52 protein-coding genes, 1 pseudogene and 1 riboswitch (2 of these 54 cut by a window edge) are annotated in these 55,772 nt (G+C 64.4%); of the genes and pseudogenes, 20 read left to right on the forward strand and 33 right to left on the reverse strand.

The genetic code is table 11. The features are described 5' to 3' along the window. From EOD29_RS16295 to EOD29_RS16310, 4 genes are all read left to right on the forward strand, one after another. Nucleotides 1–2,181, forward strand: partial view of a helicase-related protein gene (locus EOD29_RS16295; protein WP_127247200.1) — the 3' portion only. It extends 1,239 nt beyond the left edge of the window; the window shows 2,181 of its 3,420 coding nt (coding positions 1,240–3,420); the start codon falls outside the window, past its left edge; its stop codon occupies nt 2,179–2,181. Nucleotides 2,182–2,196: 15 nt separating this feature from the next. After that, on the forward strand, nt 2,197–2,583 hold the full coding sequence (locus EOD29_RS16300; RefSeq protein WP_127247201.1) for an RNA-binding S4 domain-containing protein: 387 nt from the start codon (nt 2,197–2,199) through the stop codon (nt 2,581–2,583). 149 nt (nt 2,584–2,732) lie between these two features. Continuing rightward, nucleotides 2,733–3,071, forward strand: a complete 339-nt coding sequence (gene fdxA / locus EOD29_RS16305) for a ferredoxin FdxA (RefSeq protein WP_067001876.1) — start codon at nt 2,733–2,735, stop codon at nt 3,069–3,071. A gap of 375 nt (nt 3,072–3,446) precedes the next feature. Next, nucleotides 3,447–4,028: a CarD family transcriptional regulator gene (locus EOD29_RS16310; RefSeq protein ID WP_040974338.1), complete on the forward strand. Its 582-nt coding sequence runs from the start codon at nt 3,447–3,449 to the stop codon at nt 4,026–4,028. 258 nt (nt 4,029–4,286) lie between these two features. Here EOD29_RS16310 and EOD29_RS16315 read toward each other — a convergent pair whose 3' ends face one another. From EOD29_RS16315 to EOD29_RS16325, 3 genes are all read right to left on the reverse strand, one after another. Next, the gene (locus EOD29_RS16315; RefSeq protein WP_127247202.1) at nt 4,287–5,081 is read right to left on the reverse strand and encodes an amino acid ABC transporter ATP-binding protein; all 795 of its coding nucleotides are present in this window, start codon (nt 5,079–5,081) and stop codon (nt 4,287–4,289) included. Beyond that, nucleotides 5,078–5,758 carry an ABC transporter permease subunit gene (locus tag EOD29_RS16320; protein WP_127247203.1) on the reverse strand — a complete coding sequence of 227 codons (681 nt, stop codon included), beginning with the start codon at nt 5,756–5,758 and terminating at the stop codon, nt 5,078–5,080. Before EOD29_RS16320 ends, EOD29_RS16315 begins: the two co-directional genes overlap by 4 nt. A 120-nt stretch (nt 5,759–5,878) precedes the next feature. Then, nucleotides 5,879–6,652: an amino acid ABC transporter substrate-binding protein gene (locus EOD29_RS16325; protein WP_127247204.1), complete on the reverse strand. Its 774-nt coding sequence runs from the start codon at nt 6,650–6,652 to the stop codon at nt 5,879–5,881. A gap of 307 nt (nt 6,653–6,959) precedes the next feature. Between EOD29_RS16325 and EOD29_RS16330 the strand changes: the two genes are divergently transcribed. Together EOD29_RS16330 and EOD29_RS16335 are read left to right on the forward strand one after the other, a co-directional pair. Then, nucleotides 6,960–7,823, forward strand: a complete 864-nt coding sequence (locus EOD29_RS16330; RefSeq protein ID WP_067001865.1) for an RNA polymerase factor sigma-32 — start codon at nt 6,960–6,962, stop codon at nt 7,821–7,823. Nucleotides 7,824–7,970: 147 nt separating this feature from the next. Beyond that, complete coding sequence (locus tag EOD29_RS16335; protein WP_206520472.1) at nt 7,971–9,968, forward strand: caspase family protein; 1,998 nt, start codon at nt 7,971–7,973, stop codon at nt 9,966–9,968. An 83-nt stretch (nt 9,969–10,051) separates the two neighbouring features. Here the strand turns inward: EOD29_RS16335 and EOD29_RS16340 are convergent, their stop codons facing one another. From EOD29_RS16340 to thiB, 4 genes are all read right to left on the reverse strand, one after another. After that, nucleotides 10,052–11,494 (reverse strand): M48 family metalloprotease, encoded by a 1,443-nt coding sequence (locus tag EOD29_RS16340; RefSeq protein ID WP_095799779.1) that lies wholly within the window; start codon nt 11,492–11,494, stop codon nt 10,052–10,054. 207 nt (nt 11,495–11,701) lie between these two features. Continuing rightward, nucleotides 11,702–12,463, reverse strand: a complete 762-nt coding sequence (gene thiQ / locus EOD29_RS16345; protein WP_127247205.1) for a thiamine ABC transporter ATP-binding protein — start codon at nt 12,461–12,463, stop codon at nt 11,702–11,704. Then, entirely contained in the window at nt 12,460–14,082 is a 1,623-nt protein-coding gene (gene thiP / locus EOD29_RS16350) for a thiamine/thiamine pyrophosphate ABC transporter permease (protein WP_127247206.1), read from the reverse strand. The genes thiQ and thiP overlap by 4 nt, the downstream gene beginning before the upstream one ends. A gap of 204 nt (nt 14,083–14,286) precedes the next feature. Continuing rightward, entirely contained in the window at nt 14,287–15,297 is a 1,011-nt protein-coding gene (gene thiB / locus EOD29_RS16360; protein WP_127217121.1) for a thiamine ABC transporter substrate binding subunit, read from the reverse strand. A 42-nt stretch (nt 15,298–15,339) separates the two neighbouring features. Next, a riboswitch (TPP riboswitch) is annotated at nt 15,340–15,455 on the reverse strand. 139 nt (nt 15,456–15,594) lie between these two features. Between thiB and EOD29_RS16365 the strand changes: the two genes are divergently transcribed. Both EOD29_RS16365 and EOD29_RS16370 read left to right on the forward strand, forming a co-directional pair. Then, nucleotides 15,595–16,239 carry a thiamine diphosphokinase gene (locus EOD29_RS16365; protein ID WP_127217122.1) on the forward strand — a complete coding sequence of 215 codons (645 nt, stop codon included), beginning with the start codon at nt 15,595–15,597 and terminating at the stop codon, nt 16,237–16,239. Nucleotide 16,240: 1 nt separating this feature from the next. Beyond that, on the forward strand, nt 16,241–18,055 hold the full coding sequence (locus EOD29_RS16370) for an ABC-F family ATP-binding cassette domain-containing protein (protein WP_127247207.1): 1,815 nt from the start codon (nt 16,241–16,243) through the stop codon (nt 18,053–18,055). Between the two features lie 16 nt (nt 18,056–18,071). Here the strand turns inward: EOD29_RS16370 and EOD29_RS16375 are convergent, their stop codons facing one another. After that, the gene (locus EOD29_RS16375; protein WP_095824076.1) at nt 18,072–19,010 is read right to left on the reverse strand and encodes a homocysteine S-methyltransferase family protein; all 939 of its coding nucleotides are present in this window, start codon (nt 19,008–19,010) and stop codon (nt 18,072–18,074) included. 154 nt (nt 19,011–19,164) lie between these two features. On the opposite strand from EOD29_RS16375, the gene EOD29_RS16380 reads away from it, so the two are divergent. Further along, entirely contained in the window at nt 19,165–19,419 is a 255-nt protein-coding gene (locus tag EOD29_RS16380) for a type II toxin-antitoxin system CcdA family antitoxin (RefSeq protein WP_127217234.1), read from the forward strand. Next, nucleotides 19,406–19,708 (forward strand): CcdB family protein, encoded by a 303-nt coding sequence (locus EOD29_RS16385; RefSeq protein WP_127217233.1) that lies wholly within the window; start codon nt 19,406–19,408, stop codon nt 19,706–19,708. The genes EOD29_RS16380 and EOD29_RS16385 overlap by 14 nt, the downstream gene beginning before the upstream one ends. An 11-nt stretch (nt 19,709–19,719) precedes the next feature. Here EOD29_RS16385 and EOD29_RS16390 read toward each other — a convergent pair whose 3' ends face one another. Together EOD29_RS16390 and EOD29_RS16395 are read right to left on the reverse strand one after the other, a co-directional pair. Continuing rightward, nucleotides 19,720–21,564 (reverse strand): hypothetical protein, encoded by a 1,845-nt coding sequence (locus EOD29_RS16390; protein WP_127247208.1) that lies wholly within the window; start codon nt 21,562–21,564, stop codon nt 19,720–19,722. A gap of 71 nt (nt 21,565–21,635) precedes the next feature. Further along, on the reverse strand, nt 21,636–22,934 hold the full coding sequence (locus EOD29_RS16395) for an adenylosuccinate synthase (protein ID WP_127247209.1): 1,299 nt from the start codon (nt 22,932–22,934) through the stop codon (nt 21,636–21,638). Nucleotides 22,935–23,151: 217 nt separating this feature from the next. Between EOD29_RS16395 and EOD29_RS16400 the strand changes: the two genes are divergently transcribed. Further along, a complete protein-coding gene (locus tag EOD29_RS16400) occupies nt 23,152–24,042 on the forward strand; it encodes a DMT family transporter (protein ID WP_127247210.1) in 891 nt (296 codons plus the stop codon). A 41-nt stretch (nt 24,043–24,083) separates the two neighbouring features. Here the strand turns inward: EOD29_RS16400 and serA are convergent, their stop codons facing one another. The 5 genes from serA to glmM all read right to left on the reverse strand — a co-directional run bounded on the left by serA (nt 24,084) and on the right by glmM (nt 30,578). Further along, nucleotides 24,084–25,685 carry a phosphoglycerate dehydrogenase gene (gene serA / locus EOD29_RS16405; protein ID WP_067001828.1) on the reverse strand — a complete coding sequence of 534 codons (1,602 nt, stop codon included), beginning with the start codon at nt 25,683–25,685 and terminating at the stop codon, nt 24,084–24,086. A 67-nt stretch (nt 25,686–25,752) separates the two neighbouring features. Continuing rightward, a complete protein-coding gene (locus EOD29_RS16410; RefSeq protein ID WP_067319442.1) occupies nt 25,753–26,928 on the reverse strand; it encodes a phosphoserine transaminase in 1,176 nt (391 codons plus the stop codon). A 197-nt stretch (nt 26,929–27,125) separates the two neighbouring features. After that, nucleotides 27,126–27,986, reverse strand: coding sequence for an outer membrane protein (locus tag EOD29_RS16415; protein ID WP_067319444.1), 861 nt, complete (start codon nt 27,984–27,986; stop codon nt 27,126–27,128). 206 nt (nt 27,987–28,192) lie between these two features. Next, entirely contained in the window at nt 28,193–29,008 is an 816-nt protein-coding gene (locus EOD29_RS16420; RefSeq protein WP_067319446.1) for an outer membrane protein, read from the reverse strand. A gap of 217 nt (nt 29,009–29,225) precedes the next feature. Further along, the gene (gene glmM / locus EOD29_RS16425; RefSeq protein ID WP_067001816.1) at nt 29,226–30,578 is read right to left on the reverse strand and encodes a phosphoglucosamine mutase; all 1,353 of its coding nucleotides are present in this window, start codon (nt 30,576–30,578) and stop codon (nt 29,226–29,228) included. 365 nt (nt 30,579–30,943) lie between these two features. Between glmM and EOD29_RS16430 the strand changes: the two genes are divergently transcribed. Next, on the forward strand, nt 30,944–31,807 hold the full coding sequence (locus EOD29_RS16430; protein WP_127247211.1) for a hypothetical protein: 864 nt from the start codon (nt 30,944–30,946) through the stop codon (nt 31,805–31,807). A gap of 384 nt (nt 31,808–32,191) precedes the next feature. Here EOD29_RS16430 and ftsH read toward each other — a convergent pair whose 3' ends face one another. The 16 genes and pseudogenes from ftsH to EOD29_RS16510 form a co-directional block, all read right to left on the reverse strand. After that, complete coding sequence (ftsH, locus tag EOD29_RS16435; protein ID WP_127247212.1) at nt 32,192–34,126, reverse strand: ATP-dependent zinc metalloprotease FtsH; 1,935 nt, start codon at nt 34,124–34,126, stop codon at nt 32,192–32,194. A 106-nt stretch (nt 34,127–34,232) separates the two neighbouring features. Next, a complete protein-coding gene (tilS, locus tag EOD29_RS16440; RefSeq protein WP_127247213.1) occupies nt 34,233–35,624 on the reverse strand; it encodes a tRNA lysidine(34) synthetase TilS in 1,392 nt (463 codons plus the stop codon). Between the two features lie 51 nt (nt 35,625–35,675). Further along, complete coding sequence (gene ybgF, locus EOD29_RS16445) at nt 35,676–36,824, reverse strand: tol-pal system protein YbgF (RefSeq protein ID WP_127247214.1); 1,149 nt, start codon at nt 36,822–36,824, stop codon at nt 35,676–35,678. A gap of 269 nt (nt 36,825–37,093) precedes the next feature. Further along, entirely contained in the window at nt 37,094–37,600 is a 507-nt protein-coding gene (pal, locus tag EOD29_RS16450; protein ID WP_067001802.1) for a peptidoglycan-associated lipoprotein Pal, read from the reverse strand. Between the two features lie 317 nt (nt 37,601–37,917). Continuing rightward, entirely contained in the window at nt 37,918–39,198 is a 1,281-nt protein-coding gene (gene tolB, locus EOD29_RS16455; RefSeq protein ID WP_245475358.1) for a Tol-Pal system beta propeller repeat protein TolB, read from the reverse strand. Between the two features lie 79 nt (nt 39,199–39,277). Next, nucleotides 39,278–40,432, reverse strand: a complete 1,155-nt coding sequence (locus EOD29_RS16460; RefSeq protein WP_127247216.1) for a cell envelope integrity protein TolA — start codon at nt 40,430–40,432, stop codon at nt 39,278–39,280. Between the two features lie 7 nt (nt 40,433–40,439). Further along, nucleotides 40,440–40,901: a protein TolR gene (gene tolR / locus EOD29_RS16465; RefSeq protein ID WP_067319458.1), complete on the reverse strand. Its 462-nt coding sequence runs from the start codon at nt 40,899–40,901 to the stop codon at nt 40,440–40,442. Nucleotides 40,902–40,910: 9 nt separating this feature from the next. Next, nucleotides 40,911–41,621, reverse strand: a complete 711-nt coding sequence (gene tolQ / locus EOD29_RS16470) for a protein TolQ (protein ID WP_067001789.1) — start codon at nt 41,619–41,621, stop codon at nt 40,911–40,913. A gap of 394 nt (nt 41,622–42,015) precedes the next feature. Further along, nucleotides 42,016–42,489 carry a tol-pal system-associated acyl-CoA thioesterase gene (gene ybgC / locus EOD29_RS16475; RefSeq protein WP_127247217.1) on the reverse strand — a complete coding sequence of 158 codons (474 nt, stop codon included), beginning with the start codon at nt 42,487–42,489 and terminating at the stop codon, nt 42,016–42,018. Between the two features lie 137 nt (nt 42,490–42,626). Beyond that, nucleotides 42,627–43,529, reverse strand: a complete 903-nt coding sequence (locus tag EOD29_RS16480; RefSeq protein WP_127247218.1) for a metallophosphoesterase — start codon at nt 43,527–43,529, stop codon at nt 42,627–42,629. Between the two features lie 128 nt (nt 43,530–43,657). After that, nucleotides 43,658–44,695: a Holliday junction branch migration DNA helicase RuvB gene (ruvB, locus tag EOD29_RS16485; protein WP_067002199.1), complete on the reverse strand. Its 1,038-nt coding sequence runs from the start codon at nt 44,693–44,695 to the stop codon at nt 43,658–43,660. Nucleotides 44,696–44,738: 43 nt separating this feature from the next. Then, nucleotides 44,739–45,359 carry a Holliday junction branch migration protein RuvA gene (gene ruvA / locus EOD29_RS16490; RefSeq protein WP_095778095.1) on the reverse strand — a complete coding sequence of 207 codons (621 nt, stop codon included), beginning with the start codon at nt 45,357–45,359 and terminating at the stop codon, nt 44,739–44,741. 10 nt (nt 45,360–45,369) lie between these two features. Beyond that, nucleotides 45,370–45,782 (reverse strand): annotated as a pseudogene (locus tag EOD29_RS16495) (type II toxin-antitoxin system VapC family toxin). Beyond that, nucleotides 45,760–46,029 carry an AbrB/MazE/SpoVT family DNA-binding domain-containing protein gene (locus EOD29_RS16500; RefSeq protein WP_067319466.1) on the reverse strand — a complete coding sequence of 90 codons (270 nt, stop codon included), beginning with the start codon at nt 46,027–46,029 and terminating at the stop codon, nt 45,760–45,762. Before EOD29_RS16500 ends, EOD29_RS16495 begins: the two are co-directional and overlap by 23 nt. Nucleotides 46,030–46,082: 53 nt before the next feature. Next, nucleotides 46,083–46,595 (reverse strand): crossover junction endodeoxyribonuclease RuvC, encoded by a 513-nt coding sequence (ruvC, locus tag EOD29_RS16505; RefSeq protein ID WP_067001770.1) that lies wholly within the window; start codon nt 46,593–46,595, stop codon nt 46,083–46,085. 208 nt (nt 46,596–46,803) lie between these two features. Continuing rightward, nucleotides 46,804–47,334 (reverse strand): DUF1465 family protein, encoded by a 531-nt coding sequence (locus EOD29_RS16510; protein WP_095824088.1) that lies wholly within the window; start codon nt 47,332–47,334, stop codon nt 46,804–46,806. A 524-nt stretch (nt 47,335–47,858) separates the two neighbouring features. Here EOD29_RS16510 and EOD29_RS16515 point away from each other — a divergent pair. Then, nucleotides 47,859–48,410 carry a DUF2269 family protein gene (locus EOD29_RS16515; protein ID WP_067319698.1) on the forward strand — a complete coding sequence of 184 codons (552 nt, stop codon included), beginning with the start codon at nt 47,859–47,861 and terminating at the stop codon, nt 48,408–48,410. A gap of 40 nt (nt 48,411–48,450) precedes the next feature. On the opposite strand, the gene EOD29_RS16520 is transcribed toward EOD29_RS16515, so the two are convergent. Continuing rightward, nucleotides 48,451–49,221 (reverse strand): sulfite exporter TauE/SafE family protein, encoded by a 771-nt coding sequence (locus EOD29_RS16520; RefSeq protein ID WP_127247219.1) that lies wholly within the window; start codon nt 49,219–49,221, stop codon nt 48,451–48,453. A 194-nt stretch (nt 49,222–49,415) separates the two neighbouring features. Between EOD29_RS16520 and EOD29_RS16525 the strand changes: the two genes are divergently transcribed. Next, nucleotides 49,416–49,874, forward strand: a complete 459-nt coding sequence (locus EOD29_RS16525) for a GNAT family N-acetyltransferase (protein ID WP_127247220.1) — start codon at nt 49,416–49,418, stop codon at nt 49,872–49,874. 30 nt (nt 49,875–49,904) lie between these two features. On the opposite strand, the gene EOD29_RS16530 is transcribed toward EOD29_RS16525, so the two are convergent. After that, entirely contained in the window at nt 49,905–50,633 is a 729-nt protein-coding gene (locus tag EOD29_RS16530) for a class I SAM-dependent methyltransferase (protein WP_127247221.1), read from the reverse strand. A 225-nt stretch (nt 50,634–50,858) separates the two neighbouring features. On the opposite strand from EOD29_RS16530, the gene EOD29_RS16535 reads away from it, so the two are divergent. From EOD29_RS16535 to EOD29_RS16560, 6 genes are all read left to right on the forward strand, one after another. Next, complete coding sequence (locus EOD29_RS16535) at nt 50,859–51,506, forward strand: thiamine phosphate synthase (protein WP_127247222.1); 648 nt, start codon at nt 50,859–50,861, stop codon at nt 51,504–51,506. Between the two features lie 175 nt (nt 51,507–51,681). Beyond that, a complete protein-coding gene (locus tag EOD29_RS16540; protein ID WP_095799966.1) occupies nt 51,682–52,668 on the forward strand; it encodes a tetratricopeptide repeat protein in 987 nt (328 codons plus the stop codon). A 131-nt stretch (nt 52,669–52,799) separates the two neighbouring features. After that, nucleotides 52,800–53,366, forward strand: a complete 567-nt coding sequence (gene efp / locus EOD29_RS16545; protein WP_127247223.1) for an elongation factor P — start codon at nt 52,800–52,802, stop codon at nt 53,364–53,366. Between the two features lie 25 nt (nt 53,367–53,391). Next, a complete protein-coding gene (locus tag EOD29_RS16550; protein WP_067319472.1) occupies nt 53,392–54,192 on the forward strand; it encodes an inositol monophosphatase family protein in 801 nt (266 codons plus the stop codon). Nucleotides 54,193–54,386: 194 nt separating this feature from the next. Further along, nucleotides 54,387–55,079: a hemolysin III family protein gene (locus EOD29_RS16555; protein WP_164750576.1), complete on the forward strand. Its 693-nt coding sequence runs from the start codon at nt 54,387–54,389 to the stop codon at nt 55,077–55,079. Between the two features lie 105 nt (nt 55,080–55,184). Next, nucleotides 55,185–55,772, forward strand: partial view of a MotA/TolQ/ExbB proton channel family protein gene (locus EOD29_RS16560; RefSeq protein WP_067319476.1) — the 5' portion only. Its footprint extends 432 nt past the window's final position; only the first 588 of its 1,020 coding nucleotides appear in the window; the start codon lies at nt 55,185–55,187; the stop codon falls past the right edge of the window.

Genomic DNA, 55,772 nt, shown 5'->3' on the forward strand with positions numbered 1-55,772 from the left:
CAGGTGCGGCGGGCCGACACCACGGATGGTGATATCGACACGCTGTCGCACCGGATCGCCCAGATCCGCACCTGGACCTTCGTCTCCAACCGACCGGGCTGGCTGGCCGATCAGCTACACTGGCAGGAAAAGACGCGCGAAATCGAAGACAGATTGTCGGATGCGCTGCATGAGCGGTTGACGAAACGCTTCGTAGACCGCAGGACTTCCGTCCTCATGCGGCGCCTTAGAGAAAATACCATGCCTGAAGCTGAAATCAGCCCAACCGGAACCGTGCTCGTCGAAGGCCATCACGTCGGCGAGCTGCAGGGATTCCGCTTCACCGCCGACCAGAGCGCCGGCGGCGAGGACGCCAAGGCGGTGCGCACCGCTGCCCAGAAGGCGCTCGCGGCTGAGTTCGAGGCGCGCGCCGAGCGCTTCGCCGCCTGCGCCAACGGCGATCTGGCATTGGGCTCGGACGGTGTCCTGCGCTGGATCGGCGCGCCGATCGGCACCCTGGTTGCCGGCGACGAGGCCTTGAAGCCGCGCCTTGTGCTGCTTGCCGACGAGCAGCTCACCGGCCCTGCCCGCGACAAGGTCGCGGCGCGCGCCGAGCGTTTCGTCAATTTCCAGATCGAGTCGCTCTTGAAGCCGCTGGTCGATTTGAAGAATGCCGAGCAGCTCACCGGCATCGCGCGCGGCATCGCCTTCCAGCTCATCGAGCATTTCGGTCTCATCAACCGCCGCGACATCGCCGAGGAAATGAAGTCGCTCGACCAGGAAGGCCGCGCGGCGCTGCGGCGTCTTGGCGTCCGCTTCGGTGCCTACCACGTCTTCGTGCCGGCGCTGATCAAGCCGGCGCCTGCCGGGCTGGTGACGCTGCTCTGGGCGCTTAAGAGCGACGGCAAGGACAAGCCAGGCTTCGGCGACGTGGTGCATGCGCTGGCATCGGGCCGCACCTCGGTGGTGATCGATCCTGCTTTCGACAAGACGTTCTACAAGCTCGCCGGCTATCGCAATCTCGGCCGCCGCGCCGTACGCGTCGATATCCTAGAGCGGCTGGCCGATCTCATTCGCCCCGCGACCAACTGGAAGCCCGGTCTCGGCCAGCGACCGGACGGCGCCTATGACGGCCACGCCTTCATGGTGACGCCGCCCATGATGTCGATCCTCGGCGCCACCGCCGACGACATGGAAGAGATCCTCAAAGGCCTTGGCTATCGCGCCGAACCGAAGCCGGCGGCGGAGGTGAAGGCCAAGCTCGACGCGCTGGACAATGCCGCCCGCGAGGCCGCGGCTGCGAAGCTTGCGGCGGAAGAGGCTGCGCGTGCTGCACAGGCGGCAGAGGCGCACGCCGTGGCAACAGACACGGTTGTAGAGGCAACGATCGAGGGATCCGAGCCGGCTGCCGCTGAAGTTCCTGCCGACGCCATCGCGGAAGCCGCGACGGAGCCTGACGCGAAAGACCCGGCGGAAGCGTCGGCTGCGGTCGCGGAAGAGACTCCGCCTGTGGAGGCCGCCGCAGCGGTGGACGCGGCAGCAGTGCTTGGGTCGGCTGAAAGCGCCGACGCCTCCCCTTCCGCCTCGATGGCGGAGGTCATTGCGCGAAGCGACGCGGGTGGGGGTCACGGCGCCAACGATGCAGGCGGCACCAACACCGGCGACGCCGGCGCTCCCCACGAGGGCGAAAGTGGTGAAGGCGCGGAGCCCTCCGCCGAGCCGGAAGAGCAGAAGCCGATCCTGCTGTGGCGGCAGGCGCGCTTCGACCATTCGCGCCCGCGCCACCGCCATGACAATCGCCGCGACAATCGTCCGCGCAACGGCCAGGCGGCAGGCGATGGCCAGGCGGCTGCCACGGGTGGCCAGGCCGGCGATCGGCCAGCCCGTGAGGGCCGCCGCGACCAGCGCGACGGGGCCGGCAAGCCGCGCTTCGACCGCTCGAAGTTCAAGCCGAGACCGGAACGCGAAGGCGGCGAACGGCGCGAAGGCAGGCCTCAGGGCGAGCGTGCCGATCGCCACGAGGGGGGCCGCCGCGAGGGCCGGCCGGACTGGAAAGGCAACAGGCAGGACGGCAAGGGCAATGCCGCAGGCGGCAGCAAGCCGACCTTCCAGAGCAAGCCGCGCGAGGAGCGTCCGCAGCGCTTCGATCCGGATTCACCCTTTGCCAAGCTCGCCGCCTTGCGCGACCAGCTGAAGAAATAGCCTCGGCCGGTCGCGATGGTTGGAGAAGGCCGCCAGCGCATCGACAAATGGTTGTTCTTCTCGCGTGCGGTGAAATCCCGGTCGTTGGCGGCTAAGCTCGTCATTGCCGGGCGCGTCCGCATCAATCGCGACAAAGCAGCGCAGGCCTCCGATCTGGTCAAGGCCGGCGATGTTCTGACCATCACGCTCGACCGCCGAATCCTTGTCTGGAAGGTGCTTGGGCCTGGCGCCCGGCGTGGTTCTGCCGACGAGGCGCGGCTGCTTTACGAGGATATGTCGCCGCCGCCGACGCCCAAGGGCGAGGCGGTTCCTGACGCCATTCCGGCGCTGCGCGAGGCCGGCACCGGCCGTCCGACCAAGCGGCAGCGGCGGCAGACGGACCGGCTGCTCGGCGAGGACTAGAAGATACGACGGAACCTCGTCGCGGCAGGCGCGCGGAATTCCTTTCCGCGATGCCGGCTCAGGCGGGAAGTCCTGCCCTTGCAAGCGGCGGGCAAAGGCGTTACCTCACCAAAAAAGCCCAGCAAATACGGGACGTCCCGGAGCCTGCGATGACCTATGTCGTGACCGACAATTGCATAAAATGCAAATACATGGACTGCATCGAGGTCTGTCCGGTCGACTGTTTCTACGAAGGCGAGAACATGCTCGTCATCCATCCTGACGAGTGCATCGACTGCGGCGTGTGCGAGCCGGAATGCCCGGCCGACGCGATCAAGCCGGACACCGAGTCCGGGCTCGACAAATGGTTGCAGGTCAATTCCGAATACGCGGAGAAATGGCCCAACATCACTGCCAAGAAAGAGCCGCCGGCCGACGCCAAGAACTTCGACGGCGAGGCCGGGAAGTTCGAGAAGTATTTCTCGCCGGAGCCCGGCGAAGGCGACTGACGGCCGGGCCGGGCAAGCCGGCATGACGCCACGTAAGCGAGCCGGTACAATTGCTCTCTTGACAGCCAGCGATGGCGCATGGCGTTAGCGAATGCAGCAAAACCTTGATTCTTCCGACTTTTTGTGTTATATCCGCGAAACATGCCGGTGACACAACGTCGATTTATGGCGCTAACGCCCCAAATCACTGAAAGGTGAACTTTTCAAATCCGGACCAGAGCGATCTGGGGCAGGCAATCGCATTCGTGCGGTTTGTCGGCCCCGGCTTATTCCGGTGAGTTCACTTGTTGTGCGGCTAAAGATCGGCTTCCGCCGATCGTCTGAGTTCAGCCGGCGCCGCCATGCCGGCGCTACAACTAAGGAGTTCAGGGCGTAATGGCAACGATCACCCCGCAGAAGAAGTCCACCGCGGCCCGTCACGGGTTCAAGACCGGTGAGTTTATCGTTTATCCGGCGCATGGCGTCGGCCAGATCGTGGCCATCGACGAGCAGGAAGTCGCGGGTCACAAGCTGGAGCTGTTCGTCATCGATTTCCAGAAGGACAAGATGAGGCTTAAGGTGCCGGTCGCCAAGGCGACCTCTATCGGCATGCGCAAGCTCTCGGAAGAGGATTATGTCGATCGCGCGCTGAAGGTCGTGCAGGGCCGCGCCCGCATCAAGCGCACGATGTGGTCGCGTCGCGCGCAGGAATATGATGCCAAGATCAATTCCGGCGACCTGATCTCGATCTCGGAAGTGGTGCGCGACCTCTATCGCGCCGACAACCAGCCGGAGCAGTCCTATTCCGAGCGCCAGCTCTACGAAGCCGCGCTCGACCGCATGGCTCGCGAGATCGCCGCCGTCAACCGCATGTCGGAGACCGAGGCGGTTCGCCTCATCGAGGTCAACCTCAACAAGGGTCCGAAGCGCGGCGCCAAGGCCGACAACGAGGAAGCCGAGCAGGAAGAAGCTGCCTGAGCTTTCGCCTGCCGAACAACGAAGAACCCGGCCTTGCGCCGGGTTTTTTGTTGCGCGCAATATCGGAAGGTCGGCGCTGCCCCTCATCCGCCTGCCGGCACCTTCTCCCCGTAGTGAACGGGGAGAAGCGAGATGACGGCGTCGTTGGCGCCCATTCTTGAAACGTTGGCGATTGGCGAACTCTCTGATGAAAGCGTCCTTTCTCCCGTCACTATACGCGGAGAAATGCCCGGCAGAGCAATGAGGGGCAGCGCCAACTTATGAAGAAATCGTACCTGATCCCCCGCCCCCGCCTTCCTTCCGCGCTTCCTCCTGCCGCAGCGAGGCGATGAAGCGCTTGGTCCGCTCGCGCTCGGGATTGTCGAACACGATCGAAGCCGGGCCCTTCTCGACGATCGAGCCGGCATCGAGGAACACGACCTCCTGCGCGATCTTGGAGGCAAGTCTCAGATCATGCGTGGCCATCACCATGGTGGTGCCCTCGCGGGCCAGCTGACCCAGCACGTCGACCACTTCCTGCGCCAGCTCCGGATCGAGCGCCGAGGTCGGCTCGTCGCAAAGCAGCACGCGCGGCGACGGCGCCAGCGCCCGGGCGATCGCAACGCGCTGCTGCTGGCCGCCTGACAAAGTCGCCGGCCAGGCATCGGCCTTATGCGCCATGCCGACCTTCTCGAGCAACGCCATCGCCCGCTCGCGCGCCCCCGTCTGCGGCCATTTCAGCACCGTCACCAGCCCTTCCATGACGTTCTCGATCGCGGTGCGATGCGGAAAGAGCTGAAAATTCTGGAACACCATGCCGGTCTGCAGCCGCACGCGCTGGATGTCCGCTACCGGTACTTTGGCGCCCGGCCGAAACTCCAGCGTCTCGTCGCCGATGCGCAAAGTGCCCGAGGTCGGAATTTCCAAGAGGTTGATGCAGCGCAAGAGCGTGCTTTTTCCGCCGCCCGAAGGTCCGACCAGCGCCGTGACACTGCCTTCGTCGATGCTGACGGTGACACCTTTCAGGACAAGATTGTCGCCGAAGCGCTTCTCGATGTTGGTGAGGCCGATCATGCATTGGTCTCCAGGAAGCCGCCATAGCGGTTGAGCCGCACCTCCAGCCGCGCCTGCAGCGCCGACAGCACCGAGCTCATCGCCAGATAGAGCGCCGCCGCCTCGACATAGAGGATCAGCGGCTCGTAGGTGGTGGCGACGATGCGCTGCGCAGCCTGGAACATTTCGGGCACCGTTATTGCCGCCGCGAGCGAGGTGTCCTTGACCAGCGATATGAACGTATTGGAGAGCGGCGGCACCGCGACGCGGCCCGCTTGCGGAAGGATCGTGCGCCGCATCGCCTGGCTCCAGGTCATGCCGATCGAATAGGAGGCCTCCCACTGCCCTTTCGGCACCGAGCCGATGACAGCGCGGATGATCTCCGACGTGTAGGCGCCGATATTGAGCGTGAACCCGATCAACGCTGCGGGAAAGGCATCGAGCAGGATGCCCACCGACGGCAGGCCGTAGAAGATCAGGAAGAGCTGCACCAGGAGCGGCGTGCCGCGAAAGATCCAGACATAGAAGCGCACAAGCGCGACCAGCGGTTTCGGGCCGAACAGCCTGATCAGCGCCGTCACCAGCCCGGCGATAAGCCCCAAGGCGAAGGACAGCAGCGTCAGCGGCACGGTGAAGATCAGTGCCGCCCATAGCAGCGCCGGCAGCGACTCCAGCATCAATTGCAACCACTGCGGCACGGAGCCCTTCTCCTTTCCGGACGCTGCGGCCCTCTGGCCGCATGCGAGCGACTATCAGGTAAAAATCGGCGGGCCGTCAAAGACGGCCCGCCGGAACTCAAGCAAAAGGGATGACTGGGCTTACTGCGAGACGTCCTGGCCGAAATATGTGTCGGCAATCCTCTTGTAGGTGCCGTCGGCCTTGATGTCGGCCAGCGCCTTGTTGATCGCCGCCACCAGTTCCGGATCGCCCTTGCGCACGATGACACCGGAATAATCGGCATTCTCTTCCTGCGCGGCAATCTTCACATTGGCGTCGGGCTTGTGCTTCTTGAAGTCGAGGAAGGACAGGCTGTCGTTGATGGTGGCGTCGGCGCGACCGGTGAGCAGCAGCTGGATCGACTGGTCGAAGCCGTCGGTGCCGACCAATTCGGCGCCGTTCTTCTCGGCGAGCTTGCCGAAATTCGAGGTCAGCGACTGCGCCGCCTTCTTGCCCTTGAGATCCGCGAATATCTTGATGTCGCTGTTGTCGCCGCGCACGATCAGCACCGCCTTGGAGGCGATGTAGGGATCGGAGAAATCATACTTGGCCTTGCGTGCGTCGGTGATGCCGACCTCGTTGATGACGGCGTCGTAGCGGTTGGCGTCGAGCCCCGCGATCAGGCCGTCCCACTTGCCCTCGAGAAACTGCACCTTGACGCCGAGCTTCTCGGCGATCGCCTTGGCGATCTCCACGTCGAAGCCGACCAGGGCGCCGGATTCGTCATGATAGGTGAAGGGCGCGTAGGTGCCCTCCGTGCCGACCTTGATCACGCCCGACTGCTTGATCTGGTCGAGATTGGCGCCGGCATGACCGGCTGTGACTGCCAGAACCTGCAGCGTTCCGGCGACGAGAAGCGATTTGAGCCATTTCATTTTTCTGTGATCCCGTTTTGACCGGTGCCCCGGCGCATGGTGAGAGCCGCAAACTGGCAGATGGAACCTCAAGAAATAAGGAACCAGATTTCAAAAATCGACCGTTCCAGAAATCCAGTTCTCAAAACCAGCGAAAAATCCGCCAAGCCAAGCCTCACGGATCGATAACAGAAACGTTTTCGGCAGGCATATGCATCCGCCGGCACTACGGAACCATTCGCGCTTCTGGCACGTTGCTGGCTGTTGTAGGGCGCTGCGACGTCATTTCAACCGTCATCCAGTGCAACGACCGCCAAAAGGAGCCGGCATGATCGAGGATGTGGCAGGACGGACACTGGTCCGGGCGGCAATGAAGGCACCCTATCTCGAGCGCGACGAGGAGCATCTCCTGGCCATACGCTGGAGGGAAAAAAAGGATCAGGACGCGCTGCATCTGATCACCGTCGCCCATATGCGGCTGGTGATTTCGATGGCTTCCAAATTCCGCCACTACGGTTTGCCGCTCGGCGACCTCATTCAGGAAGGCCATGTCGGCCTGCTGGAAGCGGCTGCCCGCTTCGAGCCCGCCCGCGAAGTGCGTTTCTCGACCTATGCCACCTGGTGGATCCGCGCCTCGATGCAGGACTATATCCTCCGCAACTGGTCGATCGTGCGCGGCGGCACCAGCTCCGCGCAGAAGGCGCTGTTCTTCAATCTGAGGCGGTTGCGCGCGCGCCTTGCCAACGGCGCCGAGCCGCTCTCCAATGCCTCGCTGTACCGCGAGGTTTCGGCCGCGCTCGGCGTGCCGGAAGCCGACGTGGCGATGATGGATTCGCGTCTTTCGGCCCCCGACAGCTCACTCAATACCCCCCTTGCCGACGAGAACGGCGCCGCCGAGCGGATGGATTTCCTGGTCTCGGAGGATCCGCTTCCCGACGAGGTCGTCGGCGAAACGATCGACGTCGAGCGCCGCGCGGTCTGGCTGAAAAGCGCGCTCGGCGCGCTCAATGCGCGCGAGCTGCGCATCATCGAGGAGCGCCGCCTGAGCGACGACGGCGCCACCCTGGAATCGCTCGGCGAGGCGCTCGGCATCTCCAAGGAACGCGTCCGCCAGATCGAAGCCCGCGCCATGGAAAAGCTGCGGGCGGCGCTCGTGAAGCAGAACCCCGAATTCCTGGCGGAAGCCGCCTGAAAGCCGAGGCAGCGGCTCGAAGACGTCAGGAGGCCATCTCCCGGCGGCTTTCTGCATCCGTAGCCATGGATTGTGAATTCTTTAACAGACCCTCGCGGCGTAAACTGTCTTCCTGACTGCACCAACTTTAGCGGATGGGGGTTTGCCATGCTGCGATGCTGCGCGTTCCTTGCAGCCCTGGTTCTCGTGTGCTTCACCGCGTTCGAGGCTCACGCCGATCGAAGGGTTGCCTTGGTCATCGGCAATGCCGAATACCGAAATATTCCGGCTCTCAAAAACCCGGACAAGGATGCTCAGGACGTCGCGAACACGTTCCGGCTGGCCGGCTTCGACGTGTTCGTCGCAAAGGACTTGACCAAGCTTCAGTTCGAGGAGCGGTTCCGCAACTATCTCGCCGCGGCGGACGGTGCGGATCTGGCCGTCGTCTACTATTCCGGCCACGGTTTTCAGATCGGCGGCGAGAATTTCCTGATCCCCGTCGATGCGTCGCTGAAGGATGCCGCCGACATCGAGGTCCAGGCGATCAAGCTCGACGACGTGCTGGAGCAATTGCGCTCGAAAGCGAAGATCCAGGTGATCATCCTCGACGCCTGCCGGAACAATCCTTTCCCCCGCCAGGATTACTGGCTGAGGGACCAGCTGATCGTCGCGGGCGACGCCGGCCTTGCGCAGGTGAAGAGCTCACTGAACACGCTGATTGCCTTCGCCACCGAGCCAGGCGCGGTCGCCTATGACGGGCGCGGTGCCCTCAGCCCGTTCTCATCTGCCTTTTCGCGCCACGCGTTGGCGCCCAACCAGGAAATCCGCACGGTGATGGCGGCGGTTCGCCGCGACGTGGTCAAAGCCACCAACGGCAAGCAGGTTCCGTGGGAGAATTCCTCGCTGGTCGACGAGGTGGTGCTGATGCGCCACGATGACGCCGAGGGTCAGGAGGTCACGGCCAAGCAGAAGCAGCCGGATCCGGAGAGCGGCATCCACCTCACCGGCGCCGCCGAGGCGATCGCAAATCGCGATATCAGCATCCCGGTTGGCGTCGGTCCGGTTCCGCTGAAGCTCGATTTCCCCAGCAACGACCCCGCACTCAGCCTGAAGCTTGCAAGCTATCCGGCAACGGGAACTCTGTCGCTGCCGGACCGGACCCTGTCTCCGGATTCCAGCCTGATGGCCGGTGAAGTCGATAATTTGCGTTACGAGCCGCAGATCGGCTCGGCTGCTCCGGTCCAGATTGGCTTCCAAATCCGCGGCGGCAACGCGTCCAAGGCAGCGATGATGAAGCTGTCGCCAAGCGTCGACCCCTGCGACCAAGCGGCGGGCGCACCGCTCGACCTGCAGGGCGTCGCGCCCGGCCGTTTGCAGAACGAGATCGCCGGCGAGGCCGCTGAGGCCTGCCAGGCGGCGGTGAAGGCCTACCCCGACGTCGCTCGGTTTCGCTACGAGCTTGGGCGGGCGCTGCTGGCGTCCGGCAAGGTCGACGAGGCCAGGAAAGCTATCCAGGAAGCTGCCGACAGGGGGCACGTCCGCGCCATGTTCGAGCTCGGCCATATCGCTTCGTCCGGAATAGGACTGGCCGCGGACTCCGCGAAAGCGATCAGCTTCTATTCAGAAGCATCCGACAAGGGAGACCCCTATGCGATGGCCGCTTGGGGGCGAGCCTTGTTCAATGGTGTCGACGTCGAGCAGAATACCGGCAAGGGATTGGACCTGCTGCTCAAGGCGGCGGCCATGGGGCACGTCAACGCGATGAACGATCTCGCCGTGATCTTCAAGGATGGCCGCAACGGCGTGCCCGCCGACGAGGCCCGCGCCTTGGCTTTCCTCAAAGCCGGCATCGCGCGGCAAGAGGCATATTCGATGAGCATTCTCGGCCTTCCCGCGCGCAGCACCTTAACGGTCGCAGTGTGCAAGCCGAAGGTTGTGACGAAAATAGTCACCAAGGTAAAGGTTGTCCGCACACCCGCGCCGAAGACGCCGACGGTGACAGTCCCGACAGTGGTCAAACCACCTCAGACCGATACCGGGCCGGCGCCCTGGCGCGGCAGTAGCGGCGATCATTCGGGGTCCGGCGGCGGCCAAAGTGGTGAGGGCAGCGGGGGCAGCACCGGCGGCCAGACCAGCCCTGAAGGCGGCAGCAGTGGCGGGCTCTGATTGCTGCGGCGGCCGCGCGCCCGGGTTGACTGAATAGAAGCGCGCGGCTGATTCGTTGCGGAAGCACGAAACGGGATGCGACCCTACTTGTCGGTGACGATCTTGACCTTGTCGCCGGCCGACACGCTCGCGCCCGGCGACATTGCGTTGAGCACCCGGAACAGGTCGAGCTTTCGGTCGACGCCGACCATCTGAGCGGCAAGCGTGCCCATGTTCTGGCCGGGCTGCACAGTGACCACCCGGATATGCAGCGGCTTCAGCGCCGCCTTCTCGGCCGCGCTCAACGTGCGGAAGGAGCTGCTGACGGAGCGCGCGACCGGCTCCAGCGCGGTGCTGGCCGAGGGTGCCGCAGTCAGCAGCCGGTAGACCTGTCCGCCGGCCCGGATGACCGCGATATCGAACTGCCACCCTTGCGCGCTGGCATGCGCCATCGCCGCCTCGTTGCCGTTGACCGTTTCCTGGCGCACGCTGGCATCGTCCAGTCCGGCGACCCAGCCGCTGCGGATATAGTCGGTGAGCGACACAGACTTGTCGATCGCCACGCCATCGAAGCGGATGGCGATGTCGCCCGGACCGGTCGCGGTCACCGCGGCCGCCGAATTGTCGATGACGAAACCCTCGGGCACCGAGAACGACACGCCAAGGCCGGGATGCAGGAAGGTCTGGCCGCGCACATAGCCCTCTTCCGGCGTGTCGCCGTAGAGCAGCCCGTCTATGCCGGCGAGGAAGGCATCGCGGTCGCGCGTGCCGACGCCGGGCGGTCCGAAGTTGCGGGCGAGCCGCTGCGCCAGCTCAATGCGCTGCGGCGTGTTGGGATGCGTGGCCAGGAAGTCGAGGCTGGCATCCGTGGCGCCGCTGACCGAACGGAAATCGGTATAGGCCGACATCGACTGCAGGAAGCGGCCGGCCGCATAGGGGTCATAGCCCGCCTCGCCGATCGATTTGATGCCGATCGCGTCGGCCTGCAGTTCCTGGTTGCGCGAAAACTGCGCAAGCCTCAGCTTGCCGCGGATGAGAGCGGCCTTGGCGGTCGGGCTGTCGCCGAGCACATCGGAGACGACCTTGGTCGCCAGGCCTTCCTCGGCCTCGAGCTGCTGCCGCTGCAACCCGTGATTGGCGGTGACGTGGCCCATCTCATGCGCGATGACGGCCGCAAGCTCGGAGGAGTCATTGGCCAGCGCCAAAAGTCCGCGCGTGACATAGAGATAGCCGCCCGGCAGCGCGAAGGCATTTACGTTGGGCGAGTTGAGGATGGTGATGCGATAGGTCTGGGTCGGATTGGCCGAGACCACCGTCAGATTGCCGACGACCTTGGCCACCATGCGCTCGAGCTTCGGATCGGAATATTCGCCGCCATAGGTGGCGAGAATCCGCGGATGCTGCGCTTTGGCCATTTCGGCCAGCCTGGCATTGGCGACGACATTGTCGACGGTGATCGGCTTGTCGGAGGGCTGGAAGCCGGACTCCTGCACGTCCGGCGGCGTGAACATCTGGCAGCTCGCCAGCGCCACGGCAAAGCCGGCCATCGCGAAAAATCGCGCCAGCGGCTTAGTCCATACCCTCTCGATGCCGGCTGTCAGATCGGCTTCCTTTCGTAATCTTTCGGCAAATCACGGCCCACCCGGACCAGCATGGCCGGACCTAGCCACACTCCCCCGGACAAGGCAAGCAAACGCCTGATCACCCGCAGCCGGTTTGGCCGTAAATTATGTCCGCTTCCGGGCAATGTGTTGTCATCCGGCAACGCTGCCGCCTCGATCGCCGATATAGCGCCGGAAGGCCTCCGGTCCAGCACCGTCGAAGAAAGCGGCGGCCGACCCTGTGGCCGCGACCCTGCCCTCGTCGACGAACGCGATCCGTTGGCCGATGCGGCGCGCGTCCTGCGGCTGATGCGTGACGAAAAGCACGGTCATCTGTCGCTCGGCGTGGATGCCGGCCACGAGATCGAGCATGTCGTCGCGCAGCGCCGGGCCGAGCGAGGCGAAAGGCTCGTCGAGCAGAAGCACCGGACGGTCCCGTATGAGCACCCGCGCCAGCGCGACGCGCTGCCGCTCGCCGCCGGAAAGCTCGCTCGGCAGCCGCTTTTCCTTGCCGGCGAGGCCGACACGCCCCAGCGCGTCCGCGACCGCGCGGTGGTCGTCGGCCGTGAGCTTGAGCGATGGCGAGCGGCCAAGCCCGACATTGCCCTCGACCGAAAGATGGGCGAACAGGTTGTTTTCCTGGAACACCATCGACACCGGCCGCGCCGAGGGCGGCGCATTATCGACATTGATCCCGCCGATCAGCACCTTGCCAGCATTTGGTGATTCGAAGCCGGCCACCAGATTGAGCAGCGTCGACTTGCCTGAACCGCTCGGCCCCATGATGGCGGTGATCCTGCCGGCGGCGAATTCGACATCGAACCGGAAGGATGCCTCGCCATAGCTGAAGGATACGCCGTCCAACGTGACGGCCAGGCCCTTCGTGGCCGCGATGCCATTATTATCCCTCGTCATGCCTTTGCCTCCCGCCCCAGCCAGTCGGCGGCGACAACCAGCAGCAGGCAGACGAGGCCGAGCAGCAAGGCCAGCCCCGCGGCGTCGGCGGTCCGGTAGCTGCCCATGCGCGCGAGTAGAAGATAGGGCAAGGTCTGGACGGAATCGCTGCCGAACAGTGCGATCACGCCGAGATCGCCGAGCGACAGCGCCATGGCGAACGCAAAGCCGGTGGCCAAGGGCCGCCGCAGCGACGGCCAGTCGACCAGCCGCAGCCGGTTCCAGCCGGAAATGCCGAGCGCCAGGCAGAGTCGCTCGTGGCGCTCGCTCGCCGCATCATAGGCAGGGCGGACGGCGCGAATGGCGAAAGGCATTGCCATCACCGCATTGACCGCGACGACCATGACGGGCGCGATGGCGAACACATCGGTGATGTTGCGCAGAGCCAGGAACCAGCCGGCGCCGATCACGATCGGCGGCACGACCAGCACGAAACCGGCGCCGGTGTCGGCGGCGTGTTCGAGCAGCGACATGGCGCCGCCCGCGCGGCGCCTCAGGGCCAGTGCGCGTCGGGCGGCGATCAGCGACAGCGACAGCATCACGCAAAACAGCGCCGAGAGAAAGGAGAGCCCGGCGCTGGTGAGCGTCGCGCGGCGCACGGCGTCCTCGCCGGCCAGCCGGCCGAGATCCGCCTCCAGCCCGGCGAGCACGGTCGCCGCCATCGGTGCGGCGACGAACAGCAGCGCAAGCACGATGAGGCCGGCATTCAACACGGCCTCGGTGGTGCTGGTCGCAAGATAGCGGCGTGGCCCTACCGGCAGATTCGCATCGCCGACCGTGTTGGCGCCGAGTCGCGTCAGCATGGCGACCACGACGAAGGTCAGCACGATCTGCAGAAACGTTAGTGTCACGGCCCGCGCGGGATCGAAATCGAAGCGCAGCGCCTGGTAGATCGCGACCTCTAGCGTCGTCGCCGCCGGCCCGCCACCCAGCGTCAGTACGATTGTGAAGGAGGTGATGCACAGCATGAAGACCAGCCCGGCGACCCCCGGCAGCACCGTGCGCAGCGCCGGCCATTCGATCAGCCGGAAGGCCGACCGAGCGTCCATACCGAGCTGGCTCGCCAGCCGCCACTGGTCGGCCGGCACGGTGCCGAGCGCCTCGAGGAACAGCCGCGTGGCCAATGGCAGGTTGAAGAAGACATGCGCGACCAGGATGCCGGAAAGGCCGTAAATGCCCGGCCATTCCCCACCGCCGAACGTGCCGAGGATGCCGGCAAAATAACCGGCACGGCCGTAGAGCGCCAACACGCCGAGCGCGGCGACGATGGCCGGCAGCGCCAGCGGCACCGTGAACAACTGCAGGATCAGGCGACGTCCGGGAAAGTTCGTTTGCCTGGACAGGGCGCGGCCGACGAACACTGCCGGCAAGACCGAAAGCAATGTCGACAGCAGCGCCTGCCAAAGCGTGAAGCGGGCGACGCGGAGCAGATAGCTGTCGAAGGCCGCGGCAGCGCTGGACGGACCGCTCGCGCCTTCGAGGATCAGGCCGGCGAAGGCGCCGCCGATGAGCAAAGTGATGGCGACAAGGGCGATGATGCCGGCGGTGATGCGAGGGTCAGGGCGCGGCGTGGATTGCACGCTGCACCACGTTGGCTCGAGCTAGCGAACGCCACGTTCCGTCGCACCCCCCTCTGTCCTGCCGGACATCTCCCACTCTAGGAGGGAGATTGGCAGCTTTGCCGCTCTTCCTACACCGTCGGCGGCTAGCGAAATCACCGATCCCCCTTTGCGGGGGAGATGGCCGGCCGGACAGAGGGGGGTGCTCAAGCGCCATCCTGCGTCCTACTTGCTCATCGCCGCCAGCCATTCATCCACCCAGGCCTTGCGGTTGGCCGCCACCTCGTCCGGGCTGAACAGCAGGGTTTTGGTCGGCTTCACCAGCTTTTCGAAGGCCGGGTTGAGCGGCTTGTCGGTCTTGCCGGCCGGGAACATCCAGTTGGTCTCCGGGATGATGTCCTGGAACTTGGGCCCGGTCATGAAGGCTATGAATTTTTCCGCCAGCGGGTTCTTCGCGCCGGTTTTGGTGATGCCGGCGACCTCGATCTGCAGATATTCGCCCTCCTCGAAGGACGCCGCCTGATAGCGCTCGGTGTTCTCGGCCACCATGTGGTAGGCCGGCGAAGTGGTATAGGAGAGAACCATCGGCGCCTCGCCCTTGGTGAACAGACCATAGGCCTCGCTCCAGCCCGGCGTCACGGTCAGCACCTTCGGCTTCAGCTTGGCCCAGGCTTCCGGCGCCTTGTCGCCATAGACCGACTTGACCCACAGCAGCAGCCCGAGGCCCGGCGTCGAAGTGCGCGGATCCTGGATAATGATCTTGTCGGGGCCGGCGCCCTCGACCAGTTCCTTCAAGCTCTTCGGCGGGGTCTTCAGCTTTTCGGTGTCGTAGACGACGGCGAAATAGCCGTAGTCGAAAGGCACGAAAGTGTCGTCTTTCCAGCCGCCGGGCACATTCAAATCGGCCACCGCGCCATGCGGCGCGAATAGGCCGCTCGCCTTGGCATCCGCGGTCAGGTTGGTATCGAGGCCGAGCACGACATCGGCCTTGGTGCCGGCGCCCTCCAGCTTGACGCGGTTGAGCAGTGCCACGCCGTCGGCAACCGAGACGAATTCGAGATCGCAGCCGCATTCGGCCTCGAATTCCTTCTTCACCGCGGGCCCGGGACCCCAGTCGGCGGTGAAGCTTTCGTAGGTGTAGACGGTAAGCTTGTCTTTCGCCTCGGCAGGCCCGACGCCCACCAAAAGCGAAACAAGGCCGGCTGCAAGAACAAGGTTGGACAATAACGAGCGCATCGGCGCCTCCTTCGTTCGCGTTAAAGGAATTGAGGCGTCGGATGGTCCGAAGCGTCTAATCCCTCCGCCGGTACAAACCGGATCAGGTTCAGCGGGTTGGCTTTCGTTGCCTCTCAGCCGGTTCGCAAAATCAGCGTCCGGCACCCCGTTAGAGCATTTCGAGACATAGGCCCGGCCGATGCGGCGCGCAAGCGGAAGTTTCCGGGGATCATCATCGTTCACCGCGGTAGCGAAGCGCGATTCCGTTTGGACGCGCCCGCTTCCGTTTCGTGGGCCGGGCTGGTAAGGGCGACGGCCATGGGCACATTCACCATCCTGCTTGGCGGCGATCTCGTCCGCACGCCTCGCCTCGATCGCCAGATCGAAGGCTCCCGCATCATCGCCGCCGATGCCGGTATCGGCCATGCCCATATGCTTGGCCTCCTGCCGGAGCTCTGGGTCGGAGATTTCGACTCGGTACCGCCAAACCTGCCGGAGAATCTGGCCGCCGTGCCGCGCAAGATTTTCCCGACCGAGAAGGACATGACCGACGGCGAGCTCGCCATTGCCGAGGCGCTGGCGCGCGGCGCCACCAGCCTGGTGCTGGCCGGCGCCTTCGGCGGCAAGCGCGCCGATCATGCCTTTCTGCATTTGGCTCTGAGCGTGCGGCTGGCCGAGGCGGGCATGACCGTGCTGCTGACCAGCGGCGCGCAGGAAGGCGTGCCGATCCTGCCGGGCAAAGCCGGCTTCGACTACGCCGAGGGCACGCTGTTCTCGGTGCTCGGCTTCTCCGACCTCGCCGGCCTGACGGTCTCAGGCGCCAAATGGCCGCTGGACGGTGTCGAGGTGGCGTTCGGCTCATCGCTTACCATATCAAATGAGATCAAGGGTCGGCTCGAGATCGCGCTCGAGCGTGGCCGGGCGCTGCTGCTCGCCCACCCCTATCCTCTTCCCGAAAGCTGACATGGCACCGCCTCTTCTCAATCTGGATGGCATAAAACTGACTTTTGGCGGCACGCCGCTGCTCGACGGCGCGGCGCTGAGCGCCTCCGCCGGCGAGAAGATCGCGCTTGTCGGCCGCAACGGTTCGGGCAAGTCGACGCTGCTCAAGATCGTCGCGGGGCTGATCGAACCGCAGGACGGCGAAGTATTCCGCCAGCCCTCGGCAACGGTGCGCTACCTGCCGCAAATGCCCGATATGGATGGCTTCGCCAGCGTGCGCGCCTATGTCGAAGCCGGCCTCGGGCCGGCCGACGACCCGCATCGCGCCACTTATCTGATGGAGCATCTCGGCCTGACCGGCGAGGAGCGGCCGAACGACCTTTCCGGCGGCGAGGCGCGCCGCGCAGCACTCGCCCGCGTCATGGCGCCGGAGCCCGATATCCTGCTCCTCGACGAGCCGACCAACCATCTCGACCTGTCGGTCATCGAATGGCTGGAAGAAGAGCTTGCCCGCACCTCCTCGGCCGTGATCCTGATCTCGCACGACCGCCGCTTTCTCGAGCGCGTCTCGCGCGCCACCGTCTGGCTCGACCGCGGCCAGACGCGCCGGCTGGACAAGGGGTTCGCGCACTTTGAGGAATGGCGCGACCAGGTGCTTGAAGAGGAAGAGCGCGAACAGCACAAGCTCGGCCGCCAGATCGTGCGCGAGGAGCATTGGCTGCGCTATGGCGTGACCGCCAGGCGCAAGCGCAACATGCGCCGGCTCGGCGAGCTGCAGGCCATGCGCCAGCGTTTTCGCAGCCATCGCGGCGCCGAGGGTTCGGCGACGATGGTGGCAAGCGACGCCGCTGAATCCGGCAAGCTGGTGATCGAAGCCAAAGGCATCGAGAAGAGTTTTGGCGACCTCACCGTGGTCAAGGGCTTTTCGACCCGTATCCAGCGCGGCGACCGTGTCGGCCTTGTCGGGCCGAACGGCGTCGGCAAGACGACGCTTCTCAAGATGCTGACCGGCGAGCTGCCGCCGGATGCCGGCACCGTGCGGCTCGGCGTCAATCTGGAAATCGCAACGCTCGACCAGAAGCGCGAGGCCGTCGACCCGCAGGAGACGCTGGCGAATTACCTGACCGACGGGCGCGGCGAGAACCTTGTGGTCAATGGCGAGCAGCGCCACGTCGTCTCCTATATGAAGGATTTTCTTTTCAAGCCGGAGCAGGCGCGCACGCCGGTGCGCGAGCTTTCGGGCGGCGAGCGGGCGCGACTGCTGCTGGCCCGGGTGCTGGCGCGGCCGGCGAACCTTTTGGTGCTCGACGAGCCGACCAACGACCTCGACATGGAGACGCTGGAGCTGCTGCAGGAACTGGTCGCCGGCTTTGCCGGAACGGTCGTCCTGGTCAGCCACGATCGCGATTTCCTTGACCGCACAGTCACCAGCGTGATCGCGCCCAACGGCGCCGGACGCTGGATCGAATATGCCGGCGGCTATTCCGACATGCTGGCGCAACGCGGCGGCTCGAAGCTGGAGGAGCGCAAGGCAAGGCCGAAGGCTGAAGCGAACGAAGCGACGGCCAGGGCCGAACAGACCAGCGCTAAAAGCCCGGCCAAGAAGCTCTCCTTCAAGCAGAAATTCGCGCTGGAATCCCTGCCGAAGAAGATCGAGGCGGTGAGCGCGTCCATCTCAAGGCTGGAGAACAGTATCGCCGACCCGTCCTTCTACGAGCGCGATCCCGCATCGTTCCAGAAGACCATCGCCGCGCTCGACAAGGAGCGCACCACGCTGGCCTCACTTGAGGAAGAGTGGCTGGAGTTGGAGATGCTACGCGAGGAGATGGAAGGCTAGCCGCTATCGGCAAGGCTCAGAGGCAGGCCTCGCAGATCGCAGCGATATGGCGTCTGTCGGTGCCGCAGCAGCCGCCAAGCACGGCTATCTGGCCGAAGCGGTCGCGCATGGCGCGGTAGCGCCGGCCGAGGTCGACAGGATCGCCTGGATCGAGTTCGGTCGCCGCATCCAGCTCGGCATGGCTTTTGGCTGAGGCGTTGGCCCGCACGCCGCGAATGCGCCTGATCCAGCGTCCGTCGCCGGCAAGGACGGCGTCGAAATGGCTCGGATGTGCGCAGTTGATCATGAAATATGCGGGAGCGCCGTCCGTTTCGTCGTCAACGGTCTCGATGGCGTCTCTCAAGCTCTCCCCCGAAGGCAGGCGTCCGTCCGTCTCGACGGTAAACGAAATCACCGACGGGAGCCCCACCGCCATCGCGGCACAGGCTATTCCGGCAGCCTCCTGCGCATAGGTCATCGTGATGGCGCTGACCATATCGGCGCTGGCATCGCGGAACGCCTTGACCTGATCGCCGTGATAGGTCTCGGCCTCGGCGGGCGTCATGACTGTGTCAATGCGGTAGCCGTCGCCACGGGGCCCGACCACCCCATTGACCAGCACGGTCATGCCACGCGCAACATAGGGCGCAGCCAGCGCCCGCGCCCATGACACTGCCTGCATGTCTATGCCCGACAATGCGACTTTCGAATAGCCGAGCTTTTCGCCCCAGTCCGGATTGGCGCGCCACGTCGGAGTATCGAGCACGAAGCCGACCCCGTGTTTGTCGGCGATGTCGAGATACTGGCGGAAATAGCGGGCCAACGTCGTCCGCCCCTCCTCCTCGCCAAGAAGCGGAAAGGCGGCGAACGAGGGCAGATCGAGGCCTTCCAGAAAAACAAGCGAGGTCTCGAGGCCGCCATCGGTCAGGAAAACGGCTTCACCCAGCTCACGAACGTCGATCTTCGCACTGGTCATCGCCGTCTCCGGTCAGACCTGCCGCTTGCGCGACTATAGCATTTGAGGGCGAATTTGCCATGCCGGTTCGGTCGCGAAGGTCGCGCTGGTCCAAGCTATCCATTGCAGCACTCGCGTGATGCGCATATTCTATACGCATGTTGCGGAGGCTATCATGCGCAAGATTGCCGCAAATGCGGTCCGCCAGCCGGCAAATCTATCGATCGATTCACAGCTCATGAAGGAAGCCAAGGGGCTCAACGTGAATGTATCTCGTGCCGCCGAAGCCGGGATCGCAGAAGCCGTGGCAGCCGAGAAAACGCGGCTGTGGAAGCTCGAAAACCGCGCCACCATGGATGCCTGGAACGAGTATGTCGACACGTACGGCGTTCCGCTCAAGGAGCATAGGCGTTCTGATGGCGCGCTATGACGCCTTTGCCGCCAGCGGCATCGAAGGCGGCTACGTCCTCGAGGTTCAATCCGACCTGCTCGACAATTTCAAGACGCGCGTCGTCGTTCCGCTTTTGCCCCTCGCGTCGGCGCCGCCGCCAATGCGGAAGCTGCATCCGGTCTTCGAAATCAATGGACGCAAGCTGGTCATGGCCACCCATCTGATCGCTACGGGGGCTGCGACGGAACTCGGGGAAAACCGTTTCAACCTCGCGAAGCATCACGACGAGATCGTTGCAGCGCTCGACATGCTGTTTCAGGGCTTCTGAGCCGCTCGGCCTCAACCGGACGTCTTCGTCGCCCAGGCCTTCAGCGCCTCATCAAAAACCTTCTCGCCCGGAATGCCCTTTTCCATGGTGAGCAGGGCACGGCGTCCGGTCTTGTAGACCACCGGCACGTCGATCCAGGCCTGCCCCCTGAGCAGCGTCAGGTTGGCGTCCTCGTCGGCCTTGGTGTCGTTGAGGGCGACGAGGAAGAAGCCGTCGGCGATCTTGGCCGGGATGCCGATCAGCGGGCTGCCGGCGTCCTGTTCCGAGCTCTTCATGGCGATGCGCAGGATGTTGTCGACGCCGCCGCCGTCAAACCCTTCCGGCGTCAGGAAGATCATCTCGATGATGTGGCTGGCCGGCAGCGTCTGGTCGGTATTGCGCCGGATGGTCATGCGCAGCTGGATGTCCTTGCCGGGTATCGTCGCCTCGGCGCGGATCGCCGGCTCCGGCGGCAGGTCGCCGCCCGGCGATTCCTGCACCAACGACCAGACGATGCTGCCGGGCTCGGCGGTTCCCTGCTGGGTGCTGGTGCGCTCCTCATAGAAGATCGCTTTCTGGCCGACCGGCACGGTCGCTTGGGCCGTCGCAGGCGCAGTCCCGGACGCGGGTGGCGGAGTCGTGCCAGCGGCAGGCGGAGTGGCCGCCGCGGCCGGAGGCGTGGTTCCGGCGGCCGGCGCGGGCGGATTGGCGGCGGCACCGGCGGGCGCCGACGGCGTGGTCCCGGCAGGCGGGCTCGCTGGCGGGGTTTGCGCAGCCGGCGGAGTGTCGGCGGCGGGCGGGGTCGCGGCCGGAGTTGGCGCGGCGGGCGGCGTGCCGGCGGCGGGCGCCGGCGTCATCCCAGGCGCGGCTGGCGGCGGCGTGGTCAGCGCGGCGACGGATTCGCCCTCGCCGATGGTGCTCTGGCCGCCGGCCGGACCAGGATCTACTTCCTTGCCCTCGGGCGTCAGCCGCTGGGTGAATTTCGCCGTTTCGGCCGGCTCATTGGCTGCAGCCGCGTTATTGCCCGCAGCCGGCGGCGCGGCCGCCGTCTCGGCGGTCGGCTTTGTCGGGGGGGCAGGCTTGACCAGAGGCTCGGTCGAGACGGTCTGGCTGCTGCCGCCCTTCAAGCCGAGCATGGAGCTGAACGCATCTTTGTTCAGCCAAACGCCGAACCCGCCGCCGGCCAGCACCAGCAATGCGACAACGGCAGCAATCAACCCGCCATAGCTGCGCTTGCGCGGCGCAGGCCGCAGCCGCTGGAAAGTATCGGCCGGCTGCTCGTCATTGGCAAAGACATCGCTGTCCTCGTCCGGTTCGGCGGCGTTCATCCCGGGCAGGCCGACATCGTCCTCGCGCGGCGAGGGCATGGGCGGCGGTGCCGCGGGCACCTTGTGCCAGCCGCCGGGCTCAGTCTTCGTTGCCCCTTGCCAGCTTGGTTCCGTCTTTGCTGCGCCTTGCCAGCTCGGTTCCGCCTTCACCGGCGCCGGTGCGGGCGCCGTCTTGAAGGGCTCCGGCTTGAAGGGCTCCGGCTTGGCAGGTTCGGGCTTCGCCACCGACGGCTGCCGGACGTGGCTCGGCTGGTTCTTGTTGCGGTCGATCGAGGAAAAAATATGTTCCAGCTCCGCCAGGGGATCTTCCGCTGGAGCCGGCTTGGGCGCCGGAGCAGGTTTGGCATACTCGCGCTCGACGCTGGCGACGGCATCTTCGAGCGAACGTTTCTGCTTGCTGATGACCTCGGCCGACAACGGCGGAGAATAGTTCGCGAGTTTCTTCGCCAGCATCTCACGAGCATTCTCGTAAATCCGCTTGCGCAACTCGGGCGAGGGCTCGCTGTGCTTCGCAAGCTGTTTTTTCAGAACACCAACGAAATCTGCCATGCGTCAGTCGACCTGCAATTCTTTCCCGGGCCGGCCGCAAATCAGCCGTAGCGCCTGGAAGCGCTGTGAAACTAGTCTTGAAACGGATCGGTCACAAGTATCGTGTCGTCCCGCTCCGGGCTGGTGGAAAGCAGTGCAACCGGGGCGCCGATCAGCTCCTCGATGTGGCGGACATATTTGACGGCTTGCGCCGGCAGATCGTTCCAGCTCCTGGCGCCGGCCGTCGTTCCCTTCCAGCCTTCGAGCGTCTCATAGATCGGCTCGACGCGCGACTGGGCGCCCTGGCTGGCCGGCAGATAGTCGATCAACTCGCCATCAAGGCGATAGCCGGTGCAGACCTTGATCTCGTCCAGCCCGTCGAGCACGTCGAGTTTGGTGAGCGCGATGCCCTTGATGCCGTTGACGGCCACCGCCTGGCGCACCAGCACGGCGTCGAACCAGCCGCAGCGGCGCTTGCGGCCGGTGACGACGCCGAATTCGTGGCCGCGCGTGCCGAGGAACTCGCCGACCTCATTCTTCTGCTCGGTCGGGAACGGCCCTTCGCCGACGCGCGTCGTATAGGCCTTGGTGATGCCGAGCACATAGCCGATCGCGCTGGGGCCGGTGCCGGAGCCGGCGGCCGCTTGCCCTGCCACGGTGTTGGATGAGGTGACGAAGGGATAGGTGCCGTGGTCGATATCGAGCAGCGTGCCTTGCGCGCCCTCGAACAGGATGCGCGCACCCGCGCGGCGCTTGTCGTCGAGCACCTTCCAGACGCGGTCCATGTAAGGCAGGATCTCGCCGGCCACCGAGGTCAGCTCCTGCATGATCGCCTCCTGGGTCGCTTCCGGATGGCCGAGCCCGCGGCGCAGCGCATTATGATGCGTGAGCAGCCTGTCGACCTTCAGGGGAAGCGTTTCCAAATCCGCCAGATCCATCACCCGCACCGCACGCCGGCCCACCTTGTCCTCATATGCGGGGCCGATGCCGCGGCGGGTCGTGCCAATCTTGGTTCCGGAATTCGAGGCGGCGTCTTCGCGGAACCCGTCCAGCTCCCGGTGCAGCGACAGGATAAGCGCGGTGTTTTCGGCGATTTTCAGGCGTTCGGGCGTCACCTCCACGCCCTGCTCCTTGAGCTTCTTGACTTCCGCGACGAAGGCGTGCGGATCGAAGACCACCCCGTTGCCGATGATCGACAGCTTGCCCTCTCTGACCACGCCGGACGGCAAGAGCGAAAGCTTGTAGACCTTGCCGTCGACGACCAGGGTATGACCTGCATTGTGGCCGCCCTGGAAGCGCACGACCACGTCGGCGCGCTCCGACAGCCAGTCGACGATCTTGCCCTTGCCTTCGTCGCCCCACTGCGAGCCGACGACCACCACATTGGCCATGTTCTTTTCCCTTGAGATGCCGCCTTAGCGGCTTGAAACGACAGGCCTCTATAGCCTCATGTGCAGGCCGATGCGACCCCTTCTTTGTCCCCGAAACCACCCAGGGCACAACAAACCAGGCACAACAAATTCCGGCTTTCGCATCATTTACTTGGCCTCGCCATCGCAATAGGCCGGCATCCTTCTTCCACCGCGCCTGCCGGTCCAGGATTAAGCGATGCATCGAGCCGCCTATCTGTTCCTGCTCTCCACCATGCTGCTGTGGGGCGGCAATTCCGTGGCCGGCAAGCTTGCCGTCGGCCATGTGTCGCCGATGACGTTGGTTTTCCTGCGCTGGGTGCTGGCGGTGCTGATCATGCTGCCCGTCGGCTGGCGGACGTTTCGCGAGGACTGGCCTGAACTGCGCCGGCATTGGCTGCTGGTCGCCGGCCTCGGCGCCTGCGGCTTCACGATGTTCAACGTCATCTTCTACACGGCGCTGAACTACACGACCGCCATCAATGTCTCGATCGAGCAGGCCGCCATACCGATCGTCATCATCCTTGCCAACTTCGTGCTGTTTAGGCTGCACGTGCAGCGCCTGCAGATCGTCGGCGTCGCGCTCACCATCCTCGGCGTCGCCCTGACCGCTAGCCATGGCGACCTCGGTCAGCTGCTGAAGCTCGAGCTCAATTTCGGCGACGCCATCATGCTGGTCGCGGTCCTCTGCTACAGCCTCTATTCGGTGGGGCTGCGCCTGAAGCCGGCCGTCCGCTGGCAAAGCTTCATGCTGGCTCTGTCGCTCGCCGCGCTTTTGACCTCGGTGCCGTTCTTTGTCTGGGAAGTGGCGGCGGGCCGCGTCATCGTCCCGGACGCGCGAGGATGGGCGGTCGCGTTCTACACCGCGCTCGGCGCGTCCGTCGTCTCGCAGATCTTCTACATCAAGGGCAACGAGCTGATCGGCGCCAATCGCGCCGGACTGTTCATCAATCTGGTGCCAATCTTCGGCACCCTGCTTTCGGTGCTGATCGTCGGCGAGCAGTTCCAATTCTATCAGGGTCTTGCGCTTGCGCTCGTGCTCGGAGGCATCGCGCTGGCCGAATACAGTGGCAGCAGGGCCGTTCTGTAGGGGAAATTCCCCGCATGCCGAAGCATGCGGGGCATGATCTTTCAGGCGGCGCCGACATCGAAGTGCAGCGGTTTGGCCGAATCGATCGATTGGTGCGCCCGCAGTTGATCGAGCACCCTTTCCGGGAAGGGTGCGTCGAGATAGAGCAGCGCGATCGCATCGCCGCCCGGCCGGTTGCGGCCGAGCTGGAAGTTGGCGATGTTGACGCCGTTCTCACCGCAGACGGTGCCGAGCAGGCCGATGATGCCGGGCGCGTCGGCATTGGTCGTGTAGAGCATGTGCTGGCCGACCTCGGCATCGAGGTTGATGCCCTTGATCTGGATGAAGCGCGGCTTGCCGTCCGAGAAGCAGGTCCCGGCGATCGAGCGCGTCATATGCTCGGTCTTGACGGTGAGCTTGATGTAGCCGTCGAAGACGCCAGATTTGTCGCGCTTGACCTCGGCGACGATAATGCCGCGCTCCTTCACCATGATCGGCGCCGACACCATGTTGACGTCGGAGACCTGCGGCCGGATCAGGCCGGCAAGAGTGGCGCTCACCAGCGCGCGCGTGTTCATCGTCGCGGTCGAGCCGTCGAACAGTATCTCCACCTCCTTGATCGGATCTTCGGTGACCTGGCCGACAAAGGCGCCGAGCACCTCGGCCAGCTTGACGAAGGGTTTCAGTCGGGGCGCTTCCTCGGCGGTGATCGACGGCATGTTGATGGCGTTGGAAACGGCGCCCTTGATCAGGTAATCGGCCATCTGCTCGGCCACTTGCAGCGCAACGTTCTCCTGCGCCTCGGTGGTCGAGGCGCCGAGATGCGGGGTTGCCACGACATTCTGCATGCCGAACAGCGGATTGTTCTCCGCCGGCTCGGCCTCGAAAACATCGACGCCAGCGCCGGCCACCTTGCCGCTCTTCAGTGCCGCGACCAGGTCGGCCTCGACGACCAGCCCGCCGCGCGCGCAATTGATGATGCGCACGCCGTCCTTCATCTTGGCGATCGCGGCCGCATCGATGATGTTGCGCGTCTTGTCGGTCAGCGGCGTGTGCAAGGTTATGAAGTCGGCGCGCGCGAAAAGCTCGTCGAGCTCGACCTTCTCGACGCCGAGCTCTTCAGCGCGGCTGTCCGACAGGAACGGATCGAAAGCCACGACATGCATCTTCAGGCCGACGCCGCGCGTCGCGACGATCGAGCCGATATTGCCGCAGCCGATCACGCCCAGCGTCTTGCCGGTGATCTCGACGCCCATGAAGCGGTTCTTCTCCCATTTTCCCGCATGGGTCGAGGCGTTGGCCTCCGGGATTTGGCGCGCCAGCGCGAAGATCATCGCAACGGCGTGCTCGGCGGTGGTGATCGAGTTGCCGAAGGGCGTGTTCATCACGATGATGCCCTTGCGGCTCGCCGCCGGAATGTCGACATTGTCGACGCCGATGCCGGCGCGGCCGACGACCTTGAGCCTGGTGGCGGCATTGATCAGCTTCTCGGTGACCTTGGTCGCCGAGCGGATGGCGAGGCCGTCATACTGGCCGATTACTTCGAGAAGCTTTTCCTTGTCCTTGCCGAGATCGGGCAGGTAGTCGACCTCGATGCCGCGGTCCTTGAAGATCTGCACGGCGGTGGTTGAAAGTTTATCCGAGACGAGAACGCGGGGCGCCATGGCGGCCTCCTTGAAGAATGGGATTGATCCGTTTGGGATCGGCGGCCCGAAGGCCGCCGCGAATGACTCAGGCGGCCGCTTTCAGCGACGCCTTCTGCATGGCGAAGGCCCAGTCGAGCCAGGGCAGCAGTGCTTCGAGATCGGAGGTCTCGACGGTCGCGCCGCACCAGATGCGAAGGCCGGGCGGCGCATCGCGGTAGGAGCCGATGTCGTAGGCGACATCTTCCTTGTCGAGCGTCGAGACGATACCTTTGGCGAAAGCCGCCTGACCGTCGGCATCGAGCGCCGCCACGTCCGGATCGGTGAAGGACAGGCACACGGAAGTGTTTGAGCGCGTCGCCGGATCGACGGCCAGATGGCCGAGCCACGACGACCTGGCCACGAACCGGTCCAGCACCGCGGCGTTGGCGTCGGCGCGGGCGATCAGCGCTTCCAGGCCGCCGATCGACTTCGCCCATTGAAGCGCATCGAGATAGTCCTCGACGCACAGCATCGACGGCGTGTTGATGGTCTCGCCCTTAAAGATGCCCTCGATCAGCTTGCCGCCGGAAGTCAGGCGGAAGATCTTCGGCAGCGGCCAGGCCGGCTTGTAGGTTTCCAGCCGCTCGACGGCGCGCGGGCTGAGGATCAGCATGCCGTGCGCGCCCTCGCCGCCCAGCACCTTCTGCCAGGAGAAGGTGACGACGTCGAGTTTATCGAAGTCGAGCCGCTGCGCGAACGCCGCCGAGGTGGCGTCGCAGATGGTGAGTCCCTTGCGGTCGGTCGGAATGAAATCGCCGTCCGGCACGCGCACGCCGGAGGTCGTGCCGTTCCAGGTGAAGACCACGTCGCGATCGAAATCGATCTGCGTCAGATCCGGCAACACGCCGTAGCCGGCCTCGAACTTGCGCACATCGGCGAGCTTGAGCTGCTTGACGACATCGGTCACCCAGCCGGAACCGAAACTTTCCCAGGCGACCATGTCGACGCCGCGCTCGCCAAGCAGCGACCACAGTGCCATCTCGACCGCGCCGGTATCGGATGCCGGCACGATGCCGATCCGGTAACCGGCCGGGACCTTGAGGATTTCGCGCGTCAGCTCGATCGCCTGTTCGAGCTTGCCCTTGCCGATCTTGGCGCGGTGGGAGCGTCCGAGCGCAGCAGCTTCCAGCGCCTCGACCGACCAGCCGGGGCGTTTTGCACAGGGACCTGAGGAGAAATTGGGGTTTGCCGGACGGAGTCCGGGCTTGGTAAGCGTCGTCATCGTGGTCTATCCTTCCAGATAGTGGCCCCTCGTTGGGGAGGGGTGGCCCACGGACGGCGATATGCTTTCAGGCTTTCGGCGTCAAGAGCAAAGTTTTTGTCGCTGTCGGGATATTTGTCTCACGGCACCACGCGCCGGAAACGAAAAAGAACGGCGGACCGCTCGATCCGCCGGCGGCAATTTCCGAATTCCCTCGCTCACCAAAGATCGTAGCGCAGCCCGAGCTTGACCGTCTGATAGTCAATGCCCTTGCGGATATTGAAAGCGCCACCATCATAGGCGACGTATTTCGCCGCTGGGACGGAAAAGTATTCGTAGCCGAGATCGACCGAAACGTTCTTCGTGACCTGGTAAGAGAGCCCTGCGCCGATGGAATAGGCCAGATTGAACTTTGCCGCAGTATCGGTCTGCCCTTCATAGCCGGCCGGATCGTCGCAGAAAAATCCGCCGGTGCCGGCGCTGTTCGTAGGAACCTCCACGCAGTCGCGCGCGCCGATGCTTCTGTAGTATTTGTTGTAGGCGAGCCCGATGCCGCCGCCGATATAGGGCGTAAGCCCGACATAGGTGCCCAGGTCTACATAGCCATTGGCCATGATGCTGTAGCCCTTGTTGGAAGCGTTGTCGGAAAGGTCGCAGGCCTGGCTGGTCGCAACGGAATTGATCGTTCCGAAACCGTCGTCCACAAGCGTGTGCCCGTCGCAGGTGGCTCCCAGTCTGTCATGGGCGGCGAATTTGTCGGTCGGCAGGATTCCACCGTTCAACTCGACCCGCAGGTAGTCGTTGACGTGATAGCCCATGCCGATGCTGCCGCTGAACAAGCTGGACTCATCGCTGAAGCTGTTGAGCGGTCCCGACGAGGTTTCCTCATGCTTGAACGGGTGGCTGAAAGCGTAGCCGACGTCGCCGCGGAGGTACCAGCCAGAGCCTACCTCGACCGGCTGATAGTCCGGCGCCTGGTCGACATAGATCGGCGGATCGTAGTCGGCCGACACCGCCTGTGTCGCCGGCATCAGCACGATTGCGGCGAGCGCCAGTGCGATACGCGATTTTGATGTCATGGTCCCCGGCTCCTGAGATTGGCACCAGTCGCGAACGCGAGCACAGCTGCCGTTTCAGGAGCATTGTTAACCATAGTGGTTAAGTGCCGGTTAAGGATAACAGGGAGTTACCGAATTGATTTCGATGCTGTTTTACCGGCCCCCCACAAAAGAAAATCGCCCGGCTGGCGCCGGGCGATCGGCAGAATTTCAGGATCTCGAAGCGGCTACTTGGTGTAGATCGGCTCCGGCTCAGGCTGGTAGGCCACCGGTGTAGCGCACCCATTGTTGCCGCCAAACTGGTAGCGCAGACCGCCGCGCACCTCATGCGTGTTGATGCCGTGGTCGAACCCCGGCCCGGAACTCGTCGAATCGAACTCGAACATGCGCCCGCCCTGGATGTGAGTGAAGCGGTAGCCAGCGTCGAGGATCACCCTGTCGGTCAGGCAGTAGGAAGCGCCGGCCATGAGCGCATAGGCGAAGCGCCAGTTGGACGAACCCGGGTTGGTTTCTGTGGTGTTCGGGTCGTGGACCGTGTCCCACTTGACGTGCGCACCGCCGATGCCGGCGCCGACGTAAGGCGTGATACCGTGATAGGTGCCGATATCGACATAGGCATTGGCCAACAGCAGCAGCGCGCTCATCCTCGACACCTCGGTTGATGTCGTGACGAGGTCCGAGGTCTGGCCGTTGAAGTCCGACTTGAACCAATAGTCGGCCGTCAGATCGGTTCGGAAGTAATCATTGATCTTGTAGCCGACGCCGCCGCCGAGCGAGAAGCCACCCTTCAGCTTGCCGAAATCGAAATCGTTGGTGCCGGGCGGTGGCCCGTATGTAATGTAGTCGATGCCGCGCAAGGTCGACTTGTGGTAGTCGATGTCGCCGCGAATATACCAGCCGCCGACGTCGATCGGCTGAGCCTCGACCAGCGGCGGCGGAGCTTCCTCCACCGGCGGTGGTTCCCCTAGGTCGGCGGCGAGGGCCGGTCCGGCCACTCCCGCCAACAGCGCGGCAAACAGTGCCATTCTTGCGGTATCGAACATGCTGTCACCCCTAAGAAGCCTCGGGACGACATCGCCCGAAGATGAACCTCGGCGTGGATAATGAATTGCAAAGGTTAAAAGCCGTTTAACCGTACCGATTAACCACGAATGCCTACAATTTTAGAGGGTATTCCGTTGTCCGGGGGTGTTGCGCGCGCGCGAAAAAGCCCGCCTGGCGGCGGGCTTGCAGGTGCGATCGTCCGGTTTGCGGCGGCGATCAGGCGGCGCTGCGGGTATCCGAGATGATACCGACGATCTCGTTGACGACGGCCTCGACCAGCTGCGGATCGTCGCCTTCGGCCATGACGCGGATGAGCGGCTCGGTGCCGGACGGCCGGATAACGAGGCGGCCGGCCTTGCCCAGGCGGTTGCGCCCTTCCTCGATGGCTGCCTTGACCGGCGCCTCCTCCAGCGGCTTGCCGCCGGAGATGCGGACGTTCTTCAGAAGCTGAGGCACCGGCTCGAACTTTTTCGACAGCTCGCTGACCGGCCGGTTCTGCCGCTTGATGCAGGCCAGCACCTGCAGCGCCGAAACCAGGCCGTCGCCGGTGGTCGAGAAATCGGACAGCACGATATGGCCGGACTGCTCCCCACCGACATTGAGGCCATGCGCGCGCATGTGCTCGACGACATAGCGGTCGCCGACCTTGGTGCGGTGCAGCTGCAGCTTCATGTCGCCAAGGAAACGCTCGAGACCGAGATTGGACATCACCGTCGAGACGACGCCGCCGCCGGCCAGCCGTCCGCTCTGGTGCCAGGACTCGGCGATCAGCGCCATGATCTGGTCGCCGTCGACGATGGCGCCGTTCTCGTCGACGATGACCACACGGTCGGCGTCGCCGTCGAGCGCGATGCCGATATCGGCGCGCACCTCGTGCACCTTCTTCTGCAGGCCGGCCGGATGGGTCGAGCCGCACTCCTTGTTGATGTTGAAGCCGTTCGGCTCGACATTGATGGCGACCACCTCGGCGCCGAGCTCCCACAGCGCCTCCGGCGCCACCTTGTAGGAGGCGCCGTTCGCGCAATCGACGACGATCCGAAGCCCGGAAAGCGACATCGAGCGCGGCAGCGTGCGCTTGGCGAATTCGATATAGCGGTCGTGGACGCCGTCGACGCGCTTGGCACGCCCCAGCCCGTCGGAATCGGCAAGCGACAACTCGATGTCCTTGTCGAGCATGCCTTCGATTCGCTCCTCGATCTCGTCGGAGAGCTTATAGCCGTCGGGGCCGAACAGCTTGATGCCGTTGTCGTAATAGGGGTTATGCGAGGCCGAGATCATCACCCCGATGTCGGCGCGCAGCGAGCGCACCAGCATGGCGACCGCCGGTGTCGGAATCGGCCCGAGCAGGAACACGTCCATGCCGGCGGCGCACAGGCCTGACACCATCGCGTTCTCGATCATGTAGCCGGAAAGCCGCGTGTCCTTGCCGAGCACGACGCGGTGCCGATGGTTGCCCCGCTGGAAAGAAAGGCCGGCGGCCATACCCACCCGCATGGCCACCTCGGCCGTCATGGGAAACTTGTTGGCGCGTCCGCGAATGCCGTCGGTGCCGAAATACTGCCCTGCCATACCTGCCAAAGTCCCCGTCGTTTTCAGCCGCCCGTATTGCCACAATTGGGCCGCATCCGATCATCACGTTTCGTGATTATATATTACCATTGCTTAGAAAATCATTGTCGCGGACGGGTCAAGTGATTCGGCGGCCTGCCACGACCTCTCGTTGTAACGGGAATATAGAAGCCCAGACAGCTTTTCCGCCCGACACGGTTGTAAAAACCTTATTTGCTCGAACCGAGCGCCAGCAATTTAGCACCTTGTCGGCAGGAACACACTTTGTGAGGGCATCCGCGCGGGAAGCATCTGGCGCAGCCCGAAGTTGAGAGCTATTGATTTGGTATAGGCACCATTTGGCGGCAGCAAGGGAGAAAAACGCCATGCTTATTCATAGACTTGCAGCATTGACGGGCATCGCCGTCGCAACCCTGTTCCTGGCGGCGCCGGCCAACGCGCTGACCATGGCCGAGTGCAGCACCAAGTACAACGCGGCCAAGGACGCCGGAACGCTCAATGGCCAGACCTGGAACCAGTTCCGCAAGGCCCAGTGCGGCAGCGACGCTTCCGCCACGACCGACACCAAGGCGGCGACCGACACCAAGGCGGCGACTGAGACCAAGGCTGCGACCGAGACCAAGGCTTCTGACACCAAGAAGGCAAAGACGGCAGCTGCCTCGGACGACACGGCCAAGGGCCTGACCGCAAAGGAATGCAGCACCAAGTATCAGGCCGCTAAGGCGGCCGGCACGCTGAACGGCATGAAGTGGAACGATTTCCGCAAGGCTGAATGCGGCCCCGGCGCCACTGCTGCGGCAACCGCCAAACCTGCCACCAGCAAGACTTCCACCGCCGCTGACGGTGGTTCGGCCAAGGGCCTGACCATGGCCGAATGCAGCAGCAAGTACCAGGCTGCCAAGACCGCCAACAAGCTCAACGGCATGAAGTGGAACGACTTCCGCAAGACCGAATGCGGCGCCGGCGACGACGACGACACCGTGCCGGCTCCGACCGAGGCGACTTTCACCAAGGAACCGGCAAAGCCCAGCGTGGCTGCGCCGAAGGGCGTGACCTTCCCGACCGCCATCTCGCCGAAATTCGCCAACGAGACGCCGGCCAAGGCCCGCATGCACACCTGCCTCGAGCAGTACTATGCCAACAAGGACGCCAACACGCTGAACGGCCTGCGGTGGATCCAGAAGGGCGGCGGCTTCTACAGCCTCTGCAACGCCAAGCTGAAGAGCTGATCGCTCAGCGCTTACCTCCAAGACCAAGGCCCGCGCATCGCGAGATGCGCGGGCTTTTTCGTTGGACGCGCTTAAAGAGGCATATCGGCGCCGCAAAAGAACCCCCGCCGGCGAAGCTACCAATCTCCCCCTATATGGACTGAGGACATCGCGAACAGGTGTGCGAAGACATCGCGAACAGTTTCGTGCGTTTTGCGCGGGAGGTTCGGGGTGCCATGCGAGGCCAGAAGCGTGATGAGCCAGAAGGAAGATTGGCGCTTGCGCCGGACGCCGATCTTGCAGGTGCGGTCCGCGAGCGACTCGCCAATCGTCTGTGACCTCGCAAACAACAACGCCGCGGTCTGAGCCGCGGCGTCGTTTTTATGTTTCGTTTTCGATCGAGCCTTAGCCCTGCGGCTGCGGCTCCATGCCGCCTTCGGGCTCGGGGCCCTTCTTGCGACGGCCGCCGGTGCCGGCTTTCGGCACAGCCGAGCCGCGGCTGGGCGGCGTGTCGTCGCCAAGGTCGCGGGCGGGCTTGTGGCCAGCGATCAGCTGCTTGATCTCCTCGCCGGTCAGGGTCTCGTATTCGAGCAGCCCTTCGGCCAGCGCGATCCAGTCCTTCTTCTTCTTGGTCAGCACGGTCTTGGCGGTGGAATAGGCATCGTCGATCAGCCGGCGCACCTCGGCGTCGATGATCTGCGCGGTCTCTTCCGAGATGTTCTGCTGGCGCGCCACCGAATGGCCGAGGAAGACCTCTTCCTGGTTGTCGCCATAGGCGACATGGCCGAGCTTGTCGGAGAAGCCCCAGCGCGTGACCATGGCGCGCGCCAGCTTGGTCGCCTGCTCGATGTCGGAGGAGGCGCCGGAGGTGATGTTCTCCTTGCCGAACTTGAACTCCTCGGCGACGCGGCCGCCCATCATGATCGCCAGCCTCGAGATCATGTATTTGTAGCTCATCGAATAGCGGTCGCCTTCCGGCAGCTGCATGACCATGCCGAGCGCGCGGCCGCGCGGGATGATGGTCGCCTTGTGCAGCGGATCGGCCGTCGGCACGTTGAGCGCCAGGATGGCGTGGCCTGCCTCGTGATAGGCGGTCAGCTCCTTCTCGGCCTGCGTCATCGCCGACGAGCGGCGCTCGGCGCCCATCATGATCTTGTCCTTGGCGTCCTCGAACTCGGCCATGGTGACGAGCCGCTTGTTGCGACGCGCCGCCATCAGCGCGGATTCGTTGACCAGGTTCATCAGGTCGGCGCCGGAGAAGCCGGGCGTGCCGCGCGCGATGACCTTGAGGTCGACATTGGGCGCCAGCGGCACGTTGCGCACATGCACCTTGAGGATCTTCTCGCGGCCGAGGATGTCGGGGTTGGGCACGACCACCTGGCGGTCGAAGCGGCCCGGCCTGAGCAGCGCCGGGTCGAGCACGTCGGGCCGGTTGGTGGCGGCGATCAGGATGATGCTTTCGTTGGACTCGAAGCCGTCCATCTCGACCAGCAGCTGGTTCAGCGTCTGCTCGCGCTCGTCATTGCCGCCGCCGAGGCCGGCGCCGCGATGGCGGCCGACGGCGTCGATTTCGTCGATGAAGATGATGCAGGGGGCGTTCTTCTTGGCCTGGTCGAACATGTCGCGCACCCGGCTTGCGCCGACGCCGACGAACATCTCGACGAAATCCGAGCCGGAGATGGTGAAGAACGGCACGTTGGCCTCGCCTGCGACGGAGCGGGCGAGCAGCGTCTTGCCGGTTCCGGGAGGGCCGACCAGCAGCACGCCGCGCGGGATCTTGCCGCCGAGCCGCTGGAACTTCTGCGGATCGCGCAGGAACTCGACGATCTCCTCCAGGTCCTCCTTGGCCTCGTCGACGCCGGCGACGTCCTGGAAGGTGACGCGGCCATGCGCCTCGGTGAGCAACTTCGCCTTCGACTTGCCGAAGCCCATGGCGCGGCCGGAGCCGGACTGCATCTGGCGCATGAAGAATATCCACACGCCGAGGATCAGGATCATCGGCAGCCACGAGATCAGATAGCCGAACAGCGAGTTCGAACCGTCGCTTTCAGGCCGCGCATTGATGGTGACGTTCTTGTCCTGCAGCCTGGAGACCAGCGACGGATCGCCCGGCGAATAGGTCTGGAAGCCGTTGGCGTTGTCCGTATAGTTGCCCGAGATACGGGCGCCGGCGATCGTCACGCTCTTGACCCGGCCGGAAGACACATCCTGCAGGAACTGCGAATAGGCAATCTCGCTCGAAGCGCCGCGCGTCTGCGGCGTCTGGAAAAGATTGAACAGGGCGATGAGCAGGACCGCTATGATCGCCCAGAGCGCGAGGTTGCGATAATTCGGATTCATCTATTGTCCTGTTGGCGTCCGCGCGCGGACCCACGATGGTGATTGGAGGCTTGGGCCTAACATAGGGAGAGCGTCTCCCCTTGCCAAGCAGAACAGCATGCCTCGGTTAAGCTTTCGCCCATGCTCCGCCGGGATCATGGCCGCGAAAAGGCGAGGGCGGCAGCGGCGGCGCGCCGATCAGCGCGGCGACGGCGGCAGCGGGCCGGAGATCGAAGGACGGCAGGAAGCGGGTGAAGGGCGACACCGCAGGAACGATCGCCGTCGCCGCCGGCGCGGCATCACCGCCAGCCAAATCAAGGCGTTCGCCGCCGCGCCACAGCGCGGGCTCGGCGGCCAGCGCCTTGCGCAGCAAGCTCGCCGGAACGTCGCCTTCCGGGGTAAATCGCTTGGCGGCGCCGGGACCTGCTGGCGCGATCACCAACCCGCTCGGCCTGTCGCTCAATGTGATCCTCCGCCGACCGTCCCATAGGGCCTGCTCAGCAGCCGGAACTGCGGGCAGATTGCGGGCCTCGCGGTGGAGGAAAATGCCGGTGCGGCGCGCGTCGACCACCGTCCGCGACAATGTGGCGCAAAGCGTCCCCGACCGCAGATGCTCGAACAGCGCCCGGCAACGCGCCTCGTCGACAAGGAACGTGACGCCGCCGACCGTGGCGAGCAGGATGCGAAATGCATAGACGGCGGCTTCGCTATCCTCACCACTTGCGAAATCGCGATCGAGGCGGATGAGCCCCGGAGCCGGCTGGCGAGCGAAGGCGCCGATCAGCGCCGCCGCACGCTGGCCGAGGTTCTCGCGCTCGGCGGCTGCCTGTCCGGCCTTGGCGATTGCTTCCATGAGGCGCGCCTCGCCGGCCCCGCCCGTGAGCGAGATGCGCAGGCGCGGCCGCTCGAAGCGCCGGTCGACATTGGTCGGATCCTCGGTCCAGCCGATGCCGCGACGCTTCAGCATCTCCCGCAATGCCGCGCGGCGCGTGGCGAGCAGCGGGCGGGCGATCCAGACCCGCCAATCGTAGAGCGTCGCGGGCGCCATGCCGGCGAGGCCGCGGCCGTCGCGTGGATCCTCGTTGCGTGCATCCCCTTCACGAGCTTGCCGCATCAGCACGGTCTCGGCCTGGTCGTCGGCGGTATGTCCGGTCACCACCGTTCGGATGCCTTCCGCTTCGGCTGCCTCGGCCAGCAGCCGGTAGCGCGCCTCGCGCGCGGCGGCCGGCAAGCCGGTCGATGGCTTGCGGCCGGACCAGACGAGCGTGCAATGCGCGATGCCGTGCTCGGCGCAAAGCCGGGCGACAGCTTGCGCTTCGGCCGCCGAGCTTGGTCTGAGGTCATGATCGATCGTCACCGCAAGCAGCCTTGCCGCGGGCAGGGTACGGTCGAGGTGGTGCTTGAGCAGATGGAGAAGGGCGGTCGAGTCGCTGCCGCCGGACACGGCCGCAACGGCGCCGTGGGAGAAGTCGAAGTCTTGGAAAAGGCGATCCGAAAGGTCAGTCTCGGTACCGAACATCACTGCGCGTCGTCCACAAGCGGTCCCGATTCTGGGACAACGACACGCAAGCTAGCACGAGGCCAGCGCCTTTTCCTGCTTGATGCGTTCCTTCAGCGTGCCGGAAACATCCGGGTAGCGCTTGCCGATCTCGTTGAAAGTGGCGCAGGCCACGTCGTTCTGCTTGAGGCCGACCAGCGATACGCCGAGCTTGAGCAGCATGTCGGGCGCCTTCTTGGCCTTCGGATAATCCTTGCTGGCGGCCAGGAAAACCTCCGCCGCGTCGCGGTATTTCTGCTGGCCAAGCAGGGATTCGCCCAGCCAGTAATGCGCGTCCGCCGCCTTGGCGTCCTTGGGGAAGCGCGAGATATGGTCGCGGAACCCCTGCTCGGCGGTGGGATAGTCGCCCGACAGGATGAACTGGTAGGAGTTGCGGTAGAGTTCGTCCGGATTGTTGGTCGAGGGCAGCGAGGCCATGACCGTGCCGCCGGACTTGCCTTTGCCAGCCTTGCTGCCGGTCTCCGCGGCAGGCGCGTTTGCCGTAGCCGCGGGAGCTTCCGTCTGCGAGCCCGCCTGCGGGGCGGGGTCGGCATTGACGACATTGCCGTTCTTGTCGACGGTGATGGTGCCGAAGGTCTTCGGCGGCGCGCCGGTGATCAACTTGCCCGGGTCGCCGGTCTGAGACTCGACGATGACGTCGCCGACGCTCTTGCCGCCGCCATCGTCCTGCGGAGCCGTGCCGGGCGGAGCTTGCGTCGCCGGAGCCGTTGCCACGTTGGTATCGGTGCCGCTGTCGCCGGCGCCAGCATCGCCCATATTCGTGTTGCCGTTGCTGCCGTCCTGCGGCGCGGCCTCCGACTTCTTTTGGCCCGTTGGCTTCGCGCCCTGCGAGCCGCCTTCGAGCTGCTGGAAGCGGAACTCGTTGTCCTCCTGCTGCTTGCGCATCTGCTCCTGCATTTGCAGGATCTGGAAATTGAGCTCCTCAAGCTTGCCGTTCATCTGGCGGATCTGATCCTCCAGACCGGTCATGCCGGCGCCGTCCTGCTGGGCGACTTGCGCCTGCTCGGTCTTCTTCTTGTCGCCGAAAATGCCGAGCGTCGGCAGATGGAAAGTGAACCCGCTGTCCGAGGATTGCCCGCTGTCCGCCGGGGCTGCGACGCCTGCGATGCTTGATACGAGCAGCAGCGCAAGCGTGCCGCTCAGGACCGTTCTGAAATGCATTATGTCTCTCGCCGTGAAATCTGTTGGCCCGATGCGCCTTTCCAAATCGGAGGGGGATAAAGCGCCCTCGCGCTCTTAGCAGGACGCGAGACTTCGGCCAAATTTTGTTTCAAGCTGTCGCATATGAAAAAGGCGGCTCGGAGGCCGCCTTTCGTTCAGCGATGTTGTATTTTTGCCGCCCACAGCGCCGCGCGTCGTCGGACGCGCCAAGGACGCTGTGGCGCTTATGAGCGTTTCCGAAAATCGATATCGATTTCCGGTGCGGCGCGTCAGGAACCGGCGCCCGAGAGCGTGGTGACGGCGCGGCGGTTCTGCGACCAGCACGAGATGTCGTCGCAGACGGCGACCGGGCGTTCCTTGCCGTAGGAGATCGTCTTCAGGCGGTTGGCTGCGACGCCCTTCGAAACCAGGAAGTCGCGGGTGGCAGCGGCGCGGCGGGCGCCCAGCGCCAGATTGTACTCGCGCGTGCCGCGCTCGTCGGCATGGCCTTCGATGACGATGGCATACTGCCTGTACTGGTTGAGCCACTGCGCCTGGCGCGACAGCGTCGTCTGCGCGTCGGCGCGGATCGACGAGGAGTCGGTGTCGAAGAAGATGCGGTCGCCGATGTTGACGGTGAAGTCCTGCGCCGAGCCGGGCGTGGCAGAGCCGGCGCCGTTGAGGCCGAGATCGGCGGCGCTGTTCGGCGTCTTCTTCGAGGCGCAGCCGGTGATGGCCAGAGCCGCCACCAGCGCGATCATCGCCGGATTTCTGGTAAGTGCTGCGATACGGCCCATGCCGCCTCTCCTTCGCATTCGAGTGATTTCGTTGATCACCCAGTAACCACGTTTGGGTTAACCGGCATTCAAGAAACACGGTTAATTTTTCGTTTCGAGCCGCCGTCCTCGGCCGATTTAGCTAGGCTCACAATGCGCGGCGACCGTAGGCGGAAATGCGGCCAAAACATGAAAAAAGGGGGAATTGAGGAACTGAAGAACTGAGGAATTGAAGGAAGAAATTAAGCCAGCTTCTCTCTGAGATTTACAAGCGCCCCCGGTCCTCCATTTTCCTCAGTTCGTCAGTTCGCCGTTCTTAAATTCTTCCGTTGCTCTGCCTACTCCAGCAGCGGCGACCAGGCCGGATCCGAGGCGAAGTTCGAGGTCGGGATCTGCTGCTCGTTGCGGCCGGTAAGATCGACCGTGACCAGCTTCGGCCCGCCGGCGGAGTCGCGGAAGAACATCAGCACGCGACCGTTCGGCGCCCAGGTCGGCCCCTCCTGCTGGAAGCCGGAGGACAGGATGCGCTCGCCCGAACCGTCGGTCTTCATGACGCCGATCTGGAACTCGCCGCCCGACTGCTTGGTGAAGGCGATGAGGTCGCCGCGCGGCGACCACACCGGCGTGGAATAGACGCCGTCGCCGAACGAGATGCGGTGCGGGTTGGAGCCGTCCGCACTCATGACGTAGATCTGCGAGCGGCCGCTGCCGCCGCCGCGGTCGGAGGTGAAGACGATCTGCGAGCCGTCGGGCGAATAGGAGGGCGAGGTGTCGATGGCGGTCGAGTCGGTGAGCCGCGTGGTCGAACGGCTTCTCAGATCCATGGCGAAGATGTTGGAGTTGCCGTCATCGCGCAGCAGGCTCATGATCACCTTCTGGCCATCGGGCGAAAAGCGCGGCGCGAACGTCATGCCGGGGAAATTGCCGACCAGCTCGCGCTGTCCGGTCTCGATCTGCAGCAGATACACCTTCGGCTGTCCGCTCTCATAGGACATGTAGGTGATTTCCTGCCGGTTCGGCGAGAAGCGCGGCGTCAGCACGATCGAACGGCCGTCCGACAGGTAGCGGACGTTGGCGCCGTCCTGGTCCATGATGGCGAGACGCTTCTTGCGCGCGTTCTTGGCGCCGGATTCGTCGACGAAGACGACGCGCGTATCGAAATAACCCTTCTCGCCGGTCAGCCGCTCGTAGATCGCATCGGCGATGATATGGGCGACGCGCCTGGTATTGGCGTCATTGGCGAAGAACTGCTCCCCGGCCATCTGCTGGCCGGCAAAGGTGTCCCATAGCCGGTACTGGGCGCGGATACGGCCGTCGGCTTCCTTGCCGACGCTGCCGGTGACCAGCGCCTGCGCATTGATCACCTTCCAGTCGTCGAAGCGCGGCGTGGCGTCCGGGCCGGAGATCTTCTCGATGAAAGCGCTCTTGTCGATCGGCGCGAACAGGCCGGAACGCTTGAGGTCGGCCGTGACGATCTCCGTGATCTGGGCGCCGAGCTCACCATTGGACTGGAAGTCAGTGATGGCGATCGGCAGCGGCTCGACATTGCCCTTGTTGACGTTGAGCTCGACGAGCGCCCAGGCCGGCAAGGTGGCGGCGGTCGTCATGCCCAGCGCCATGGCTGCAATCGTCAGGAGCGGCTTGAGGAAAGATCTCATGTCTTCTCGCTTCTCTTCTTTGATGGTTCCGACGCAAGGCCTATAGGCCAAGCATCTCCCTTGGGTCGAAGGTGACCCGGATGTCGTTCCAAATATCCTGCTTGCCGGCGGGAACCTGCAGGCCGGCCACGTCGCATTTTTGAACCGCGCGCACTGCGCTTTCGTCGAACTGCCGGTTGCCGCTCGACTGCTCGACCGACGGGCGGCCGTCGAGCTTGCCGTTGGTATCGAGATTGAACCGGACCACGACGACGAAGTTCTCCGAACCTTCCAGTCCAACGGGCAAGGTCCAGCAGCCGCCGAGCTGAGCTTCGAGCGCGCCTTGCTCGGATTTGGACAGCTTCTGGCCCTGATCCTTCTCGCCGCCGAGCGACGACTGCTGGGTGGAGCGCTTGGCGCCGCCACCGGACGGCTTCTGCTTGTCCAGAAGTGCTGAAATCTCGTCGGCGTTGAACTGCTTTTCATCCGACTTCGGCTTCGAGGAAGCTTCCTTCACCGGCTTTTCCGCGTCCTTGCGTTCCGGCGCCTTGGCGCTTTCGGCGGGAGCGGGCTGCGGCTTCGGCCGCGCTGCAGGGGCGGGTGCCGAGTCCGGAAGCTTAGCCTCCTCGGTCGGCTGCTCCTTGGCGATCGCCTCGGCGACGGCGTCCGGCTTGACCTCTTCCTTCTGGATGGCGGCGGTCGTGTCCTTCGGCGGTGCTGGCGTCGGCTCCTTGGCGGGTGTCGGCTTCGGCTCCGTCTGCTTGACCGGCTCGGGCTTGACCTCTTCCTTAGGTGTCGGCGTCGGCGCGACTTCGGTCGCCGGGGTCGGCTTCGGCTTTTCCTGCGGCTTCGGCACGTCCTCGACCGCCGGCTTCTCGGTCGGCGTCGGCGCCGGGGGCGGCGCGGATGTCTTCTCGACCGGCTTCGGCTTGGCCTCGTCGGTTACCGGCTTGTCGGTGTCGACGCTGTTCTCGCCGACCTTCTGCGCGTCGGGGACGATATCCGGGCGCTTGGTCGGCAGCGGCGCCGGCTTGTCATGCATGACCGCTTTCTTGTCGCCCTGCAGGGTCTGCGCGATCGCTTCCATCGGCACGATGTCGACCGCGACGGACTCCACGTCGGAAGCCGGCATGGCGGGCGGCGAGGACAGCGTGAACAGCCCCAAGGCCAGCGCCACCGCATGCAAGATGACCGATGAGGTGAGGCCGGTCCGCATTTGGCGTTTACTGATCCTGTTCCTGCAGCGAAACCAGGCCGATGTTCTTGTAGCCGGCGGCTGAAATGCGGGCCATGACCTTCATGGCAGTGCCATAATCCGTCGACTTGTCGCCGCGAATGAAGATGCGCTCGTCATAGCCGGTCTTCGAGATTGCCTGCAGCTTCGCCACCAGCTCCTCGATCGGGATCTCGGTTTCCTGCAGATAGATCTGGCCGGCCGCGTTGATCGACACCGTGATCGGCTGCGTGTCGACATTCATCGCCTTGGCTTTCGTGTCGGGCAGGTCGATCGGAACGCCGACGGTGAGCAGCGGCGCCGCGACCATGAAGATGATCAGCAGCACCAGCATCACGTCGACCATCGGCGTGACGTTGATTTCCGACATCAGGCCATGATGACGACCGCGCCGCCGGTGGCCGCGTCCGCCTCGCCCTATGCCACCTGCGCTAGCAGCAGACATACCCATGATCGTACCTCAGGCCTTCTGCGCGACTTTTTCATCGATTTGGCGCGAGAGTATGGCGGAGAACTCATCCGCAAACCCTTCCATGCGCACGGCGAGCTTGTTCGCATCCGACGACAGCTTGTTGTAGGCGATGACGGCCGGAATGGCCGCGAGCAGGCCGATGGCCGTCGCCAGCAGCGCTTCTGCTATGCCGGGCGCCACGACCGAGAGGCTGGTGTTCTTCGAGGCGGCGATCGCCTGGAAGGAGGTCATGATGCCGATGACGGTGCCGAACAAGCCGATGAATGGCGCGGCCGAACCCGTGGTGGCGAGGAAGCCGAGCCGACCCTCCAGCCTTTCCATCTCGCGGGTCAGCGCGAGATCCATCGCCTTGTCGATGCGGGTCTGCAATGCCAGCGCCGATTTGGCGCCCTTCTCGAAGCTCTTCTTCCATTCGCGCATGGCGGCGACGAAGATCGCGCCCATGCCGGTGGTCTTGCGGTCGGCGAGCGTGCGGTAGAGCTCCTCGAGCGACTGTCCCGACCAAAACACCTGCTCGAAGCGGTTGAGCGCCATCCGCATGCGGCTATAGGCGACAAGCTTGTCGATGATGATTGCCCAGGTCCAGATCGAGGCGCAGAGCAAGCCGATCATGACCAATTTGACCACCCAGCCGGCCTGCATGAACAAGGCCCATATCGACAAATGCGCGCCCGGGTCGGCGAGTGCGATGTTTTCCATGACTACGTCCTTAAGATTTTTCCGGGCATCGCTGGCGGCTGGCCCATGGCATCCCTTTGGTCCGATCGCGCGAAGCCTGAAGCTCGCGGGACAAGCCCCGAATGCACCGTTTCGCGGCGTTTTCGGGGCAAATCTTGGTGAAAGGAAGGCACACGAATTGCGCCAATCTTCACCAATTCCTTCATGAACCGTTATGGTTAAGGATGGGTTAGGATATGAAGCGTGGCGCATTGCCGCGCCCACCGGGCCGGCGCCATGCTGGACGGGGCTGATCGGTGCACATCGCGATGAAGCAGGTCCAGGCGACGCGCTTTAGTTGTTTTGGTGCATGTCGTTGTCCCAGAACGGGCAACTCCTGCGTGACAGGGATTCGGCGGAAGCCGGTTCGCTGTGATCAGTCGTTCGCCTTCGGCATAAAGGCCGCGACCCATTCCTTCGGAAATCGGCGCGGCCGGCCGTTCTCGCCGATGATCGCCGCCTCGACCTTCGCTTCGACCAGCACCTCGCCGCCACGCTTCAACTGCTGCGCCATGAGGATGCGGGCGCCCGAAATGTCCTCGGTGCGCGTGTCGATGGTGAGGATGTCGTCCATGCGGGCCGGCGAACGGAACTCGATTTCCATGCGCCGGACCACCCAGACGATGCGCTCGCCATGCTTGCCATCGGCAAGCTCGATGTGATGGACGCCGGCGAGCCTGAGATAGTCCGAGCGCCCGCGTTCGAAGAATTCGAGATAGCGCGCATGGTAGACGACGCCGGAGAAATCGGTGTCGGCATAGTAGACGCGGGCCATCAGGCGATGGCCGGATTGCGTCAGCGCCCCCGAAAGCCCGGCGCTGAGCGCTGCGGATTCACCATGATCGTCCATCGCGCTTTCCTTTTCGAGCCTGAACTTTGGCGCGAGAACCGGATGGCACCGATGGGCGCGATGATCAAGACCTTGATGGCAGGGCAGCTGTCGCTAGGCGCCTGCGCGGTTTTCCGTCCGCGTGAAAAATACTGGAGCTACCCGAGATCGATCTGCAGGATCTCCGGCGGCATGCCGAACCGCACCGGCATGATGCTGAAGCCGAGCCCGCCGGAAACGATCAGGTTGCGATCGTTCTCGACGACATGGCCATAAGCGTAGCGGTTGCCGAAGTCGGACGGCACGACCGGCGAATAGCCGAACAGCCGCACCTGCCCGCCATGGGTGTGGCCCGAAAGCGTCAGCGAAACCCGCCAGGGCACTTTCGGAAAGATGTCCGGCTCATGCGCGAGCAGGATGATCGGCTCGTCGCCTTGCACCTTGGCAAGCGTCCCGCCGAGGTCGTCCAGGCCCTTGAAGCCGTGGCGGCCCAGGGCTTTGCTCGGCCGGATTGCCAGTTGGTCCGCGAGTCCAGCGATCCAGAAGCCCTGCCCGTCCTTCTCCAGCCTCATCACGTCGTTTTCCAGCACCGGGATGCCGACGCTCTCCAGTGCCCTGCGCGCGGCCGTCGGCCCGGCCTTGGCCAGTTGCGCCGCATGATCGTGCCACCAGTCGTGATTTCCGAGGATCGAGAGCACGCCGAGCGGCGCCTTCAGCCCTGACAAAGCGGCGGCCCACTCCGGTGCAGACACTTCGGCCGTGACCAGCCGCATTCCATCGACATAGTCGCCGAGCAGCACGATCAGGTCTGGCTGCAGGGCATTCGTCCGTTCGACGAGCGAAGCGATCCGCTCCGACGTCATCCAGGGATGGCAGGCATGAATGTCGGCCAGTGCTGCGACGCGCAGCTTGAGGCCCGCGGGCCAGTGCGGCGGCGTCAGCGAATAGCGTTTCACATGGGCGAGCAGCATCGGCTCAATGCCGACCGCATAGGCGCTCAACGACACCATGGACAGGAACGATCCGCCAATGAGGCGCAGAAAGCCACGTCTGGTGATCATCGGTCAGCCCCGACCCCCGGAAATGCGTCAAGCTGCCTTAGAGGCTGCAATTGTGCCTTCAGCTTGGCGGAGCTGGGGAGATTTCGCGCAGGAAGCCCTTCAAGGCGCGTCCGACGAACAAATGTCCGTTACTCTTCCTGGAACAGGCTGATCTGCTGCTGCGCGAGGTCTTTCGGTGCTTCAAGGCCGAGATGCCGCCAGGCATTGGCGGTCAGCACGCGGCCGCGCGGCGTGCGCTGGATGAACCCCTGCTGGATCAGATAGGGCTCGATGATGTCCTCGATGGCGTCGCGCGGTTCCGACAGCCCAGCCGCGATCGTCTCGATGCCGACCGGTCCGCCGCCGAAGTTGCGGGCGATCATCGAGAGATACCGGCGGTCGAGCGCGTCGAGGCCGAGCCCGTCGACTTCCAGCCTGGTCAGCGCCTCGTCGGCAATGCGTTTATCGACATGGCCGTTTCCGGCGACGGAGGCGAAGTCTCGCACCCGGCGCAACAGACGTCCGGCAATGCGCGGCGTGCCGCGAGCGCGGCGCGCGATCTCCAGCGCGCCGTCGTCACCGAGCGGCATCGAGAGGATGCGGGCGCCGCGGCGCACGATCTGCTCCAGCTCCTCGACCGTGTAGAAATTGAGCCTGACCGGGATGCCGAAACGGTCGCGCAGAGGATTCGTCAAAAGTCCGAGCCGGGTTGTCGCCGCAACCAGCGTGAAGCGGGCGAGATCGATTTTGACCGAACGCGCCGCCGGCCCCTCGCCGATGATGAGATCAAGCTGGAAATCCTCCATCGCCGGGTAGAGGATTTCTTCCACCGCCGGATTGAGCCGGTGGATTTCGTCGATGAAGAGCACGTCGCGCTCCTCGAGATTGGTGAGCAGCGCCGCAAGGTCGCCGGCCTTGGCGATAACCGGCCCCGACGTAGAGCGGAAATTAACGCCGAGCTCACGCGCCATGATCTGCGCCAGCGTCGTCTTGCCGAGCCCCGGCGGGCCTACGAACAGCACATGGTCGAGCGCCTCGCCGCGGCTCTTGGCGGCATCGACGAAGACCTTGAGATTGGCACGCGCCGCAGCCTGGCCGACGAACTCGTCAAGCGACTGCGGCCGCAAGCTCTGGTCGGCATCCTCGCCGCGCTTGTCGGGGGCAATGAGACGGGGCGAAAGGCTCATGCGGTCTTCCTTGCATACGGCAAGGACCGGGACAAGCGCCACCTCACCGCGCCAGCTCCTTCAGGCCGAAGCGGATCAGCTTCGAGGCATCCGCCCCTTCGCCAGCCGACTTTAGGGCCGCGGCCACCGCATTGGCGGCGATGTCGCGCGAATAGCCGAGATTGACCAGCGCCGAGACTGCGTCGGTGATGGGTGCTGCCGCCACGCCTTCGCCAAGCTCCTGCTTGAGGCTGATCGTGCCGGTGGCGGCGCCCGCATAGGCCGGCGCCTTGGTGCGCAATTCGGTGACGATGCGCTCGGCCACCTTCTTGCCGACGCCCGGTGCGCGCGACACCATGGCGATGTCGCGCAACGCGATCGCATTGGCGAGGTCGGGCGGCGCCAGCGTCGACAGCACGGCCAGCGCCACCTTGGCGCCGACGCCCTGCACATTGTTCATCAAAAGGCGGAACCACTCGCGCTCGAGCGGGGTCTGAAAGCCGTATAGCCGGATCATGTCCTCGCGCACATAGGTCTCGATGAACAGCACCACCGCCTCGCCGGGGGACGGCAGCGCGGCAAGCGTGCGCGCCGAGCAATGGGCGACATAGCCGACGCCGTGCACGTCCACGACGCAGGAATCCTCGTCGATCTCATCCAGCGTGCCCTTCAGCTTGCCGATCATGTCCTGGCCTTCATGGATGCGTTTCCGGAGAGACGATTTCGAGGTCGGGGAAATAGCTGCGATAGCGAGGAGCGTCGCGCGTCAATAGGCGGTGACCAGCAACGGCAGCATGAGCACCAATGAAAAAATCCGGCAAGGTCCGCTCTCGAACACCGCCGGCCCGCCGATAACGGGAATGTGCCACCCCAGCCAAGAATGCGGCTTCCCAGGGCAAAAACTCGCGATCCATTTCAAGCCTGCTTTCCTCAGCATTGCTTCGGAAGCAACCAGGGGAGCAAGCTCGGACCAGACGATGCTGTTGATGACCAACGCGCCATCGCGTCGGCAGGAGATAATCGCGGACGAAGACCATTCCGTCAGCGGCCCAGCCGGACCCCAGACGTCAATGAGCACGTTGGTGTCAATCAACGTCGAGATTTTCACGTGGTCCCCTCAACCACTCCATGTACTCGTCCGTCGTCATGCCGCCCAAATCCAGCGTCCCCTCCATCTTGCCGAGGACCTCTTTAAATTTGCGGGCAGCTTCCTCCTCCGAAATGTTTTCGTTGACGGCGACAAGCCGGGCGCCCTCGTCAGTAGCCACGAACTGGACCTCCGAACCCGGGCCTATGCCCAAGTGGTCCCTTATTTGTTTGGGGATCGTGACTTGCCCTTTGGTGGTCACACGCATGGTAATACTCCGAAGGTATTACTTAGTGCGCAAATGAGAACAAGTCAAGAACACTACCCGGCCAGCGCCGCCATTCGGTAGGCGACGCTTTGACGGTGATGCGCATGACATATGGCGATGGCCAGGGCATCGGCGGCATCGTCGGTCTCGAACACCGCTTTCGGCATCAACACTTTCACCATCATATGGATCTGCTTCTTCTCGCCGTGACCGACGCCGATCACCGCCTTCTTGACCGCGTTGGGCGCGTATTCCGCGACCGCCAGCCCGGCGCGCGCCGGCACCAGCATGGCGATGCCGCGCGCCTGGCCGAGCTTCAGCGTCGCTGTGGCATCCTTGTTGACGAAGGTCTGCTCGATCGCCGCCTCGTGCGGCATGGCCTGGTGCAGCACCTCGGCGAGCCCATCATGCAATTGGCAGAGCCTTGTTGCGAGCGGCGCCTTGTCGTCGGAACGCACGGTGCCGGAGGCGACGAAGCGCAGCGAATTGCCGAGGCTCTCGACGATGCCCCAGCCGGTGCGCCTCAGGCCCGGATCGATGCCGATGATGCGAATCGCTTCCCCCATGCGCCAAGTCTAACCGCGGCGCATGGCGATGCCAGTGAATTGTGAACAAACCAGAAACAGCCTGTGCAGGGCGGGGTGCTTCAGAATTCGGTCCGATGAGTCATATGGCGGCGTTTTCAAGAACCGGTGCGGAGCGTGCTTTGGTACGCGAGGACCGGACGCGCAAAAAACGGCGCCAGATGGCCATCAGAGCGTGCGGAGCAGCCTGTTAGCCGCGGGCGAAGGCCGTGTTCAGCAAGCTGATCTGATCGGAGACCGGGTTGGCGCGGCGGGTGGCGGCCGGCGTGTCGTTCATGGCGCCGCCGTAGATCTCCTCGTCCATGCGCTTCACCAGCGCCTGCAGGCGCAGCGACCGGCTCACCAGGTCCAGGAAGTCCTTTGGCAATTCGCTCCAGCCCAGCGCCTCGTCATGCGCGGAGGCGGTATCGAGCCGCACCTTGGATTTTTCCGAGGCGACCTGGTCGCGGGTCATCTCGCCGGAATTGGCCGCGCGCTGCAAAAGCAGCCAGGAGGCGACCTGCATCAGCCTCGTGGTAAGACGCATCGATTCGGCCGCATAGAGCGTCGCCGCCGTGCGCGACAGCTTCTTGGCTTCGAGCCTGCCCTTGCCGTCAAGATATTCGGCCGCCTGTTCGACCAGGCCCATGCCCTCCTGGTAAAGTGGCTTGAAGGACTGGGAGAAAACCCGGCGTTCCGCGAGCTTTATGGTTTTCGCGCTGCCTTTCGAAGGCTCGTTCATCGATACGCCCCTGCACTGCCGCAAGCCGATTCGGCATCCTTGCCGATACGTCCTGCACCCTTAAACGACTGAGGCTTGAAAATGCGCTTCGATGCCCATGAAGGCAAGCGCATGTTTAACAAACGGTTAACGCCGAGGCGCGTTGTCCGCCGGCGGCCAACGAGCAAAAAAAGAGCCGCGGATAAGGCGGCTCTCAGGAGTTTAACAGGGAGGCGTCAAACAAAGTGGCTCCAACCACTCGGTAAGAATCCAGACAAACTGGATGGGTCCTAGTAAACGCCTGTAAAGCTTAATGAAGGCTTAACGCCGTGCGGAATTTTCAAGCGAACGGACTTTTCCTGTGCCGGAACGGGACGGCCCGGCTCCCTCCCGCGCCATCCAGCCCTGGATGCATATGGCGGCGCCGAAACATCGGTCCCGCCGCCGCGACATCGTTTCGAAACACGCTCCGCGCTAAACGCCCGCTCCTCTCAATGGCTGGCGCAGTCGACGCCGTCACCGATCAAGAAATGCAGGAGCACACCATGGACTGGTATTCGATCGTCAAATTCCTTCACGTCGTCTCGGCCATCCTGTGGGTCGGCGGCGGCTTCGTCCTGTTCCTGCTCGGCGTGCTCGCCGAGCGCGCCGGCAACATCCAGGACAAGCTGCAAGCGATGCGGGCGAGCGGCGAGCTTGGCGGCCGCTTCTTCGCGCCGATGTCGATGCTCACCCTGATTTTCGGCCTGATCATGTGCGGCTTCTGGGTCGGCTTTTCCGACCTGTGGATCATCATCGGCCTTGTCGGCTACGCCACGACCTTCTCGATCGGCATGCTCGTTTTCAAGCCGACCGGCGAGCGGATGGGCGCCATGGTCGCCAACGAAGGCGTGACGCCGGCGGTTCTCGCCATCGGCCAGCGCATGATGCGCTGGGCGCGTTTCGACTACGCGGTGATGCTGGTGATCATCGCCGACATGGTGCTGAAGCCTACGCTTCACGACATCGGCATCCTCGCCGGCATGGTGCTGGTGATCGCGTCCGGCGCAGCGCTTGCGCTTGGCGGCGGCCGCCAGCTGGTGCCGAGCGCCGCTTAATCCTTCTGTAGCGGGCGGCGCCGGTGCGCCGCCCTGCCCGTTAAATCAGGCCGGCAATACCGTCCCAGAGCAGCTTGAGCGCCACCACCGCCACCGTCGCGTATGTGAACGGGTAAAACACCTCCGGCCGCATGCGGCGCACCAGCCAGGCGCCGGCGATGGTGGAAAGCGGCGCCAGCGGCATCAGCGCAAACGATGCGGTGAGATTGGTGCTGTCGAACTGGCCAAGCGCGAAATAGGGAATGAGCTTCAGCGCGTTGGTAGCGGCGAAGAAGATCGCCGCCGTCCCTGACAGCACCTTCGGGTCGAGCCGGATTGGCAGCGCGTAGACCTGGAAGGGCGGGCCGCCGACATGGGCGACGAAGCTGGTGAAGCCCGCAACGATGCCCCAGAACGCCGCCGCGATGCGGTTCGGCTCCACCTCGTGGTCGGCGCCGTGGCGAAACTGCAGATAGATCCAGCGCAGGACGAAGACCAGCGCGACCGCGCCGACGATCAGCCGCACCATTTCCTCCGTCACCAGGGCCGCCGTCAGCCAGCCGAGGCCGATGCCGATGACGGCGCCGGGCATCATGTCGACCAGCATCTTGCGATCATAGACGCCCCACCATGTCCACACCGAAACGATGTCCATCAGGCAAAGGATCGGCAGCAGGATGGCCGCCGCCTGCACCGGCGGGATGGCCAGCGCCATCAGCGGCACGCCGACGAAGCCCACGGCGCCGCCGAAGCCCCCCTTCGACAGGCCGACGAGGATGACCGCCGGAATGGCGGCGGCATAGAACCAGGGATCGCTGAGCAGGCCTGACATGGGAAATACGGGGACAAGAAACGGCTGGAGGATGGCGGGAGACTTGCAATAGACCACAAAGCGAAAGACCGCGATAGCCGAAGCGCGCCCGTCAGCCGGTCGGCGCGCGATCAACTGTCCGTAATCCGGCCTGCCGAGTTTGCGGCTGGCGGCGGGCCATGCATAAGGTCACCCGCCCAGCATGAGGTTTGACGATGAGCCAAGTCCTGATCCGCCGCGCGGAAAAAGCCGATCTTGCGGCGATCGTCGCGATGCTTGCCGATGACGCGCTTGGCCGCGCCCGCGAGAATGCAAGCGTGCCTTTGGCGCAAGCCTATCAGGACGCCTTCGCGGCCATAGACGGCAACCCGAACCATTTCCTGGCGGTGATGACGGACGGCGCCGAAGTCATCGGCACCTTGCAGATCAGTTTTATCCCAGGCCTGTCGTTGCAGGGCGCTTGGCGCGGCCAGATCGAGGCGGTGCGCGTCGCGGCGAGCCGGCGCGGAGAGGGGCTCGGGCATAGCCTGCTGGAATGGGCGATCGAAAGATGCCGCGAGCGCGGCTGCAGGGTGGTGCAACTGACGACCAACAAGAGCCGGCTCGACGCGCACCGCTTCTACGAACGGGTCGGGTTCAAGGCGAGCCACATCGGCTACAAGCTGGATCTTTGACGCACCCGCACCGGCGATGCCGGCGACCTCTCATCGCCGCGCCTGAACCAGAAGAAACATCGGCCGCTCGACCTCTTTGGCCAGTTCAGGCCTGGCGGCGATCTGCCCTTCAGTTGGACAGAATTCCTCCACGCGGCCGATGGTGAACCCGGCCTGGATCAGGTTGTTGAGCGTGGTGCCGAGTGTGCGGTGGTGCTTCACCACGCCCTCGGAGAACCAGTCGGTCGTGCGCGGCCCTTCCACCAGATACTGATCGACGGGCCAGACGTTCCTTCCTGCGGCGTCCACGGACCAGCCCGGATTGCTTGGAGCCATGAAGATCGGATGCTCCGTCGAGAAGACGAAGAACCCGCCAGGGACCAGGGCCTGGTAAACCGTCGCGAACAGCCGCGCGGCATCGCTGACATAATGCAGGGCAAGCGAGCTATAGGCGAGGTCGAAGCGCGCCTTCGGCAGGCTCAGCTCGTCGAGGTCGACGCGCTCATAGGCTATGGCTTCGTCGGAGCCGGCGGCGCGTGCTCGGGCGAGCATCCTTTCCGACAGGTCGAGGCCCAGAACCTGCTTGGCTCCGTGCGCCCGCGCCCAGCGGCAGAACCAGCCGAAGCCGCAACCGAGATCGACGATGCTTAGACCACCCACCTTCGGCAGCATGGCGCGCAGAACCGGCCACTCGGGCGCGCCGTCCAACCCTTCCACCGAACGATGCAGACGGCTGTAGCCTTCGAAGAAATCGGCCTTGTCGTAGATATTTTGCGCCATGCTCTTCCCGTGCTTTCGCTTGCTAACCTAGCGGTCGTTTCGTTAGCGTCCATCAGCAGCTTCAACAGGCCGTCTGTCAGTCCTTGAAGATTGCGCAAGCCGCTGCTGCCGCGACGCTTTTCAGCGGCGATCTTCGCCCGCCTCCTGTTCAAGCCGGACGCTTTGCTCTATGCCGCAATGCCACCATGTTCGCCCGGCATAGGCGAAAACCGGGATCGAAGACCGATGAATGAAGCAACCCCGCCCAATCGCTGCCGAATCGTGCTGATCGCGCCGCCGCTTGTGACTCCCGAGCACATCTGCACCGCCTTCGACGGCGGCGACGTCGCCTCGCTGATCCTGCCCGAAAACGGCATGGATGACGCCGCCTTCCAGGCCTTCGCCGAGAAGATCGTGCCGATCGCGCAGGCCGCCGGCGTCGCCGTCATCATCGCCGGCGACAGCCGCATCGCCGGCCGCGTCCATGCCGATGGCATCCATGTCGAGGCAAACCGCCAGGAACTGGCCGAAACGATTGAGCGCTTGGCCGACAGGATGATGGTCGGCGCGGGCGGCGCCAAGACCCGCGACGAGGCGCTGGAGCTCGGCGAGGAGCGGCCCGACTACATGTTCTTCGGCCGCTTCGGCTATGACAACAAGCCCGAGCCGCACCACCGCAATCTCGCTCTCGGTGAATGGTGGGCGCAGATGATCCAGATTCCTTGCATCGTCATGGCCGGCTCCGAGCTTGCGTCGGTGGAAACGGTAGCAGCCACCGGCGCCGAGTTCGTGGCGCTCTCCAGCGCCGTCTTCGCCGACGGACTCGATCCGCACGCGGCGGTCGCCGCGGCCAACGCGCTGCTCGACCAAATCGCGCCGCGCTTCGAGGACTGACGTGCGCTGGCCCCGGCTTTCCTTCGCGGCGTTGGCCGCTGCCTTGACGATCCAGGCGGCCGCTGCGCTGGCCGCCGAGACCCCGCCGGTGCCGCAGCCCAGACCGGACACGACCACACCCGACACGGGCGCGCCGGATACAAGCGCCCCTGCTAGCGGCGCCTCGAATACAAGCATTCCGAATTTAAGCGCCCCAAATACCGGCGCCCCGAATGCTGCCGCCCCGAATACTGGCGCGGCCCATGCCGATAAGCCGATCGAAACACCGCTGCCACAGCCGGCAACGCTTCAACCGCCATCGGCCGATACCATCAATCCCGATCGCTTCGGCGCCAAGCTCCCCGACGCCGCCTACGGCGCCTTCCAGCGCGGCCTCTATAAGACCGCCTACAACCTTGCCATGGTGCGGGCCAAGAACGGCGACCCCGCGGCGCAGACACTGGTCGCCGAGATCCTGTCGCGTGGGCTGGGCGTGCCACTCAACGCGGCAGAGGCCGCGAAATGGTATGGGCTCGCCGCCGAGCAGGGCGTGCCGGAGGCGCAGTTCCAATATGCGCTGATGCTGCTCGACGGACGCTATGTGAAGAAGGACGCCAAGGAAGCCTATGCGCTGATGCAGGCCGCCGCCGAGGCGGGCAACCGCCTGGCCCAGTTCAACTTCGCCCAATTGCTCGTCCAGCAGGATCCGGGCGATGCCGGCATCGCCAAGGCGGCTGTGTATTATGAGCGCGCCGCCAGTACCGGCCTTGCCGACGCCGAATATGCGATGGCGCAAATCTACGCCAACGGCGCCGGCGGCAAACCGCGCGACGACGCCAAGGCACGCACCCTGCTGGCGCAGGCCGCCCGGCAGAACTACGACACCGCGCAACTTGACCTCGCCGCATGGATGATCGAGGGGCGCGGCGGCGATCGCGACCTGAAATCGGGCTTTGCCTGGATGAGGCGCGCGGCCGAAGGCGGCAATGTCGCCGCCCAGAACCGCCTCGCCAAACTCTATATGGGCGGCATCGGTACCGACCCCGATCTGATCCTGGCCGGAGCCTGGTATATCGTCGCCCGGCGCGCCGGGTTGATCGACCCGCAGATGGACGATTTCCTGCAGGGCCTCGACGACGGTCAGACCAAGCAGGCGCTGCAGAGGGCGAACCGGCTGCCCTGAAAAGACGGCTCACGGCAGCGGCCATCTCCATGAGCGTTCGCGACGCCTCCCTTGCCACTCAATGCGATTTGTGGTCTTGGAGGCGCCAAAGCGCGCTCCGCGCCAAAAATCTCATTCCGGATCAGTTCAACATGGCCAAGATCAGTGGCAGCGAAATCCGTCCCGGCTATGTCATCGAGCATGACGGCGGCCTCTGGGTCGCGGTCAAGACCAACACCGTGAAGCCCGGCAAGGGCGGCGCCTACAACCAGGTCGAGCTGAAGAACCTGATCAACGGCACCAAGCTCAACGAGCGCTTCCGCTCGGCCGAGACCGTCGAGCAGATCCGGCTGGAGATGAAGGATTTCTCCTTCCTCTACGAGCAGGGCGACGCGCTGGTTTTCATGGACACCGAAAGCTACGAGCAGCTCGAACTGAACAAGGATTTCGTCGGCGAGCGCGCCGCCTTCCTGCAGGACGGCATGATGGTCACGGTCCAGCTCTACGAGGAGCGGCCGATCGGCATCTCGCTGCCCGACCAGGTGACGCTGACCATCACCGAGGCCGACCCCGTGGTGAAGGGCCAGACGGCGGCGTCCTCTTGCAAGCCTGCAGTGCTGGAAAACGGTGTCCGCGTCCTGGTGCCGCCCTTCATCTCGGCCGGCGAGCGCATCATCGTCGACACCAACGAGATCACTTACGTGCGTCGCGCAGAATAAAACGGCCAACACAGGAAGAAGAAGAATGGCGCGTTCCGCTCTCCTCAACGTCATGGTCCAGGCCGCGATGAAGGCCGGCCGGTCGCTGTCGCGCGATTTCGGCGAGGTGCAGAACCTGCAGGTCTCGATGAAGGGGCCTGGCGACTATGTCAGCCAGGCCGACCGCAAGGCCGAAGAGATCGTCTTTACCGAACTGTCGAAGGCGCGGCCGGGCTACGCCTTCCTGATGGAGGAGCGCGGCGCCGTCGACGGCGAGGACGGCCAGCATCGCTGGATCGTCGACCCGCTCGACGGCACGACCAACTTCCTCCACGGCATCCCGCTCTTCGCGGTCTCGATCGCGCTCGAGCGCCAGGGCCAGATCGTCGCCGGTGTCGTCTACAATCCGGCCATGGATGAGCTCTATACCACCGAGCGCGGCGGCGGCGCCTTCATGAACGACCGCCGGCTGCGCGTCGCCGGACGCGCCAAGCTCACCGATGCCGTGATCGGCTGCGGCGTGCCGCATCTTGGGCGCGGCCAGCACGGCAATTTCCTGATCGAGTTGCGCAATGTCATGGCCGAGGTCTCCGGCGTCCGCCGCCTTGGCTCAGCCTCGCTCGATCTCGCCTATGTCGCGGCCGGCCGCATGGACGGGTTTTGGGAAACCGGCCTTTCGGCCTGGGACATCGCCGCCGGCGCCCTGCTCATCCGTGAAGCGGGCGGCTTCGTTTCGGATATGGATGGCGGGCAGGACATGCTGGAGGCCGGCTCCATCGTCGCCGGCAACGAGCTTATCCAACGCGCCCTCTTGAAGACGGTAAAGAAGCCGCTGGCTGCGCGCTGAAGCGCCCCTATCGCATCACCCCGAAATCGGGAATCGATTTCGCTGACCTCCGGTTCGGAACGGATAAGCGCAAATCAAAGGGCTGCAGCCTCCTTTGCGCGTCGAAAGGACGCGCAGCGCGCTCGTCGCAAAACCGCAACCGAAGCTTGAAATACTGATCCGCGACTGCCCAGATTATGGTTGCAGGATCATTCATGAACGACGCTCGCGCAAATACAACGATCGAAATCCCCTTTGTCGGCCGCTGGCACTATTCGCGCGCCGAGATGATCGCCGATGGCATCGTCCATGCTGTGGGCATCGTGCTGGCGATCGCCGCCGGCTCTGCCTTCCTGGCTTTAGCCGCCTTCCATTCCGGCCCGGGTGAGTATGTCGCCGCCGTCTTCTACGTTGTGTCGCTGCTCACCGTGCTGTCGGTATCGCTGGCCTATAATTTGTGGCCGATTTCGTGGCCGGCGAAGTGGATCCTGCGCCGCTTCGACCATGCCGCGATCTATCTGCTGATCGCCGCCACCTACACGCCTTTCCTGGCCCAGCTCCACACGTCCGCGCTTGCCATGCCGATGATCGCTATCGTGTGGAGCGCGGCGGCAATGGGCATCGCCATCAAGATGTTCCTGCCCGGGCGCTACGACCGGCTGGCGATCCTCTTCTATCTCGCCATCGGCTGGAGCGGCGTCGTGCTCGCCGGACCGCTGGCCGCGACGCTGCCGCCTGCCTCCGTCATGCTGCTGGTCGCGGGCGGCATCGTCTATTCATTGGGCGTCATCTTCTTTGCCTGGAAAGGCCTGCGCTTCCACAATGCCGTCTGGCATGGCTTCGTCGTCACCGGCGCCGGGCTGCACCTGGCCGCCATGGTCGACTGTCTGGTCATCAGCCGTTTTTGAAACGACCCGCGCGGGGCGATATTGTCAAGCACCATTCAATTTGGTCACAATTCCGTTTAGAGTCGCGGCAATTCTGCGGCGGGTGGCATCGGAAACGGGGCACGGATGGCTTTTCTCAGATCCTTCGGCAGGCGCTCGGATGTCCTGGTCTACGATCCGCACAAACTGTCGAGCCCGCAGGTCTTCCTGCTCACGATGGTGATCTTCCTGGTCATCGTCGCCTTCATCGCCGCCATCCTCACCCGCCAGATCTCCTCCGCCTTCTCCAGCAATCCCGGCCTCAACGGGCTGATCATCGGCGTGCTCGCCGTCGGCATCCTGCTCGCCTTCGCCCAGGTCGGCCGGCTGTTCAGAGAGGTGCGCTGGGTCAACTCCTTCCGCGCCGGCTCCGAGACCACCGAGCCGGTGCTCCTGGCGCCGATGAAGGCGATGATCGGCCGCTCGTCGACGATCGCCTTCTCGACCTCTTCGATGCGCACCATGCTCGATTCCATCGCCACGCGCCTCGATGAAAGCCGCGACACCTCGCGCTATCTTGTCGGACTGCTGGTGTTTCTCGGCCTGCTCGGCACCTTCTGGGGCCTGCTCAACACCATCGCCTCAATCCGCGAGACGATCGAGGCGCTCGACCCCGGCAGCGGCGATGCCGCCGCCGTGCTCGACGCGCTGAAGCAGGGCCTCTCGGCGCCGCTC

The sequence above is a fragment of the Mesorhizobium sp. M1A.T.Ca.IN.004.03.1.1 genome (genome assembly GCF_003997555.1).
Taxonomy (GTDB): domain Bacteria; phylum Pseudomonadota; class Alphaproteobacteria; order Rhizobiales; family Rhizobiaceae; genus Mesorhizobium.

What these genes read in the sequence shown, in the direction of transcription:
- EOD29_RS16300 (WP_127247201.1), top strand. Translation starts at nt 2,197, where the DNA reads ATGGTTGGAGAAGGCCGCCAGCGCATCGACAAATGGTTGTTCTTCTCG.
- fdxA (WP_067001876.1), top strand. Translation starts at nt 2,733, where the DNA reads ATGACCTATGTCGTGACCGACAATTGCATAAAATGCAAATACATGGAC.
- EOD29_RS16310 (WP_040974338.1), top strand. Translation starts at nt 3,447, where the DNA reads ATGGCAACGATCACCCCGCAGAAGAAGTCCACCGCGGCCCGTCACGGG.
- EOD29_RS16315 (WP_127247202.1), bottom strand. Translation starts at nt 5,081, where the DNA reads ATGATCGGCCTCACCAACATCGAGAAGCGCTTCGGCGACAATCTTGTC.
- EOD29_RS16325 (WP_127247204.1), bottom strand. Translation starts at nt 6,652, where the DNA reads ATGAAATGGCTCAAATCGCTTCTCGTCGCCGGAACGCTGCAGGTTCTG.
- EOD29_RS16330 (WP_067001865.1), top strand. Translation starts at nt 6,960, where the DNA reads ATGATCGAGGATGTGGCAGGACGGACACTGGTCCGGGCGGCAATGAAG.
- EOD29_RS16335 (WP_206520472.1), top strand. Translation starts at nt 7,971, where the DNA reads ATGCTGCGATGCTGCGCGTTCCTTGCAGCCCTGGTTCTCGTGTGCTTC.
- EOD29_RS16340 (WP_095799779.1), bottom strand. Translation starts at nt 11,494, where the DNA reads ATGGCCGGCTTTGCCGTGGCGCTGGCGAGCTGCCAGATGTTCACGCCG.
- thiQ (WP_127247205.1), bottom strand. Translation starts at nt 12,463, where the DNA reads ATGACGAGGGATAATAATGGCATCGCGGCCACGAAGGGCCTGGCCGTC.
- thiB (WP_127217121.1), bottom strand. Translation starts at nt 15,297, where the DNA reads ATGCGCTCGTTATTGTCCAACCTTGTTCTTGCAGCCGGCCTTGTTTCG.
- EOD29_RS16365 (WP_127217122.1), top strand. Translation starts at nt 15,595, where the DNA reads ATGGGCACATTCACCATCCTGCTTGGCGGCGATCTCGTCCGCACGCCT.
- EOD29_RS16370 (WP_127247207.1), top strand. Translation starts at nt 16,241, where the DNA reads ATGGCACCGCCTCTTCTCAATCTGGATGGCATAAAACTGACTTTTGGC.
- EOD29_RS16375 (WP_095824076.1), bottom strand. Translation starts at nt 19,010, where the DNA reads ATGACCAGTGCGAAGATCGACGTTCGTGAGCTGGGTGAAGCCGTTTTC.
- EOD29_RS16380 (WP_127217234.1), top strand. Translation starts at nt 19,165, where the DNA reads ATGCGCAAGATTGCCGCAAATGCGGTCCGCCAGCCGGCAAATCTATCG.
- EOD29_RS16385 (WP_127217233.1), top strand. Translation starts at nt 19,406, where the DNA reads ATGGCGCGCTATGACGCCTTTGCCGCCAGCGGCATCGAAGGCGGCTAC.
- EOD29_RS16390 (WP_127247208.1), bottom strand. Translation starts at nt 21,564, where the DNA reads ATGGCAGATTTCGTTGGTGTTCTGAAAAAACAGCTTGCGAAGCACAGC.
- EOD29_RS16395 (WP_127247209.1), bottom strand. Translation starts at nt 22,934, where the DNA reads ATGGCCAATGTGGTGGTCGTCGGCTCGCAGTGGGGCGACGAAGGCAAG.
- EOD29_RS16400 (WP_127247210.1), top strand. Translation starts at nt 23,152, where the DNA reads ATGCATCGAGCCGCCTATCTGTTCCTGCTCTCCACCATGCTGCTGTGG.
- serA (WP_067001828.1), bottom strand. Translation starts at nt 25,685, where the DNA reads ATGGCGCCCCGCGTTCTCGTCTCGGATAAACTTTCAACCACCGCCGTG.
- EOD29_RS16410 (WP_067319442.1), bottom strand. Translation starts at nt 26,928, where the DNA reads ATGACGACGCTTACCAAGCCCGGACTCCGTCCGGCAAACCCCAATTTC.
- EOD29_RS16415 (WP_067319444.1), bottom strand. Translation starts at nt 27,986, where the DNA reads ATGACATCAAAATCGCGTATCGCACTGGCGCTCGCCGCAATCGTGCTG.
- EOD29_RS16420 (WP_067319446.1), bottom strand. Translation starts at nt 29,008, where the DNA reads ATGTTCGATACCGCAAGAATGGCACTGTTTGCCGCGCTGTTGGCGGGA.
- glmM (WP_067001816.1), bottom strand. Translation starts at nt 30,578, where the DNA reads ATGGCAGGGCAGTATTTCGGCACCGACGGCATTCGCGGACGCGCCAAC.
- EOD29_RS16430 (WP_127247211.1), top strand. Translation starts at nt 30,944, where the DNA reads ATGCTTATTCATAGACTTGCAGCATTGACGGGCATCGCCGTCGCAACC.
- ftsH (WP_127247212.1), bottom strand. Translation starts at nt 34,126, where the DNA reads ATGAATCCGAATTATCGCAACCTCGCGCTCTGGGCGATCATAGCGGTC.
- tilS (WP_127247213.1), bottom strand. Translation starts at nt 35,624, where the DNA reads ATGTTCGGTACCGAGACTGACCTTTCGGATCGCCTTTTCCAAGACTTC.
- ybgF (WP_127247214.1), bottom strand. Translation starts at nt 36,824, where the DNA reads ATGCATTTCAGAACGGTCCTGAGCGGCACGCTTGCGCTGCTGCTCGTA.
- pal (WP_067001802.1), bottom strand. Translation starts at nt 37,600, where the DNA reads ATGGGCCGTATCGCAGCACTTACCAGAAATCCGGCGATGATCGCGCTG.
- tolB (WP_245475358.1), bottom strand. Translation starts at nt 39,198, where the DNA reads ATGGCGCTGGGCATGACGACCGCCGCCACCTTGCCGGCCTGGGCGCTC.
- EOD29_RS16460 (WP_127247216.1), bottom strand. Translation starts at nt 40,432, where the DNA reads ATGCGGACCGGCCTCACCTCATCGGTCATCTTGCATGCGGTGGCGCTG.
- tolR (WP_067319458.1), bottom strand. Translation starts at nt 40,901, where the DNA reads ATGGGTATGTCTGCTGCTAGCGCAGGTGGCATAGGGCGAGGCGGACGC.
- tolQ (WP_067001789.1), bottom strand. Translation starts at nt 41,621, where the DNA reads ATGGAAAACATCGCACTCGCCGACCCGGGCGCGCATTTGTCGATATGG.
- ybgC (WP_127247217.1), bottom strand. Translation starts at nt 42,489, where the DNA reads ATGGACGATCATGGTGAATCCGCAGCGCTCAGCGCCGGGCTTTCGGGG.
- EOD29_RS16480 (WP_127247218.1), bottom strand. Translation starts at nt 43,529, where the DNA reads ATGATCACCAGACGTGGCTTTCTGCGCCTCATTGGCGGATCGTTCCTG.
- ruvB (WP_067002199.1), bottom strand. Translation starts at nt 44,695, where the DNA reads ATGAGCCTTTCGCCCCGTCTCATTGCCCCCGACAAGCGCGGCGAGGAT.
- ruvA (WP_095778095.1), bottom strand. Translation starts at nt 45,359, where the DNA reads ATGATCGGCAAGCTGAAGGGCACGCTGGATGAGATCGACGAGGATTCC.
- EOD29_RS16500 (WP_067319466.1), bottom strand. Translation starts at nt 46,029, where the DNA reads ATGCGTGTGACCACCAAAGGGCAAGTCACGATCCCCAAACAAATAAGG.
- ruvC (WP_067001770.1), bottom strand. Translation starts at nt 46,595, where the DNA reads ATGGGGGAAGCGATTCGCATCATCGGCATCGATCCGGGCCTGAGGCGC.
- EOD29_RS16510 (WP_095824088.1), bottom strand. Translation starts at nt 47,334, where the DNA reads ATGAACGAGCCTTCGAAAGGCAGCGCGAAAACCATAAAGCTCGCGGAA.
- EOD29_RS16515 (WP_067319698.1), top strand. Translation starts at nt 47,859, where the DNA reads ATGGACTGGTATTCGATCGTCAAATTCCTTCACGTCGTCTCGGCCATC.
- EOD29_RS16520 (WP_127247219.1), bottom strand. Translation starts at nt 49,221, where the DNA reads ATGTCAGGCCTGCTCAGCGATCCCTGGTTCTATGCCGCCGCCATTCCG.
- EOD29_RS16525 (WP_127247220.1), top strand. Translation starts at nt 49,416, where the DNA reads ATGAGCCAAGTCCTGATCCGCCGCGCGGAAAAAGCCGATCTTGCGGCG.
- EOD29_RS16530 (WP_127247221.1), bottom strand. Translation starts at nt 50,633, where the DNA reads ATGGCGCAAAATATCTACGACAAGGCCGATTTCTTCGAAGGCTACAGC.
- EOD29_RS16535 (WP_127247222.1), top strand. Translation starts at nt 50,859, where the DNA reads ATGAATGAAGCAACCCCGCCCAATCGCTGCCGAATCGTGCTGATCGCG.
- efp (WP_127247223.1), top strand. Translation starts at nt 52,800, where the DNA reads ATGGCCAAGATCAGTGGCAGCGAAATCCGTCCCGGCTATGTCATCGAG.
- EOD29_RS16550 (WP_067319472.1), top strand. Translation starts at nt 53,392, where the DNA reads ATGGCGCGTTCCGCTCTCCTCAACGTCATGGTCCAGGCCGCGATGAAG.
- EOD29_RS16555 (WP_164750576.1), top strand. Translation starts at nt 54,387, where the DNA reads ATGAACGACGCTCGCGCAAATACAACGATCGAAATCCCCTTTGTCGGC.